The 57,671-nt window shown below is 34.4% G+C and carries 50 protein-coding genes (1 of these 50 running past the window's edge); 7 read left to right on the top strand and 43 right to left on the bottom strand.

From position 1 onward, the window contains the following. Nucleotides 1-1,045, bottom strand: the 5' portion of a protein-coding gene (locus BMX10_RS13010; protein WP_090445006.1) for a dihydroorotase. The gene continues 371 nt to the left of window position 1, outside the view; 1,045 of the gene's 1,416 nt are visible here — the first part of the coding sequence; the start codon lies at nt 1,043-1,045; its stop codon lies off the left edge, out of view. A 40-nt stretch (nt 1,046-1,085) separates the two neighbouring features. After that, nucleotides 1,086-1,994, bottom strand: coding sequence for a glutamate formimidoyltransferase (gene ftcD / locus BMX10_RS13005; RefSeq protein WP_090445003.1), 909 nt, complete (start codon nt 1,992-1,994; stop codon nt 1,086-1,088). Between the two features lie 425 nt (nt 1,995-2,419). On the opposite strand from ftcD, the gene BMX10_RS13000 reads away from it, so the two are divergent. Beyond that, nucleotides 2,420-3,112 (top strand): cyclase family protein, encoded by a 693-nt coding sequence (locus tag BMX10_RS13000; protein ID WP_090445000.1) that lies wholly within the window; start codon nt 2,420-2,422, stop codon nt 3,110-3,112. Between the two features lie 185 nt (nt 3,113-3,297). Here BMX10_RS13000 and BMX10_RS12995 read toward each other — a convergent pair whose 3' ends face one another. The 5 genes from BMX10_RS12995 to BMX10_RS12975 form a co-directional block, all read right to left on the bottom strand. Next, nucleotides 3,298-4,956: a PucR family transcriptional regulator gene (locus BMX10_RS12995; protein WP_090444997.1), complete on the bottom strand. Its 1,659-nt coding sequence runs from the start codon at nt 4,954-4,956 to the stop codon at nt 3,298-3,300. Nucleotides 4,957-5,041: 85 nt separating this feature from the next. Then, a complete protein-coding gene (locus BMX10_RS12990) occupies nt 5,042-6,199 on the bottom strand; it encodes a metallophosphoesterase (RefSeq protein WP_090444994.1) in 1,158 nt (385 codons plus the stop codon). A gap of 533 nt (nt 6,200-6,732) precedes the next feature. After that, entirely contained in the window at nt 6,733-8,157 is a 1,425-nt protein-coding gene (locus tag BMX10_RS12985) for an HD domain-containing phosphohydrolase (protein WP_090444991.1), read from the bottom strand. A gap of 538 nt (nt 8,158-8,695) precedes the next feature. Further along, on the bottom strand, nt 8,696-9,592 hold the full coding sequence (locus BMX10_RS12980) for an EamA family transporter (RefSeq protein ID WP_090444988.1): 897 nt from the start codon (nt 9,590-9,592) through the stop codon (nt 8,696-8,698). 624 nt (nt 9,593-10,216) lie between these two features. Then, nucleotides 10,217-12,412 (bottom strand): family 10 glycosylhydrolase, encoded by a 2,196-nt coding sequence (locus tag BMX10_RS12975; protein ID WP_090444985.1) that lies wholly within the window; start codon nt 12,410-12,412, stop codon nt 10,217-10,219. A gap of 273 nt (nt 12,413-12,685) precedes the next feature. Between BMX10_RS12975 and BMX10_RS12970 the strand changes: the two genes are divergently transcribed. The 3 genes from BMX10_RS12970 (at nt 12,686) to BMX10_RS12960 (ending at nt 15,739) form a co-directional block, all read left to right on the top strand. After that, on the top strand, nt 12,686-13,075 hold the full coding sequence (locus BMX10_RS12970; RefSeq protein ID WP_090444982.1) for a metallopeptidase family protein: 390 nt from the start codon (nt 12,686-12,688) through the stop codon (nt 13,073-13,075). A 40-nt stretch (nt 13,076-13,115) separates the two neighbouring features. Next, on the top strand, nt 13,116-14,492 hold the full coding sequence (locus BMX10_RS12965; RefSeq protein WP_090444980.1) for an N-acyl-D-amino-acid deacylase family protein: 1,377 nt from the start codon (nt 13,116-13,118) through the stop codon (nt 14,490-14,492). Nucleotides 14,493-14,800: 308 nt separating this feature from the next. After that, nucleotides 14,801-15,739 (top strand): AEC family transporter, encoded by a 939-nt coding sequence (locus BMX10_RS12960; protein WP_170834819.1) that lies wholly within the window; start codon nt 14,801-14,803, stop codon nt 15,737-15,739. A 3-nt stretch (nt 15,740-15,742) separates the two neighbouring features. On the opposite strand, the gene BMX10_RS12955 is transcribed toward BMX10_RS12960, so the two are convergent. The 10 genes from BMX10_RS12955 to BMX10_RS12910 all read right to left on the bottom strand — a co-directional run bounded on the left by BMX10_RS12955 (nt 15,743) and on the right by BMX10_RS12910 (nt 30,250). After that, entirely contained in the window at nt 15,743-16,549 is an 807-nt protein-coding gene (locus tag BMX10_RS12955; protein WP_090444971.1) for a prolipoprotein diacylglyceryl transferase, read from the bottom strand. 16 nt (nt 16,550-16,565) lie between these two features. Next, nucleotides 16,566-18,824, bottom strand: a complete 2,259-nt coding sequence (locus BMX10_RS12950; protein ID WP_090444968.1) for a hypothetical protein — start codon at nt 18,822-18,824, stop codon at nt 16,566-16,568. Between the two features lie 773 nt (nt 18,825-19,597). Next, on the bottom strand, nt 19,598-20,263 hold the full coding sequence (locus BMX10_RS12945; RefSeq protein WP_090444965.1) for an N-formylglutamate amidohydrolase: 666 nt from the start codon (nt 20,261-20,263) through the stop codon (nt 19,598-19,600). Between the two features lie 104 nt (nt 20,264-20,367). After that, a complete protein-coding gene (locus BMX10_RS12940; protein WP_090444962.1) occupies nt 20,368-21,570 on the bottom strand; it encodes a DEAD/DEAH box helicase in 1,203 nt (400 codons plus the stop codon). 744 nt (nt 21,571-22,314) lie between these two features. Beyond that, nucleotides 22,315-22,959, bottom strand: a complete 645-nt coding sequence (locus BMX10_RS12935; RefSeq protein ID WP_090444959.1) for a hypothetical protein — start codon at nt 22,957-22,959, stop codon at nt 22,315-22,317. 131 nt (nt 22,960-23,090) lie between these two features. Further along, a complete protein-coding gene (locus BMX10_RS12930; RefSeq protein WP_090444956.1) occupies nt 23,091-23,855 on the bottom strand; it encodes a sugar phosphate isomerase/epimerase family protein in 765 nt (254 codons plus the stop codon). An 888-nt stretch (nt 23,856-24,743) separates the two neighbouring features. Next, nucleotides 24,744-25,979 (bottom strand): Ger(x)C family spore germination protein, encoded by a 1,236-nt coding sequence (locus BMX10_RS12925; protein ID WP_090444954.1) that lies wholly within the window; start codon nt 25,977-25,979, stop codon nt 24,744-24,746. Continuing rightward, on the bottom strand, nt 25,966-27,069 hold the full coding sequence (locus tag BMX10_RS12920; RefSeq protein ID WP_090444951.1) for a GerAB/ArcD/ProY family transporter: 1,104 nt from the start codon (nt 27,067-27,069) through the stop codon (nt 25,966-25,968). The genes BMX10_RS12925 and BMX10_RS12920 overlap by 14 nt, the downstream gene beginning before the upstream one ends. A gap of 5 nt (nt 27,070-27,074) precedes the next feature. Then, the gene (locus BMX10_RS12915) at nt 27,075-28,604 is read right to left on the bottom strand and encodes a spore germination protein (protein ID WP_090444947.1); all 1,530 of its coding nucleotides are present in this window, start codon (nt 28,602-28,604) and stop codon (nt 27,075-27,077) included. A gap of 482 nt (nt 28,605-29,086) precedes the next feature. Next, nucleotides 29,087-30,250 (bottom strand): aldo/keto reductase, encoded by a 1,164-nt coding sequence (locus BMX10_RS12910; protein WP_090444944.1) that lies wholly within the window; start codon nt 30,248-30,250, stop codon nt 29,087-29,089. Between the two features lie 381 nt (nt 30,251-30,631). On the opposite strand from BMX10_RS12910, the gene BMX10_RS12905 reads away from it, so the two are divergent. Then, complete coding sequence (locus BMX10_RS12905; protein ID WP_244272720.1) at nt 30,632-31,126, top strand: peptidylprolyl isomerase; 495 nt, start codon at nt 30,632-30,634, stop codon at nt 31,124-31,126. A 254-nt stretch (nt 31,127-31,380) separates the two neighbouring features. Continuing rightward, nucleotides 31,381-32,094: a zinc dependent phospholipase C family protein gene (locus BMX10_RS12900; protein WP_090444938.1), complete on the top strand. Its 714-nt coding sequence runs from the start codon at nt 31,381-31,383 to the stop codon at nt 32,092-32,094. Between the two features lie 222 nt (nt 32,095-32,316). Here the strand turns inward: BMX10_RS12900 and BMX10_RS12895 are convergent, their stop codons facing one another. The 6 genes from BMX10_RS12895 to BMX10_RS12870 form a co-directional block, all read right to left on the bottom strand. Further along, a complete protein-coding gene (locus BMX10_RS12895; protein ID WP_090444936.1) occupies nt 32,317-32,556 on the bottom strand; it encodes a hypothetical protein in 240 nt (79 codons plus the stop codon). A 182-nt stretch (nt 32,557-32,738) separates the two neighbouring features. Then, nucleotides 32,739-33,899 (bottom strand): L,D-transpeptidase family protein, encoded by a 1,161-nt coding sequence (locus BMX10_RS12890; RefSeq protein WP_330387916.1) that lies wholly within the window; start codon nt 33,897-33,899, stop codon nt 32,739-32,741. 476 nt (nt 33,900-34,375) lie between these two features. Further along, nucleotides 34,376-35,029, bottom strand: coding sequence for a hypothetical protein (locus BMX10_RS12885; RefSeq protein ID WP_139176454.1), 654 nt, complete (start codon nt 35,027-35,029; stop codon nt 34,376-34,378). A 74-nt stretch (nt 35,030-35,103) separates the two neighbouring features. Continuing rightward, nucleotides 35,104-35,817 carry a hypothetical protein gene (locus tag BMX10_RS12880; RefSeq protein WP_090444927.1) on the bottom strand — a complete coding sequence of 238 codons (714 nt, stop codon included), beginning with the start codon at nt 35,815-35,817 and terminating at the stop codon, nt 35,104-35,106. Further along, on the bottom strand, nt 35,811-36,677 hold the full coding sequence (locus BMX10_RS12875; RefSeq protein ID WP_090444925.1) for an ABC transporter ATP-binding protein: 867 nt from the start codon (nt 36,675-36,677) through the stop codon (nt 35,811-35,813). Before BMX10_RS12875 ends, BMX10_RS12880 begins: the two co-directional genes overlap by 7 nt. A gap of 12 nt (nt 36,678-36,689) precedes the next feature. Next, the gene (locus BMX10_RS12870; RefSeq protein WP_090444922.1) at nt 36,690-37,058 is read right to left on the bottom strand and encodes a GntR family transcriptional regulator; all 369 of its coding nucleotides are present in this window, start codon (nt 37,056-37,058) and stop codon (nt 36,690-36,692) included. A 325-nt stretch (nt 37,059-37,383) separates the two neighbouring features. Between BMX10_RS12870 and BMX10_RS12865 the strand changes: the two genes are divergently transcribed. Then, nucleotides 37,384-39,129: a CoA-disulfide reductase gene (locus BMX10_RS12865; RefSeq protein WP_090444919.1), complete on the top strand. Its 1,746-nt coding sequence runs from the start codon at nt 37,384-37,386 to the stop codon at nt 39,127-39,129. A gap of 115 nt (nt 39,130-39,244) precedes the next feature. On the opposite strand, the gene BMX10_RS12860 is transcribed toward BMX10_RS12865, so the two are convergent. The 20 genes from BMX10_RS12860 to BMX10_RS12775 form a co-directional block, all read right to left on the bottom strand. After that, on the bottom strand, nt 39,245-40,489 hold the full coding sequence (locus tag BMX10_RS12860; protein ID WP_090444916.1) for a 6-phosphofructokinase: 1,245 nt from the start codon (nt 40,487-40,489) through the stop codon (nt 39,245-39,247). Between the two features lie 332 nt (nt 40,490-40,821). Continuing rightward, complete coding sequence (locus BMX10_RS12855; RefSeq protein WP_090444913.1) at nt 40,822-41,985, bottom strand: GGDEF domain-containing protein; 1,164 nt, start codon at nt 41,983-41,985, stop codon at nt 40,822-40,824. A gap of 319 nt (nt 41,986-42,304) precedes the next feature. Beyond that, a complete protein-coding gene (gene phoU, locus BMX10_RS12850; RefSeq protein WP_090444910.1) occupies nt 42,305-42,955 on the bottom strand; it encodes a phosphate signaling complex protein PhoU in 651 nt (216 codons plus the stop codon). A 16-nt stretch (nt 42,956-42,971) separates the two neighbouring features. After that, entirely contained in the window at nt 42,972-43,724 is a 753-nt protein-coding gene (pstB, locus tag BMX10_RS12845) for a phosphate ABC transporter ATP-binding protein PstB (RefSeq protein ID WP_090444907.1), read from the bottom strand. Between the two features lie 25 nt (nt 43,725-43,749). Then, nucleotides 43,750-44,595 carry a phosphate ABC transporter permease PstA gene (gene pstA / locus BMX10_RS12840; RefSeq protein WP_090444904.1) on the bottom strand — a complete coding sequence of 282 codons (846 nt, stop codon included), beginning with the start codon at nt 44,593-44,595 and terminating at the stop codon, nt 43,750-43,752. Next, complete coding sequence (pstC, locus tag BMX10_RS12835) at nt 44,596-45,534, bottom strand: phosphate ABC transporter permease subunit PstC (RefSeq protein ID WP_090444901.1); 939 nt, start codon at nt 45,532-45,534, stop codon at nt 44,596-44,598. Between the two features lie 256 nt (nt 45,535-45,790). Then, entirely contained in the window at nt 45,791-46,702 is a 912-nt protein-coding gene (locus BMX10_RS12830; RefSeq protein ID WP_090444898.1) for a PstS family phosphate ABC transporter substrate-binding protein, read from the bottom strand. A gap of 342 nt (nt 46,703-47,044) precedes the next feature. After that, on the bottom strand, nt 47,045-48,811 hold the full coding sequence (pnpS, locus tag BMX10_RS12825; protein ID WP_090444895.1) for a two-component system histidine kinase PnpS: 1,767 nt from the start codon (nt 48,809-48,811) through the stop codon (nt 47,045-47,047). A gap of 8 nt (nt 48,812-48,819) precedes the next feature. Then, entirely contained in the window at nt 48,820-49,509 is a 690-nt protein-coding gene (locus BMX10_RS12820) for a response regulator (protein WP_090444892.1), read from the bottom strand. 358 nt (nt 49,510-49,867) lie between these two features. After that, nucleotides 49,868-50,398: a DUF6512 family protein gene (locus tag BMX10_RS12815; RefSeq protein ID WP_090444889.1), complete on the bottom strand. Its 531-nt coding sequence runs from the start codon at nt 50,396-50,398 to the stop codon at nt 49,868-49,870. Nucleotides 50,399-50,924: 526 nt separating this feature from the next. Further along, the gene (locus tag BMX10_RS12810) at nt 50,925-51,110 is read right to left on the bottom strand and encodes a hypothetical protein (protein ID WP_090444886.1); all 186 of its coding nucleotides are present in this window, start codon (nt 51,108-51,110) and stop codon (nt 50,925-50,927) included. Nucleotides 51,111-51,168: 58 nt separating this feature from the next. Continuing rightward, nucleotides 51,169-51,348, bottom strand: a complete 180-nt coding sequence (locus tag BMX10_RS12805) for a hypothetical protein (protein WP_139176452.1) — start codon at nt 51,346-51,348, stop codon at nt 51,169-51,171. 69 nt (nt 51,349-51,417) lie between these two features. Next, complete coding sequence (locus BMX10_RS12800; RefSeq protein WP_244272715.1) at nt 51,418-52,683, bottom strand: recombinase family protein; 1,266 nt, start codon at nt 52,681-52,683, stop codon at nt 51,418-51,420. Then, nucleotides 52,677-52,991, bottom strand: coding sequence for a recombinase family protein (locus BMX10_RS18335; RefSeq protein ID WP_244272714.1), 315 nt, complete (start codon nt 52,989-52,991; stop codon nt 52,677-52,679). The genes BMX10_RS12800 and BMX10_RS18335 overlap by 7 nt, the downstream gene beginning before the upstream one ends. A 22-nt stretch (nt 52,992-53,013) precedes the next feature. Beyond that, nucleotides 53,014-53,190 carry a hypothetical protein gene (locus tag BMX10_RS18060; RefSeq protein ID WP_170834818.1) on the bottom strand — a complete coding sequence of 59 codons (177 nt, stop codon included), beginning with the start codon at nt 53,188-53,190 and terminating at the stop codon, nt 53,014-53,016. A 128-nt stretch (nt 53,191-53,318) separates the two neighbouring features. Next, nucleotides 53,319-54,077 (bottom strand): hypothetical protein, encoded by a 759-nt coding sequence (locus tag BMX10_RS18055; RefSeq protein WP_170834817.1) that lies wholly within the window; start codon nt 54,075-54,077, stop codon nt 53,319-53,321. Between the two features lie 44 nt (nt 54,078-54,121). Next, nucleotides 54,122-56,029, bottom strand: a complete 1,908-nt coding sequence (locus BMX10_RS12790; protein WP_090444879.1) for a DUF927 domain-containing protein — start codon at nt 56,027-56,029, stop codon at nt 54,122-54,124. A 182-nt stretch (nt 56,030-56,211) separates the two neighbouring features. After that, entirely contained in the window at nt 56,212-57,042 is an 831-nt protein-coding gene (locus BMX10_RS12785; RefSeq protein WP_090444876.1) for a hypothetical protein, read from the bottom strand. Between the two features lie 185 nt (nt 57,043-57,227). Further along, the gene (locus tag BMX10_RS18605; RefSeq protein ID WP_090444873.1) at nt 57,228-57,383 is read right to left on the bottom strand and encodes a DUF960 domain-containing protein; all 156 of its coding nucleotides are present in this window, start codon (nt 57,381-57,383) and stop codon (nt 57,228-57,230) included. Beyond that, on the bottom strand, nt 57,314-57,541 hold the full coding sequence (locus BMX10_RS12775) for a DUF960 family protein (protein WP_280140774.1): 228 nt from the start codon (nt 57,539-57,541) through the stop codon (nt 57,314-57,316). The genes BMX10_RS18605 and BMX10_RS12775 overlap by 70 nt, the downstream gene beginning before the upstream one ends. Between the last annotated feature and the right edge of the window lie 130 nt (nt 57,542-57,671).

Below are 57,671 nucleotides of genomic sequence, written 5' to 3'. Positions count from 1 at the left end.
CCAATGTCTCTACCCCTGGAATCCCTGGGAAAGCTGTCCAAATGTTTACTCCCTCCGCCTCTTTTTCTGTTGCAATCTCATAAGGTGCATGATCAGTACCCATAAAATCTACACTACCATTTTGTAGGCCCTCCCAAAGCTCCACATTATCTTTCTTTGTCCTAAGGGGAGGAGCTATTTTAGCGTACTGCTGATGCTCTGTCATAGCATCCTGATAGTTTAGCATTAGATAGTGAGGACAGGTTTCAGAGGTTACATCTAAACCTTTCTTTTTTGCTTCTCCCACTAGCTTTGCTCCAATTCCTGTACTCATATGAACAATATGTAGTCTTGCACCAGTTTCTTCAGCGAAGCTTATTCCCAGTTGAATAGCAGCTTTTTCCGCTAGCTCTAGTCTTGCTTCCGCCCAAGCTGGTCCATCCATTCTACCTTCTTTTTGAAACTGATTTACATAGTAGTCACACATAGCGTAATTCTCAGCGTGGATCCCTACTGGTAATCCAGTTTCTGCAACCCATCTAAAGGCCTCCAGCATTTCAGGATCTGTCACTCTTTCATAGGTTGGTACTGATGGCGTCATATAAACCTTATAGGCACATACCCCATAATCAGCTTGCTCTTTAATGATTTCTTTTTTACCTGCTCTTATGTCTTCGCCTGTTACCCCACCCCACATTGCATAGTCAATGATAGCTTTATCCTTAATAGCGTTTAGCTTTGACTCTAATTCTTCTACCCCTCTTACAGAAGGTTTAGAGCAACAAGGCATATCCATAATTGTAGTTAATCCACCTGCAGCAGCTGAAGAGGTCCCTGTTAAGAAATTTTCCCTATGAGTAAAGCCCGGGTCCATAAAGTGTGTGTGGGAATCAAAACACCCTGGAATTGTTAAATGACCCTCCGCATCAATTACTTTTTCATACTGAATCCCTTCTAAATCTGTTAAGAAGCCTGCTATTTTTTCATCCTTTACAAGAATATGGGTTAACATGGTATCGTCCCCCTGTGGAATTCTTGCATTTTTTACCACTACATCATATTTCATTAAAAATCCCCCTTTAATATCTTTTATAGTAGAGCTATTCTTATTTCATTAAATGGCTTTCTAGTATTTGATCTTTTCTAAAGTTTTCTAAACCTAAATAGTATTCTAGTGAATTCAACAAATAATCTAGTTTCACTGGGCCTACAATTTCCGAGCCTGTAACCGCCACGCCATATCTTGCCGCCTCTTGCTTCACAAAATTGAAGGTCCTATATAGAGGTGTAGCACCACAATCAAACATATTCATTGAAACAACTACCCCTGACCTTTCTGGAAACTTGATTCCTACAGCCCTAACAGTGCTAAAGCCGCCACTTGGTCCTCTAACCCCTTTAGCAATGGCTTTTGCTATAGTTATATCCTCAGTTGCTAAAAAAACATTATAAGCTGTTAGTCCTTCATAATCAGCACTGATGATCGTTGCCCCTGCTGTTGGATGCAAGGCAGCTGGTCCTATATCAGGCTTTCTTTCCTCCTGATGAACAACCTGCTTCAATCCTTCATATTGCCCTTGACGAATAAAGGAAATAGACTTTTTTTCTTCGGTTCTGGCATTAGCACCTGCAAAATAAACAGGTACTTCATATCGTTTAAATACTTCTTCCCCAATTTCTTCTGCCAAGGCTTTACATTCTTCTAAAGAAATATTTTTGAAGGGAAATAAAGGTATGGTATCCTGCGCCCCTATTCTGGGATGGGTTCCCTGCTGCTTTTCCATATCAATCAGCTGATAGCTTTTACCAGCCATCATCAATAAAGCTTCCTTTAAAGCCTCTGGTTCTCCAATAAGGGTTACAACTGTTCTATTGAAGTCGTACTCAGGCTCATAGCTTATCAGGGTGACTCCCTCAACACTTCTTAATGGCTCTACGATTGATTCAATAACTTCTTTTCTTCTGCCTTCACTAAAATTAGGTACTGCCAAAATGTACTTTTTTTCAGCCGTCATAACGAAGCCTCCTCTTTAGAAAATATTATCTTGCTTGTTTTTGAACATGATTTATATTCATCTCATTTTCATTCTATTCTGACACTTTACTAGAAAATTCCATAAAAGTAGTAAATCCCCTTTGTAAGATATATACAAAAGTTCAGCAATTTCATTAGCAATATTCGCATCATTTTTGTAAGATATGCATAAATTTTACGTGTTTTTATTCAAAAATTTTATAGCAATATCGCTAGGTCCTTTTAAAATACAGATTCCTCCTCCCTCTGTATTTTTTGTCTTTGACCCCATAATAATTATATAAATATATATTCAGTAGGAATTTTCTGTAAAAGAATGTATAATGAAATCATCATCCTTAGTCTTTTCTAATATTGAAAACCCTTATCCCATTTCATGATTTAGGTGAAGAAAGGAGACTGGTCATGGCTTTACGATTAATTGATTTATCTCAGGAAATTTTTCAAGGAATGTCTGTATTTCCAATGCATCAACCTACCTTCATTATGACCAACATGACTCACGAGGAAAATATGCAAGCTACGGGCAGCAAAACCTTAGGCTTTTCAGCCCGCAATCTATTGATTAGTGAGCATGGTGGTACCCACTGTGATGCAGTTTGGGAATATAAGCCCTCTGGTGCTACTATCGATGAAATGCCTCTGCATCATTTTTGGGGAAGTGCAATTTGTATCGACTTATCACACGTTTCTCCATCCCAATACATAGAGATAGATGATTTGGATTCAGCCCTTGCTAAATCTGGTCTTACCATTGAAAAAGGAGATATTGTTCTGCTGTATACAGGTCACTATGACCGTTACTTTGGTACCGACCAATGGCAAACTACCTATAGTGGTTTAAGCTATAAGGCAGCAAAATGGCTAGCAGAAAAAGGCATTGTAAACATTGGTGTAGATGCTCCTGCCATTGATCACCCAGAGGATTTAGACTTTTCTGGTCATTTAGTCTGTGGTGAATACGACATCACCAATACAGAGAATCTTTGCAACCTGCATTTACTAGTAAATAAAAGATTTTTGTATTTTGGTCTTCCTTTAAAGATCCGTGCTGGTTCTGGCTCCCCTATACGGGCAATCGCATTATTGGAGGAATAATAATAGCCCCTACTTTATCTAGTAAGGGCTCATACTGTGGAAATAACTTTGTCAATTTTATTACTTAAATAACCCAGCAACCTAACGTATTTTCATATGCGATACGGTCACTGGGCTTTTTCCTGTATTGAATCTGGTGAGCTTTTTCAACAGTTCATATTCATTGACTATTTCAAGAACCACCTTTATTTTTTTAGTAATTTTTTAATTTTTATAGCTATTTCTAGGTTTAGACGGTCTTTATGATTCTCTAAATTCATACCTGTAATCTTTTGAATCCGTTGAATTCGATATAATGTAGTGTTGTAATGTGTAAATAAATCCTCCGACAGCTTTTTTAGATTTCCGTTGCTTTGAAAATACATATCTAAGGTTTTTACCAGTTCAGCTGATCTTTTACTATCGTATTCTACCAAAGGTAGGATCGTAGCTTCATAGAATCTTTCTAATTCCTCCTGCAAAGAATCCTGACATAATATTTTATAAATTCCCATTTTCTCAAAGTAGGCGGTCTTTTTTTCGCCTATCAGCTCGCCGTTTTCTATTGCCTTAATAGCATCAATATAGCTTTTATATACTTCACCCAATCCAAAATAAGGCCTTCCTATTCCTATTTTATAGTGCTTTTCTTTTAACCGCTGTTCTAAATTTTTTTCTAAAAATTCACAAAAATTCTGTGTAGATGTTTGAAGTTTATTTTTACCAGAAAAGGTCAATAAGACATTGATACTATCAGTTTTATTTGCTATAAAGGCTTTAAGGTTCAGCTCCTTAACCAGTGTTTCGATATCACTATTTATGAGGGCTATTGTTTTCAATATTTCGTCAGTTACTATAGTTGTCTGGCTTTCTAATTGAATCACCACCATGATATACCCTTCATCTAGCTTTAATTTAAATACATCAGCCCTTTCTAATGCTTTTTCCTTTCTATTTTTATCTAATGATAGAAGATCTTCTAAAAATTCAGCCCGATATCTATTTTCAACATCTCGTACAGAGATTTGTTTAAGGATTTCTAAAGCAATAGTGGTGGAAGCTGTTTCTAAAACTGATAAATCGAAGCCTCCTAGGGGTGTTTCCATTGCCCAGGAAAAAATATGTCCATAAACATTATTTTTCACTACAATAGGCATTACCATTCTAGTGATATGTTTGCCTTCAATAGTTTCTATAGTTTCTTCAAACTTTCTTTTCTTTATTTTTTTACCTTTGTTGTATTCATAATAGTCACTAAAATTTTCTAGCAGAAAAACTCTAGTTTCCTCTTCAACATCACCTAGCTCCATTATTATCTCATTGGTAAATTCTAACCTAATTATAACTGGATTTCGTAGATTTTCATAAATAACCATTCCAACATCTTGAATTTTTCCACCACTTAACACAACCTTCATCAGCTGCTCATGAACTTTTTCTAATCTTTGCAATAAAGAAGCTTGCTTATTAAAAATTTCCATAAAAATAGGCGTCATGATATCTGAGAATGGCGTTCCATAATATAGATCAATAATGGGAAAGTTTAACATATCTGCAAGCTCAACTACTTCTTGAGATATAGATTCTAAATAGGGATATATTTTAATACCAATTCCTGCTAACCCTTTTTGGGCACATTCTCGAATCAATTTTTTTTGTGTTTCAACATCATCCTTTTTAAAGGAATAAGCTGTTGTTAATAGGAGCTCCCCTGAATCTACCCAATTGAGAATGTCTGGATCTGCCATAATATTTACTCTTGAAACTGTGTTGCGGCTTCCTTGTAATCCTGCAATCAACTTGCATTTACTCATGCATTCCATTTTCATAACATCTTCTATGGTGATACCATTTTGTCTTCTCATCAATATTCCACTCCTAATAACCAATATTCCTTTGTTTGGTCAGCAAGATTTTCATGAATTTGCCAAAATTAAATCCAAGAGATGCCTAGAACCTCACCTTTACATGCACAATTTCAGAAGAATGTCCTACCCTCATGGGTGGCCCCCATGTTCCAGCCCCAGAGGTGACAATTACGTGGGTATTTCCTATCTTTTCATATCCCCAATCTACCATAAATATTTTTCTAGTAAATATCCTAAAAGGGAATAATTGCCCTCTATGTGTATGCCCAGAAAGCTGAATATCCACACCTGCCGCTCCAGCTTCATCAATATCCACTGGTTGATGATCTAACATAATAATGGGTAATCCTCTGTCAACATCTAGCAATATTTCCTCTAAGCTCTTTCGAGGGCTTCCTATAAATCTTTCATATGCTTTATCTTCTCTTCCAACTAAATAAAATGCATTAGCTATTTTTACGTGTTGATCTCTTACTACATTTATTCCTGATTTTATAAAATATTTTTCTGCTTCTTCCACCTGCCCGCCAATATACTCATGGTTTCCCATAGATGCGTAGATACCCAGTGGAGGATTAAGTTTATGAAAAACTTCCATCATATTTTGCTCAACAAATGTATCAACCCGATCATCTATAATATCTCCCGGCATAACTATTAAGTCAGGAGACAAGGAACTGATTTCCTCCACAATCTTTTCCAATTGATTTCGATTAACAAATCTCCCTAAATGCAAGTCTGACAGCATCACTATATTTACTTCTTGTAATGTCTCTACTTCTTTATCCAATTGAACTTCATACCTTACTATTTCAAGATTACGTGCACTCCACCACCCATAAGATACTATAATCAGAACCAAGCTAATCACCGTCAGACCCATTGTTATAGCAAGCTTAGGATGATGCATTAAATCCTTAGGGATAAACTGAAATTTTTTATTAAATAATAACACTAGCTCTCCTAAAAACAAAAGCATGATTAGATAAGTCATAATGCCCATCCAATAGCCGCCAATAATCTCTAAGAGATGACTTAAGCTATTTGATAACCACCTATCCCCCACACGAGCAATAATAAACGAAAAAGCTATTAACCATATAACTATCCAGTAACCTACTATAGAAAAATTTACACCGCTAGCAATAAAGAACTGTAGTCCTCTGTAGCCAATATAATAGGTAAGTCCTCCATAGATAAAAAGCATCAGGATAACCATAGCAACAAATAATAGATTCATAAAAGTTCCTCTCTGTCTTTAATTTTTTGTCCCTCCTCTTGATACCAAGAAAGCATTTCCTATACATAATCATTATAACCTTGCTTTTGCCGCAACTTCCGCAAAATACGATGAAACGCTAGTACTATTTTTAATAGTATAGTATTCTATATTTTTCTCTAACTTCCTCTAAATCTAAATCCTTTTTCAGCATTAATTCATTTTACTGCACCATTATATAATGTATAGATGTCCAATCTAAGAAGTTAAAATATACATTTTTTTATTTACCGTGATTAATTATACGATGATGAATCGTAATTTTGATACGCACAGGCCTGCGGTTTCACCAATGGATGATATCTGCAAATGCAGCCCTTTAGTGTATCAAAATTAAGCTTAGCAATATCCAAATATTTCTTAGTATAATGATAGCTTTCAACTTGTATATCTATATATCTCCAAAATTTTATCTTTACATTCATTATAGTCATCTATCAGCAATATTTCGATTTATCGAATTAATATAGGTCACTTTGTTTGATTTAATCCAGTTATTTCTCCAAGGATGACATAATGCTTAAGAATAGGTTAGTAAGCTCTGGGTCAAACTGACTTCCACCATGTCTTTCAATTTCCTGTAATGCTTCTTTATGACTTTGTGCTGCTTTGTATGGGCGGCCTGAAATAATTACCTCGTAAGCATCTACGATTGAGATTATTCTAGCTAAGATAGGAATCTCTTCACCTTTTAATCCTCTTGGATATCCACTTCCATCCCATCGCTCATGGTGCGCCAAGATATCTTCTGCTACATGGGTGTACTCTGGAAGAGTAGATGTAATTCTATATCCCACTTCACTATGTTTTTTTACGATGGCCCACTCTTCTTGGTTAAGTGGACCTGGCTTTAATAATATCTCTCTAGGTATTGAGGCCTTGCCAATATCGTGTATGGAAGCCAGTAGTTTAATATCCTCCAGGATACTCCCTTTAAGTCCATAAGCCTTTGCCAGCTTGAGGCTTAGTATAGTCATTTTTTCATAATCATGATCTGCTTGATCCATTTTATCTAGTAGAGCATTTGTAATTCTTTGTCTATTCTCCTTACCTTCATGTAGCTTATTTTCATACATGATTCTTTCTGCATCCTTAATTACATCAAAAATATCTTGCTCTTTCTTTTTCTTTGTAGCATATCCCAAAGCAATACTTAATGGAATTGGTTTTGCCTTTTCTTGTTTGCACATATGCTGAATTCTTTTGCATGTTTTGGCAGCTGTATAGGCACTGGCTTTGGTTAGAAGGATTGCGAATTCATCACCACCCCAACGGGCAAGGATATCTTCTTTACGAATAGATTTCTTCAGAACATTACTTATTCTTCTTAGTAGATTATCACCTTCTAGATGGCCAAATGCATCATTGGTCAGCTTCAAACCATTTATATCACCTATGATAATACTTATAGGTAATTGTCTTTCCACATCCAGTCGCTTTAGCTCCTTTTCAAAAAAAGCTCTATTATATAAGCCTGTTAATTTATCATGAAAGCTCAGCTGTTTAATAATTTCTTCTGTCTTCTTCTTCTCACTAATATCTCGAACATTAGCAAGAATTACATCTTGATCTTGAAATGAAATCCTAGTAAGATACACCTCAACATCAAAAACACTTTCATCTTTTAGAGATTTTGCTCTCCATTGAAAAAACTGTTCCTCACCAGCTAAAACTTGTTCCCATATAAGTGGCAATTGCTCAAAATCATTATCTGAAGCTGATAGATCAATAACTGCCATCCCTCTTGCTACATCAAAATCCACCTGATACAACTGTAGCATTCTTTTATTTACATATAAAATTTTTCCCTGTAAATCATGAATAATGATTGCATCATAAACACTATCAAATATTATCCTTAGATTATCCTTTGTCATAAATAGAGCATCAGTGATATCTTTCGTTTCATCTTTTATCATAAGGTTTCCTCCTCTTGTTATCTAATGTAACAGTCTTGGTTGCAAGTAAGCATTCTATCAATTTCCAATTACTTTCTCCTTTTTATCAGAACTCCTTATAGTCAAAAAGATATCCTAGTTTGTGTTTACCACAACAAATAATGTGCCCTTCTGCAGACTTCTTGTTTACACCTATGACTTTCTATCTTAGAAAAACTTCTGTTAGAATAAGCGTTTTTTACTTAGTAAACATTTCTTGACAATGTTGTAGACCTACTAAATCTTCTGATTTTGTGCAATACTAATTCTTCCTCTGTTTTCCTACAAAAAACCTTGACTTTTACATAACTTATTGAATTTATACCTTTTCAAAACAAAAATACTCTATGTAGATTAAAAATTATCAGAGTTAATTGTATTTAGTCATATTCTAAAAAAACTAGAGCTGAAAAGAATAGTTCATCCTTCATCCCTAGTTTTCTTACATAACTGTATTAGTTTCTATTGTAGATAAGACATGGTAAATAAAAATCACAATTAGAATCGTCTTATGAAAGCATCATGTCTGTACCTTTTCTACATTTCTCATCAGCTTTCCTCCAAAAACATTGACTGCCAAGCCCGTCATCACCAATAAAGCTCCTATAAACTGTCCTAGAGAAAATGTCTCCTTTAAAAGTAAAGCAGCACTGCTCATCCCTACCACTGGAACTAACAATGCGAAAGGAGAAACCATCGATGCTGGATAAAGAGAAAGTAATTTTCCCCACAGTCCGTAGCCAACCAACAAAGAAAAATAAGCTAGATAGATTATTGAAACTACTGTGATCCAGTTGACAGAATACCAAGCTTCCTGCCAAGCATTGGTCCCTTCTATGTATAGAGACAAAAAAGTTAACGGTAGTATAGCTACTGCACCAGCCCAAACGATTAGAGATAACATAGAAAAAGCAGGAACACCCTGAGTAGCTCGACGCATGATTATATTACCTACGCCCCAGCTAGCGGATGCAGCCAAGGTAAACCAAAAACCTGCCGCAGTCATACTACTGCCTTGCTGTAATCCTACAATCACCATACCACCAGCAGCAATTATAAGTCCTACTAAATGATTCCAACGCCATTTCTCACCTAACACTAGGACAGCAATCGCCAATGTGAAAAAAGCCTGTGACTGATGTACAAGAGAAGAGAGACCTGCAGGCATCCCCATCTTCATCCCTATAAAAAGCAATGCAAATTGCCCCACATTAATAGACAATCCCAAAGCAATGAGCCAGCGCCAATCTATCGGGGGTCGAGGCAAAAAAAAGATGGCAGGAAGACAGACAGCAATAAATCGTATAGCCGCCAACATTAATGGTGGCATGTTTTCCAACCCCAATTTAATAGCAATAAAGTTTAGACCCCACAGTATTGCTACAATGAATCCTATACCTATGTCACGTTTGTTCAAGAATATACCTCCCTAAGTATGATAAATAATCAGCTGAAACATTAGAATACAAAGGAAAATGATCCTAGTACTTTACTATCACTAACATAACAAGAACTAAACTGCTCTAACAATGAGGCTTTACATTCATTTAAAATGCCTCTGAAAGATAAATGATTATACTTTATAACAACTACCCATCGCTGGTGTAGCGGCCATTGTGAGCAAATATCCTTCACTCTGTTCAGGATGACAACCTCTAGTGTTTTCTGGCATCGCTATTTCGTTTCTAATCAACAATAGTATTTAACATAGCTTTTTAATTAAAAAGCTTCTATGGTTTTGAAAGCTCTTATTAAATGTACCCATTATTATTCCTGTAATAATTGTAATCCTTTATTTTTATTCAGTCAATAGAAACCATTTCAGTTACGTATATTTATAAAAGTGTATTATATACTTATCCTCTACTATCTCTAATCAGTATCAGTTCCAGTGATTGTACAATACTCCTTGACATAGCTGCTGCATAAGTTAAGGTTGCAGCTTTCGCTTGAATACTAAAAGACATTCTTATGGAAAAAGACCGCACTGCTTTCATACAGTACGGTCTTTTTTAGATAACGTAATAATTACTTAGATTTTCTATTTTGTAAACAAATTATATAGTACCTGTGCTGTTTCTGCTCTAGTAGCAGTAGAAATTGGCATAAGATTGCTACCATCTCCACGAATCATTCCAGACTCCACAAAGAGTCTCATGGCTTTTTCTGCATAATTGGCAATATCACCTGTATCATTATATTCATCAAAGGGCTTACTAACATTCCCTGCCTTAGGTAGTTGTCCTAATTGGTCTAAAACACGATATAGGATTACCAGCATGTCTTGCCGGGTTATTGCTGTTTCCGGTGAATAAAGATTATTCCCTACACCTGATACAAGTCCCAGTCTTTTTGCGGTTCCCAGATATTTGGTATAATATCTGTTGCCAGCATCTGAGAAGTTGTCGGTGATGTGATAATCCAGTTCTATACCATAGGATTTCATCACCATAATTAAAAAATCGGCACGGGTTACATTGTTACCAGGAGCAAACTTTCCATTCCCTACACCACTTACAATACTTCTTTCATGAAGATTATCAATAGCATTTATCGCCCATGCATAATGATTGTTCACATCATAAAAGTAATTGGATTGATTGGTACTAATGATTAATTCTTTGCTTTCATTATGAAGCCTATCCAGGGCAGTAACCACATAAGCAACATTATTAGGATTATCATTTTCTTTATCTATAAATTGCTGCATACCTTTATCATTTTTCTTTACTGTTGCAATTAGCTTAACCGCACTTTCATCAGAATCAATATCTATCCTATTTCCTTTTTCTATCCTGTAAATCCCATAATAAGCGGTATTTTTATCCTGATCCACCCATGACAGCTTGGTTCCATTAGGATGAGCTTCTATTTTTCCTTCAGTAGGATGATTAGGTGCCCGTCCTCCCTTCCAAGGCATAACAGGAACTAGAGCCTTTGTTGACCATAAGTTTTCCTTTATACTATTGACAACCTGCTGTTTATTAGGATCACTAAAATTCCGAAACCTAAACATAATACTTCCCATTATTTCAGGCTTCACTACATTATATTTAAGCTGTCGTGTAAACTCTTCTACTGCATTTTCTCCCAAGAAATATTGGTCAAAATTATCATTTACCTTGTAAAGGGCTTGACCTATATAAAGATGTACATTTCTATCTCTTATCACATTTGACCACCAGCTGGTAACTTCACCATAGGGAGCACTGGTGTTTCCAAAAGAAAAATATACTTGAGGAGCGATATAGTCTATGATCTCTTCTTCTACCCATTTCTTTGTATCTGCAAAGCTTCTATCATAATTAGGTACCCCAGCACTTGTATTAGAACCATCAGGGTGTCCATCCTTTTTATTGCCCCAAACACCAGAAGGACTGATGCCAAACTTAACCCAAGGCTTTGTTGATGCTATTTCATTTGAAAGTTCCTTTACAAGCAAATAGGTATTATTCCTTCTCCAGTCTCCTATATTAGAAAATTCACCTGAATTATACTTCAAAAAGGTATCTTGGTCTTCCAATTCTCCCATATAGCTTTCATAATAAAAGTAGTCATCAAAATGTATTCCATCTACATCATAATTATTCACTACCTCCATAACCCTTTGCATTACCCACTCTCTCGCTTGAGGAATCCCTGGATCTATAACAAGTCTTGACATGGCGGTTCTTACCCACTCAGGCTGCTCTTTGTAAACACTTTTGTCTATATCCAGAGACTGCAGTGTAGTTTCATTTGTATTGGTTGAAATCCTGTAGGGATTAAACCAGGCATGAAATTCCAGGTTCCGTTTATGTGCTTCTTCTATGGCAAAAGCCAAAGGATCAAAGCCAGGATCTTTACCGAAGGTTCCCGTAAGATATCGGGACCAAGGTACAATATCCGATGGATAAAAGGCATCCCCTTCAGGACTTACTTGAAAGAAGACAGCATTCATATTCATCTCAACAGATTTATCTAAAATGGAAATAAGCTCATCCTTTGTTTTTTGTATTCTTTCTTGATTATTCTTCATGTTTCTAGCTTCTGCAGATGGCCAATCTAGATTTAGAACGGTAGATATCCAGGCTCCTCTGAGATGTCGCTTTGTAATGGGCGTTTCATTTGGTATATATTGTGTATATTGATCCCATGGTTTTGTAGCTGCAAAGCTATGTATAGGCAAAGCGACCAATATCAATAAAATAGCAATGCAAAAACTAATAAATTTACTTAAATTGTTTTTAGTTAACATTTTTTGCCCCCCTTTTAGATGTATCAAAACTCTATTAACCATAATTATATCAGAGCTTTTCATCCATTTATAGACCACATAAATTACCAAACAATTAATATATAGACTCCTATCGTCAGGCAAATATAGGTTATTTCATTTAGGTTGATTTTTTACAGTCAGGATAAATAGTAGGTAACTCATAAACACAATTGAATAGAGTGAGGAAGTGTGCTATCATATTGGCATATAAACTATTGAAATTTCAGCTTATTTAAAGAAGGAGTTGCTATTATGAAGGATTTTCCTTCAATCGAAGAGGTTCATCATCTATTAGATGCAATAGCAGAAGAGATACCAAAAGATTTTTATAAGGAATTAAATGGAGGTATTCTTTTATTACCTGAGTCTAAGGAGCATCCACAAAGTAGAAGCAGTGACAAGCTTTATATCATGGGTGAATATCAGAGAAGTCATAGTACAGGGAGAACAATTAAAATCTATTATGGTTCCTTTAAAAGAGCCTATAAGGAAATATCTAAATCAAGATTGTATCAAAAGCTTAAGGATACACTACTGCATGAATTCACCCATCATTTAGAATCCTTAGCAGGAGAAAAAGGCCTAGAAATAAAGGATGCCCATATGCTTAATCGCTATAAAGAGAGATACAGCAAGGATTAAATCCACTGACATAAAGCTATGGTCTAGGGAGGGATGAATGATGTATGACTTAAAGATTAGAAATGCTAAAATCCTCGAGCTTGATTCAAACCAGGAGACAATTTGTAATATAGGAATTAAAGATGGTGCAATATCTTGTATAGGGTATTGTCCTGAGTCTTCGCGGGAAGAAATAGATGCAAAAGGCAGCATTGTTTCTCCTGGCTTTATTGATATCCATATGCATGAAGAAACGCTTAAAAGCTATAAAATCTCAAGCCCCTATGATATCTCTCATAGCATGCTTCTTATGGGGGTTACTACATGTGTAGCTGGTAACTGCGGAATCAACAAACAAAGTTTAGAGGACTTCGTGGAATTTATAAATCATAACGGGGCACCAACCAATTACATGTCCTTTGTTGGCCATAATTATTTGAGAAATGTTGTTGGAAATATAAATCCCTATAATAAATCTTCAGCAATACAAATAGACGATATGAAAAGACTTGTTATAAAAGCCGTTGAAGGTGGTGCATTAGGAGTATCTTTTGGTTTAGAGTATTCTCCTGGGACGGATTTAGAGGAAGTATTTCAGTTGTGCAGCGCTGTAGATGATAGAAACATGCTATTATCTGCCCACTATAGGAAAGATGCCCGATATGCTGTGCAATCATTAAATGAGCTTATACAAATTTCTACCGCCACAAATTTTCCAATGCAGATTTCTCATATAGGCAGCTGTTGTGCCTATGGGATGATGCAGGAATGCCTTGATATCATAAAACAAGCTATAGATCATGGGATTGATCTATCCATAGACTGCTATCCCTATGATGCTTTTGGCACTTATATCGGCTCTGCTGTGTTTGATGAAGGATGCTTTGAGCTATGGAATAAGTCTTACGACAGTATTCTTTTAACAGAAGGAGAGTATAGAGGCATACGATGTGACAAAGACCTTTTTTATCAAATGAGAAGTGAATATCCTGAGATAGAGGTAATCACCTTTGTCATGAATGAGGATGAAGTAATCCAAGCAATACAATCTCCTTTGGTAATGGTGGCCAGTGACGGGTTTTTTAAAAATGGTCAAGGACATCCTAGAGGAGCAGGTACATTTCCTCGGGTATTAGGAAGGTATGTGAGGGAAAATCAATATTTAACTTTAGTAGATGCCTTAAAAAAAATGACATCTATGCCAGCCAAAAGATTAGGTTTGTCTAATAAGGGTGAGGTAACCGAGGGATTTGATGCAGATTTGGTTATTTTTAACCCTGATACCATTAATGATTTAGCCACATTTGAAGAACCTAAAACTCCACCAGTGGGCATTGACTATGTTATTGTTAATGGAGAGATTGCTGTGCAAAAGGGTGTTATCCTTAATGATAGACTGGGAAGATACATACCTGCAAATCTTTCATCTCGATCTTAACAGGAGCATGTTTTTTATGTTGATTGCTTAGAAGGAACTTTTAAACTTTGTTTAAACCAAGAAAAGCTGTTCTCTCTTTTATTAGGAGAGCAGCTTTTTATTATTATGATTAATTTCATAAACCTTCAACTAATTTGATGAAACAAAAGGAAATCATCCCACCATCTGAGTTTTTCTGCTGTTACTGGCAACACCAAGGCAACTTACTATGTTGTTAAAAAGTATAAAATACTTAAAGGTAAATATATTGATTTGTCGAAATGACATTAAGTGAGAAAATATCATCATCAGCATGGAGGGATTCAATTATGGATGCATTAATACAAGTATTAATTTTATTTTCACTAATTGGTGTGGGTTATCTATGTAAAAAGCTAAAAATAATTAGTAATAATATGAACAATGATATTAGCAGCTTATTGGTCTATGTATCTCTCCCTGCCTTAATCATTGTATCTATCAGTAGTTTTGTTTTTTCTGATACTCTTTTTGAAGTAGGTGCTAAGTTATTAGTCATATCCTTTGGACTGAATTTCGTTTATATTGTTTTCTCTTATCTGTTTACTAAATTTCTAGGGGTTGAAGGAACTACCAAAGACGTTTTTCAGTTTGCTTTAATATTTCCTAATTCAGGTTTTATTGGCTTTCCAATTGCATATGTGGTATTTGGAGAAATCGGCGTGTTTTATATGGCCATTGTTAATATGATGAGTGATGTATTTTTATGGACTTTTGGTGTAAGGCTTCTTCAAAGGTCCTCAATAACATCTATGAAACCCTCTAAAGGTACCCATCATGTTTCCTTATTAAGTCAGATGATGAATCCATGTATTGTTGCTGTTTTCATAGGTTTTGGATTATTTCTGACCTCAACAAAATTACCACTAGTCATTTACAACTCATTGGACCTGTTAGGAAGTATTACCACTCCCCTATCCATGATTTTTATTGGTTCTATGTTGGGAGATTTAAAGGTAAACCAAATATTTAATGACGTCAAAATTATACTATGTTGTTTCATTAGATTGCTGATACTGCCATTTATAATTTGGGGTATCCTAAAGTTGTTTAACCTAGATGAGATGTTGCTTCAAATTCTCGTTATTGCCACTGCTTTGCCGGTAGCCGTTGGTATGTCCATCGTAGCTGCTAAATATGAAAATGATCATTATTTGGCTTCTAAGGTTGTATTTATCAGCACTTTATTTTCTATCGTTACCATACCCTTTTTTATTTGGATATTATAAGCTTCATCCCTTAACTGTTTGCTTGTATATCCAAATAGATGATGCTAAAATTACTAAGCCATAGACTATTGGTCCTCTAATAATATTTGAAAAGTTGCTTGCAATCGGAAAACTACGAAAGAGATAAGTTGTTAATCTACCTAGAGATAGTAAAAAACAAAATATTACGGTTGTTAACCCCTCTTTATCTGTTCTTTTCATAACCGTCCATGCTATTAATGAAGCTAACAGTGCAGCAATCATTTCGTAAATCTGAGTGGGATGAACTGGTCTTGGTATTAAGGAGGTTATTCCTACATTGTTGTATATTTGTCCCAGGTGTGCTTGGGACATTAATGGTACATTTATACCCCAAGGTAAATGAGTAGGTTTTCCATAACAGCATCCATTTAGAAAACACCCTACTCGCATGATTATGATAGCAATACCTATATGAGGGATTATATTATCCGTTAATTTTAAAGATCCTACACCCAGCTTTTTCGTTATAAACCACCAAGCTATGCTAGATAATAATAATCCCCCATATAGTGTAAAATTTCTCAGATGAAATGTTGTGGCCATCTTAGGATTGTTTAGTACTTCTGGCAAATACAAAATAATATATAATATTCTAGCTCCTATAAAAAACGATGTAACCATAGCAATTACTAATAGTGCTATTTTAGTTACTGTTATGTTGAGTTTTCTAAGATGTCTAATTGCTGAAATAATTAGGTACCCAGCTGCAGCTAATCCCCAAAACCTGTAAGCGCTTATCATTATGCTATTTCCTTCACTTAAAGTTATATTGATTAGTTCTGGATACATTTAATCAATCAACCTTTCACTCATTGTCTACTCTTGTTGCTCTCCAAGTTCCAGCCATTATATCAAACTCTCCATGGGGAGCATTGAAAGTACCTGTTATATGGTCCTCACTTTGCAAATCTCCAAAATAATACATTATAGAATCATCAGTATCCACTGTAATACTTACTTTGCCATCTGTATAAATAGCTTTGAAAGGGGCTCGCTCTCCTCTTATATCATCGCCTATTGCAGAATCAGTAACTTCTTCTGGTCTAATGTGAATATAACCAGAATATTGGTTTTCTTGCTCTGTTTTCACAAATTCTATGGTAGTAGGTATGTCTTTGTGCATAAGCCCCTTTACTATATCTTGAATCATTAACATAATTGCTTCTCCAAATTCATCCTCGCAGCCTTCAAAAAATGCTTCAAACTCATCCGCCGTTCCTATACTAGATCCTTCTTTCGCCTGAATGTTGCTTAAATCTTGTTCTGCAAATACTGAGTCCGTTATTACTGAATAACCCTCCCAAACACCTGTTAAATCAACATCTTCTATTTGACCAATAGTAACACGTGTATTGGGTACATCTACTGTAAACGCTACTGTTAATTCTGGATTTTCATTTTCTAAATCTTTTATCGTTTCATAAAGTCTTATTTCGTTTGGTGCGCCAGCTGCTAGATGACCTAATACGGTAAATTTTGTTTGGACATAACCATCTTTGTTTAATCTACCCGTCCACTGCCTATAATCTGCACTGTCTGCTAATGGTCCAAGTTGTATAATATATCCTGCATAGTCTAATTCTTCGTTACCTCTGGATTCTTCTTGGACTTCAAATGTTATAACTCTATTTAATTCATCTCTCGCTTTTCTTAATTCCTCTTGATATTCTAAAAATTGTTCATATCTGACTTCTTTTTCTATTCTTCTTAAAACAGGTTCCAAAGTGTATCTTAATAAATTGCTCTTATATTCTTCTGCTATTCTTTCTTTTAGCTGTTGATTAAGACCTCCACCACCACTCCAAGCATGGTTCATAACGTCTGATTGATATTCAGCTATAACAGCTTCATCTTCCTGCCAAAATAGATAGGTATACATATTCAATTCAGTTTCTAGTAGGGCTTGAAATCTTTCTGGTGTACTAGCATGATCATGTAATTGCTTTATTCTGTGATACCAGTCTTGCCCAGTCCTTTTTTGTCTATCATTATAATATCTATCATAGGCTTTAAACCATACCTCTTCTCTACCACCTATTACTTGCTCTATTAATTTATTTAATGAGTAATCTATTGCTGTTACACCTATCATAGATACCTTTAATGCTTTTGTTCCCCATTTACCTATGGCAAGTCCTTGTGCAGTATTAAAGGTGTTAATAGCCATAGCCTGTTGATCACCCCTGCTGTAATCTGAGGCTAATTGTGCTATGGATAAGGCTAACCCTATATTTCCAAATATATCAGATAAATCAGATAAATATTCAGAGCTATAAGCGAGCCCTTCAAACTCCATAATAACACCTGTTGCCGTAAACCAATCACCCACAATAGAGCTGCCTAAATCAACTGCCTTTTGACCTGGTGTCATTTCATTGCCAAGCGCTTCCTGTATTATTTCCCCATGCATGCTGCCTTGTCTCGACATATGATTATGTGCTTCAAACAAACCGGAAGAAATTCTAGCGTATCTAGTTCCTTCATTTGTAATGGTAAATGCACCATAGGTTGATAAGTGATCTGTCGTTATGATTACTTGCTTATTTGCTTCATCTATTTCATATACTACTGGCTCCCATTTATTGCTGCTTTTATTGAAGTATCCTGCACCTACAATACCTTCAGTAGTGTCATAGGGTATTGTGATGGTATATAACCCATCATAATTACTATTACTTGCAGTGAATTTATAAGCACTTACTACAGCATTTTCTAAAGGTTTAGGTGCTTTCATTTTAGTTACTTCCATTGTTATATTGTCCTCCTCGGACATAAATACAGCATCGATCTCTAGACTAACACCTTTATGCTGGATTCTACCATTGTCAGGAGTTAATACTTGCTTTTGTATAGTAAAATCACTATCTTGATCTACTTCTAATGCTTGTGTGTCTTTATATTCTCGTGTTGTGTCAATACCAAAAATACCATCTTGTATATATTCTTCTAAAGCTTTACTGGTAGGCTCAGATGTCTGAGCTTTGTCTACACCTTTTGAGCCACAACCTGAGAGCGCCATTGAAGTACATATTATCATCATAATAAAAATTTTTAATTTTTTCATTTCAAATCTCCTTTTGTTCAAAATGAGGTCCGCATTTAATAGGTAAATAACCTCCTGTTCAAACCTAACTAGAAACCCACGGAAAAAAATAAGATGGAAAAACACTATCAGTATAAATTTTTCCTTTAGTTTTGTACGCCAAATGAAAAATACCTTTATTTTTTCTGCAGTGATGGCAATACTAGCAATGCTCCCCTTTAATATTAATCTGATGAAATCCCTTCGTAAACTATCCTCCTTTTTCTTGGTTTAAATTCCAGTTCTAAAAAATTCTCAACGCAATTCTGCTATTAATTATTACTAGATTACCATGTTTTCTTATTTTTTTGCCCACACAAAACAGGTTGTTTATTGACAAATAGAGAAATAAACAACAAAACAAACCTACCCCTTTAGGGTAGGTCAGCAGTAGATAACGAGAACACAATTAAGTTAAATAAAATCATTATAGAATGGAGAATCAACAAGGATTAACTCATAGTCCTGGAATCTATTGATAGGTTGATTCGTCTTAGTAGAAGCTAGTAACTCGGAAGGATTCGCTGGGATAGACCCGCTAGTTAAAACATCTAGAATTTAATTGGGCTATGTTGAATGACATCAAAAGCCTTTCCTGCTGGAGTATCAGTTCCAAATATAATATTATATAACTTGTCTTTTATTTCATTGTAACTAAAAGTCAAACAATTCACCTTGCCTTTTTTTGAATATATTAATGTCCAGCTTCCTAATAGCTGTATCGACACTTATCACCATGTACCATTACACTCCTATCAGATTCTGGGATATTCTTCGAATTTTTCAAGATATAAGATTAGATACTTTAAACTATTCATCACGGCTAGCATGTTTTCTTCTTCCTCTGAATTCCGATATCTTTCATTTAATTCTAGTTGAAAACAGATGATACCTAGCTGCTGATATACAGTTCTCGTTACTGTACCCCTTGGAGTACCATCAAATAAATAATTAAACCTAACATCTTTAATCCCGTGTGTTGTAAACTTATCTATAATTAGATTCTCAGTTATCCAATCAGTAGTTAACCCATTTAAAGTGCCTACATCTATATCATGGGGCCTATCCCTTCTCATCCCATGTAAGTCTATTAAATATTTTATATTATTTTTAGCTGTCTTTTTTATAAGTTCTCGTTTATAGTTACAACGAAGATCTCTATTAGCATCTCCGTTGGCTGTAAAAGTTCTATACATTACATGACAATCTGTCAATTCATGAAGTGCAAGGGCTATGCCCCCAGTTCCCACATCAGCAGCTTTTACATTGCCATTCCTAATCTGCTTTACACTATGGGGAGCTGATACCATTATAGCTATTGAACCTCTCCTATAATTATAGATTCCTTTGCTTTTGTCTCCATAGTAGTTATTTACTTTAAACTGTTCCTCAAGTTCTTTTACTCTCTCGGTTATATTCATGCTAGCCCCCCCCTTTACTGGTCACCTCAACAATCTCATGTCATAGGAGTACTGCTTTTCATTTGTGGAGGCAATACTCAACAAATGAAGTATCCCGTAATCTACTATTTTCTCCTCACATCTGTCTTAAGGTTTTTTTTACTTACTGATGCTTTTTTGCCATGTATAATTTCCTCAACGGCTGTAACCTTTCCATTCAATATGCTGACAGGTGTAACATCAATTTTTAATCCCTTCATCATTTTATACATGATAAATTTTTCTCGATCTCTCACAATATTATAAACTACCCCTTCTTTACCCATCCTACCTGTACGACCAGCCCTATGGAGGTAATCAATTGGATTTAGCGGTAAATCCATATTGAATATATGGGATACATTTCTGAAATCCATCCCTCTAGTAAATATATCCGTTGTAACTAAAACTTTAAGCTCACCCTTATTAAAAGTAGCTAGGATATGTTGCCGATCCTGATTTTTTGTCCTTGTTTGTATGCCTTCAACAGATAGCCCAAAGTTTTTTAATTCCTTTACAAATCTATCCACGTTTTCGTTTTTGTTGATAAAAACCAAAGACTTAGCTGGTTTTAATGCTTGTATAAGCTCTGTCAAAGTTTCCGTTTTCTTTAGTGCCTTACTTACTATATATACATGTCTAATTTTTGATGGGACAGGTTTAGCCTTATCTAAGGATATATATTGGGGCTCTTTCATTAATGATTGAAGAATGCTTAATGCATCTTTTGAAAGGGTGGCAGAAAAGCTTACCAACTGTCTATCCCTCAGAGTAGTATCAATCACTGCATGTACCTTTTCTTGTAATCCTTGCTCCATCATTTGATCGACCTCATCCAAGGCTATCAGCTTTACACCATGCATCTTTATCTTTTTTAATCCTATAATATGTACTAATCTTCCAGGAGTGGCTATAATAAGCTGAGGCTTGCTCTTTAATTTGTCTAGCTGTCGATTAATATCCATTCCTTCCACCAACGGCATTGCAGAGATATTTGTGTTTTTAATAATACCCTCTGCTTCTCTATGAATTTGAAGGCTAAGCTCTCTACTTGGAGCCAGTACAAGCATTTGAAGTTCTTTTTTCTCAGAATCAATTTTTTCTATCATCGGTATTAAATAAGCTAAGGTTTTTCCTGTGCCTGTTTTAGCCTTACCTATCACGTCCTTACCCTCTAGAATATAAGGAATAGCGGTAGCTTGTATCTCAGTAGGATTCTCAATCCCCTCTGTCTCAAGATTTTCTAATAGAAATTGTTTAAGATTAAATTCTTCAAATTTTTTACTCACGATTAAAATTCTCCTTTAATAGGTCTTCTAACCCATTATTTTTTGTATTATCTTCTTACCTCTTAGCTGGAATTCTGTACGGCTAAAGTAGACAGATTCTTATATAAGGCATAAATTCTTTATTCCACCTATTATATTACATAAATAGTATTCATTAAGACTATCGCTCTTTAACAATTTCAACCATTATTTAATAATAGCATAAAACTTCTTTTAAAGCATTTATAGTTTTTAAACTCTTTAACCATTTAATTGTCTAATTCTTTTATTTTTTCCCTTTGCAAGAAAGCTATTACTACCTTATTATATTCTCTACTAAACACCTTTTTTCTATTATACAAAAAATTATAGGTGTTTTTCAGACTGTTTACACAAATAAGCTGCTTTTTACTACTTGAAATCATGGACTAACTATATACTACCTAATTTTCTCTATGAAAAATATAAGCTTAGTTACTGGTATTAATCCCATTGATACTAAGTTTTATTGGTACAGGCAAACCCCTTTGATTCTATTAAACATTTTGTCGTGGTTGGTAGACTATATAATCAAACTAAAGAAACATGCTGCACATGGTACTACAACCAATACAGCATGTTTTCTATTCGCCATAATTACCTTCTTATCAATTCTCAGTTTTATTTTTTCCGTCTAATGATTAATAGCTTCAGACGAAGCAATTGACCTCAATGCCCTGTCCCATAGCAACTGTGGGTAGAGCTTGTTAACTTATGTCAAACGTCTTATTTTTTTTCTATTTCCATAATCAATTCTTTAAAATACAATCCTATTTCAACCATCCGCTCATCAGTCAATTCAATTACTTCTTCGCTATGCTTAATGAACTCTGTTTTACCTAATTCAGCATAATTTGGAGCAGGTTCAAATTTACTATCTATAATTTCATTTGAGGTAAGATTCATTTCAAAATATACATTTGGACCATCAACAGCACCTGTAACACTTCCGGTTGCTTTAGTTATGCCGAATGTCAAAATATTTTCGTCACTAACTATCGAAATACCTCCCTCATTTAATGTGCTAAATTCTTCAAAAACCTTCAATCCAGCAATATACATTGACCTATCCTGATAGTTGTATGATAAAAAATTTGCAGCTTCACCATCAATTACTTCATAATTTCTTTTACTTAATGCACCTTGGTGAAATGTAGATTCTAAAACCTCTTCAGCTAGTTCCTTTTCTTTTTCTGCATCAGCAGACTTTTCTTCTTTGTTAGGCTCATCGATTATACTGACTATTGGTTCATCTCTTTTTTCTCCTGATTCCACAGAGTTTTCTAGCACAGGATTGTTTTTTCTGCAACCTGTAAAAATCATATTTATACAAAACAATATCAAAATTATCAATATAAACCTTCTATACATTCAGACACCCCCTATACAGAAACAACATAATCAATAGTTCAACCTTGCCACTGCTTGTGCCTAACAAAGGCAGCAATTTGGACGAAACGATAGTGGAGCTGTAGATGCATATTATACATAATTATGGAGATTCACCCTATTAATTTTTCTAAATCATTCTTATCATCAATTATCTTGCCTTTATCAAAATACTTCAATATTAGATTATTGTTTCTTTTTTTTGCAAGCTTTAATATTTCCTCAAACTCATATTTTTTTTCTGCGAGAATTCCATTTCTAAAACTTATATGCAAATCTCCTTTTCCATCATTACTATGTAAATATATTGTATCTAAGTGTTTCTCTATTTTTTTATACCATGCTAGAATTGATATCTTTCCCCATAACAAGGCATGCCCTATATCGAAAGCTAAACCAAAATTATCTTTATTTACATGTTCAACTATATCAATCAAATACTCAGGATTAAATTCGAAGGTGTTACAAAGGGATATTTTTATATCATTATTTTTTTTTAATATTTCTTCCCAAAATCTCTTAGAAGCCTCTAACCATCCTTTTTCATAAAAATCAACGTTAATAAATGGAATAAAATTTGATAAAAATATCACTTCTTCTGCTTTAATTTTTTTTGCAAATTCTATAGATTCTATTATTTTTTCCATTGTAATTTGTCTGATTTTTGGTTCACTAGTACCAGGGTTTAAGTCAATATATGCACCATCAACGATATATTTATATCCCGTTAACTCATTAATAAAAGCGATATCTTCATCACTATGTTTTTCTAAATATCCTGTATATAATGGATTTTCTATATTGATAACAGTAAACTCATTATATTTACTTTTAGTATTAAAATCTTCTAGGCTACAACCAATTCCTATACTTGGCATTGTATATTCCCCCTTGCTATATGTATTTATAAATAATTATTGTATATACTTACATAGCCTATAATTGATATTTTACTATAAATTTCATTAAAATGGTATATTTCCCATTATTCTTTCTGCTTTACTTTGGTTTCCCGTGACAATTAATCATTGATTGAGGTTTTATGCAAATCAAACTAAGCTATAGCATTTTTTTAAAAACTGTATTAAAGTTCTAGCAAAAAAGTCTAAAGGCGGAATAATCCCACCATAGAAATATTAATCATCCACTCCAATAGGAAACTTATATAGCTGAAATTTTATCCACAATATAAAAACCGTACTGCTTTTACAGTACTGTTTTTCATCTAATTGATAGAGTCGAGGGGAATCCAACCCCTGGAGGTCAGCCCTTTACCTCCAGCTTTTCCGAGGTCAGTTACTGTTTTGATTCTATTCTCCTCTTCCTCCAGCAGCAGAGTATAGATTTCACCAGCTCTGATTCTACTTTGATTATACCGCCATCCCTTAAGACCATACCTGCTAAGATGACCTCCTTATCTAGGCTGTGGACCATCTAGTAAAAAGTAGCAGTTATATTAAGCTGTTATAACGTAATTATCGTTTTCCTTCATATCCAAATCTTCACTACATCCTAGTTGCTCATAGCAAATCTTGTTTAACCCCTAAGACTTACATTTTATAGTGCTAATAATTCGTATAGTGTATATATCATTTAATATATTAACGAACTCGCAGCCAAATTGGTAAAGTCGTTAAACTTATGGCTAAAAGCATTAAAAAATATGCAGCAAATTTATGGTTTTCCCTCCACACCAAGGAGGCATACACAAAGGTATAGTAGGTTAAATACAAACCAACGAATATCATAATAATGTCCATTTTTCATCAATCCCTTATTTTTTGTAAATCTAGAGAATCTAACTGCCTACCAAACTCTGAAATCTCTATCTCAAAACTTATAGAAATTTCAGCCTTGGGATAGCTTTTCATCCAATGATAACCTTCATATTCCTTTAGGGTCCAAAACTGTCGCCGGGCTACCTGGGACCATTTAAAAGGCTCTGCCATGAATTCTTCCTGCGTCCTGTCAATAAGTGCTTCCGCCTTTCCTTGAAGATATGCTGTTATACTATCTTTCAATACCTCCATATTATTTGGATCCTCAATATAATTAATTAGACTAGGCACCCCCAATAATTCTAGTGTTAAGGGGATCGTTACATTTATTTTAGGAACATCCTTCTTTAAATTCATTTTAATCCTGTTATGCTGCTCTTTATGAACCCTAAACGCGACTTTGTAGTCCTCATCTATAGGGTCAGGATAAGTGACGAGAAAAGGGTCTGTTTCAACATCAGGTCTCAAGGCTAAAGCCAGCCTGGTTTCTTCTCCTGTTAGAACACCTATCATTTTACCCTTTTTAAAAACAGCTGAACCCAGCACTTGGGTAGGATTTCCCCCTAGCTTAGGAAATTCTCCAGCTATATATTCATCTTCTGTAGGTTTTTCTATTACTGGATTAACCTCTGCCGTTGCATAAGCGGCAAGAAATACGCCAGCATCCTCTTCCATACGCTGAAAAAACTTATCTAGTATCGATAAGGGTGTAAGGGATGTCTCACGCCATCTACTCTCCATATGTTCAAAAAAGGAGTAAGGTCGTTCCTCTAATTTAGGGTTATTATTTCGTATGAATTCTTCTGCCTTTTCTTGAGAGACGATAATTTCAACATTTCTCCTAATCTCTCTATCTCTTAATACAGGTGAAAAATGATGAATAAATTCCTCAGTCCGTGCAAGTTCTTCACTAACAACAATAACCCTTAGGTGAAGAAAAGAGATTTCCCGTGATACCGAAGAATTCACTATATCTCTAGCGCTGACAAAATCAGGGGCTAAAAAAGTAATGGTTTCTGATGGCAGTCCAACATCTCCTCCCCCACCACCAGGATCAACAGCGGCAGCATTGGCAATGTCATAGGTGATCTCCAACATTCCTTTTTCAGCAATATCCAAACCAATGATCATCACCAATGCTCTTTCCTCTACCTCCTGCCTGTCCCAACATCCCATCAGCAAGATTAATAGTAGAAATAAAAAAATAAATTTACAGACTCTCATCTTTACTCTTCTCCCTCCATTTGCTGATGAACCATAGAACTATAGGAACAGTAATAAAGTAAAGCCAACTCCTTTGCAACAAAAAATTATCTCGAAAATCTAGGGTTCCCTCTACAATATTCTCAGGGATAAGGCTCAGCATTGCTGTTAAACCAGCTAAAGGAAGGATTAATGGCTCAAATTCCTTTAATGTTAAACTGTATCCTAGAATAATTGCCATAACATAAAAATAAATTGCAAAACGTAAAGTCTTAGCTAGTATCCAAAAGAAAAAGAAAATAGCTTCTACATTAGTGATAAAAGGACCCAGCTGTGCCCGTCTATTTAACTGATGAAAAGGATGGTTAACAACGGTTGCTGGATGAAAGTCGAACACTATGATATAAATAAGTAAAAAAAGAGACACCAGGAAGGCAGATACAATTAATCCCCTAATGCTGGCGGTCCTATAGCTTCTATAATCTTTAACGAAGGGAAAAAGGACAGCCATCACAATGATATCAGCAAAGATAGTGCTATAAACCAATCCATCCTTTAGTAATGCCACGACACCAGGTCCTAATAAGGGAAACAAATAGCTATCTTGAAAATGCTGCCAAGTAAGAACTATAAGAAGTAGAAGACTAATAGCAAAGCAAGGCAAAAGTAGGGACGCAGTACGACCTATGCCCTCTAACCCCCTATTGGCAATAAAATAGCTGACTACTGCCCCTAAGAGAATAAAAAAGGCGACGGGGGTATTGGGATAAAACATAGTGCTGACAGCATCAGCATAATTTCTTAAATTGATGGCGGTGGCAGATAACAGGATAAAAAAAAGACTAATGGCTATAACGAAACCTAAATATTTTCCTGCAATTGCATAAATAATTTCTATAAAGTTTTTCTTTTTAAATCTTTTTAATAGGGCCAAGGTAGCTAGGAAAGGCAGTATGATCACTATAAAAGAAATTATGGGTAGAATCCATGCTGCCGTTCTGCCTGTTCTTAAGATAATTGTAGCAGTCAAATCTGTGAATTTTGAAGCAATGAGAATGACAATAATAGCAAAAAACTCCCGTCGGTCAATCTTACCATCAGAAATCTCCATGATGATTAAGCTCCTCTCTTAGGTGGTTTTTTTCTTACAGAATCCTTCGGGTCCAGATAAAAGGGTCGAAGCCATTGCTTCCATACAGGCCATCTAAAGAGGGTATCTTTAGATGAAGGCCCGCTAGGAGCTAAGGGTGACATAAATGGAACACCAAAGGATTTTAAAGTATTTAAATAAGCTAAAAGTCCGATTAACACTAAGGCAATGCCATACAAGCCTATAATTAAGGCTGATATCATAAATATAAACCTTATTATTCTAACAACAAAATTAAAGCTTATATCAGCAACGGCAAAGGCAGATAAGCCAGTCATAGCCACGATGATAATTAGAATGGGGCTAACAATTCCTGCTTCAACAGCAGCTTGACCCAAAACCAGAGCTCCTACAATGCCGATAGTGGGTCCTAAAAGGCTTGGTACCCTTAGGAAAGCCTCCCTTAATATCTCAAAGGCAAGCTCCAGCATAATCAACTCAAAATACGCTGGAAAAGGCACATGCTCACGGGTATTCATTATTGATAACAGTAGCTCAGAAGGAATCATCTCAGGATGAAAGTTAGTAATCGCTAGATAAACAGCTGGTGTAAACATAGCTACCAGAAGAGCAATCATACGAATTACTCTAGTAAAATTGCCATAGGGCCATCGCATATATTGATCCTCTGCTGTGTGGAATAAGGCCCAAAAAGTAACGGGTAAAACCAAGCATGCAGGAGAATTATCCATGATTAATATGATATGTCCCTCCTGTAAAAAGGCTACAGCCCTATCGGGTCTTTCTGTATAAAGCATCGTAGGTATAAGGGAATAGGGGCGTTCTTCTAGGTGTTGCTCCAAAACACTCAATCCTTGCACATTATCACTATTTACTTGTTTAAGCCGTTTTTTAACCCGCTCCACCAATTTATCGTTTGCAATATTTTTCATATAAATTAGAGAAACCTCACAAATACCTGATGTGCCAATCTCTATACCCTCTGTAATGAGATTTTTACTTTTAAGCTGCCTTCTAATGAGGGACCGGTTGATTAGACTGGATTCTACAAATCCCTCTAATGGCCCCTTAATGACATTTTCTCTTTCTGGCTTATCTATAGATCTATGCTCATAACCTGTGGTTTCTAAAGCAAAAATCTTTTTGCTTTCATCTACCAGCATGATGGTCTTTCCCATCAAAACACCCTTAATTGCTTTCTCTAATGTATAATAAACTGTAGTATTCTGTATTGATAGCATCCTTTTTACAATATCCTCTTGGAGTTTACTATCCACATTAGATGGCTTGGCTTGTATTAAAGTTTTTATGACGTGCTCCTCTATTACCTTTCTATCAACCATACCAGCCATAAATAGAAGAACGACTTCCTTTTCAAGGGTATCAATATATATTTCCCTAACAATAAGGTCCTTATTATCAGGATAAAAAAATGCTTTCTTTAGATAGTTTAAGTCCTTTTGGAGATTGCCAGTAACTACTGTTTTTGCAGAAGGAGAATTATTCGATTTTTTAAAAGGGAAAAAAGGCCACATGATCTCACCTCATTTTTTATAAAATTATGAACTTTATCATTTCAATAAGATATAGATTTGTGACTAAGAGTTCTAATATACAGGGGCTACGGTTTCATCCAAAAACGTGGGCTGCAAATGTAGCCCTTAGCATATTAAAAATCATGTCTAGTGTCACACATCCGGAGATCTTAGAAACACTATAAATAGTTTGTTCAATTTTCCAAAATCTAAAAGTTTTTTTGTGCAATATACTTTTTATCAGTTAATCTGTCTCGTTACGATTGCTTGAACACAAAAACAACAAAACGTACTATGTCTGTTACTGCAACAGATATAGTACGTCAAGAATCAGGGTGCTGTTTTGTTTGACTTGTCCCTATTAAGCTTTTTGTATGATGTTCCTGCCAATACCCAGTACTCTTTTAAGTTGTCTAATACTGGCTCCTGTTTCATTCTTTATTCTTCTTAAAAGGTTCAATTCTTAAAATGCAGTTTAAGAATTACAGCTTCATAAAACGCTTTATTAAATATCTTGCAGGTTTATAATAAAAGCCTTCCATAGCTTTTGATACCTTCGTTAACTCATCTCTAATTGCTATTTTTTGTGGACAATGTATTTCACATTTTCCACACTGTGAGCAAAGAGAAGCATTATGGCTTTTGGTTTTAAAGCTGGTTTGCATGATATATTTTCCAATAGCCGATAATTTTCCTTCTATTTCTCTATCATTATAACAAGAAAAACAAGTAGGAATGTCTACACCCATGGGACAAGGAATACAATAGTTACATCCTGTACATGGAATTTTGATTTTTTCCTGTAATATACGTCGGACCTCACTAAATAATTGCTCATCGTCTTCTGTAAAGGAATTTGCTTCAGATTCTGACGCTACCCTTATATTTTCCTTCACCATTTCTAAGGAATTCATACCTGATAATACAACGGTAACCTCAGGATGATTCCATATCCAGCGGAAAGCCCACTCTGCAGGAGATCGTTTTATATAGGCTTTTTCCCATACATGATAAACTTCCCGTGGGAGGTTTGTCACTAACTTTCCTCCTCTTAAAGGCTCCATCACCATAACAGGTAAACCTTTAGCGGCAGCATACTTTAATCCACTTTTTCCTGCTTGATTGTTTTCATCTAGATAATTGTATTGAATCATGCAAAATTCCCAATGGTAGGCATCTATAAGTTTTATAAACTCATCTCTTCCTCCGTGGTATGAAAATCCGATATTTATAATCTGCCCTTTTTGTTTCTTTTCTTCTATCCATTTAAGGATACCAATATCTATAAGCCTATCCCAAATATTAATATCCGTAAGCATATGCATAAAATAGTAATCAATATAATCTGTTTGTAATCGTTGTAATTCTTGATAGAATATTTTATCAAAATCCTCATATTTCTTAATCAAATAGGGAGGCATTTTTGTAGCAATTTTTACACGCTCACGATAACCTTTTGCAAGCACTCGCCCCAATATTGCTTCACTATTAGGATAAATGTAAGCAGTATCAAAATAGTTAACCCCATTCTCTATAGCGTAAATAATCTGTTCTTCTACTTCCTTCTCACTTTTTGCAAATCGCATGCATCCAAAGCCAAGTATAGAAAGCTTATCGTTATTTTTTGGATTTACTCTATAATTCATGTCCATTACCAATCCTTTCGTTGTCTCACAGGTTGGAGATAGCCCTGATAATTCATTTTAACTTTTACAGTAGTGATTGTCAAAGTCTACTCCATCATTGCTTTTTTTCTCTGTCATCATTTTCCCTTGCTTATAGGTAGCAGTAATTGTACAATAATCTTATTGACCATCATATAAAGGTTGATTTATAATCTAAAATACTAGAAGGAGACGTGATAAAAGATGAAATTAATGTGGAAATCTAGAGGGTTTAAAGCAGTATATATCCTTTTATTGATTGGTGTACTGTTAAATTTATCAGCATGTACTACTACAACTTCATCCCCTGACATTGATAATGACGAAAATGTTGAGGTGGAAAATCCTCTTGTTACTATTGAAATGGAAGATGGGGGAACAATTGAAATAGAATTATATCCAGATACAGCACCAAATACTGTAAATAATTTTATTTCCCTTATAGGAGATGGGTATTATGATGGATTAATATTTCATAGAGTTATCCCTGGCTTTATGATCCAAGGGGGAGATCCTGATGGCAATGGTACAGGTGACCCGGGATATGCTATTGAAGGAGAGTTTTCATCAAACGGATTTGAAAACAACCTCCTACATGAAAGAGGCGTCATCTCTATGGCCCGTTCAATGGACCCTAATTCTGCAGGTTCACAATTCTTTATCATGGTATCAGAGTCTCCACACTTAGACGGGGATTATGCCGCCTTTGGTAGAGTAATCAATGGCATGGAGGTAGTGGATAGAATTGTAGCTTCTGAAAGAAATCAAATGGATAAGCCCACTGAGGACCAAATAATGAAAACTGTAACAGTAGAAACCTTTAATATTGATTATGATTCACCTGAGATCATTCAATAAAAACGTTAGAGATTATTTATATAGGATATTATATGAGGACCGTACTATTCACAGTGCGGTCTTTTTAAGTGCTTCTGCTTTTATGCCCTTCTCTAAGTGAATTCCACCACTTGAAACAAACTCCATCACCAAGTACATAGCTCCTGCTGATTTAAAAACTTCATCAACAACTTAAAATCTACGTGTATTATTCAACAAATCACAGATACTAAAACAAGACTTAATTTAGAGGCTTTCCCATTTCAAACTTAAGAATGAGGGTGATTAAAATAGATATTTTTGAAACAACCTATGATTATTTTTTAAAGACAGTCTTTGGTATTGCTAATCCCATTAAAAAATCAATTATCAAAACCCAATGCAAAGTCCATAAGTTTATTAATTTGCAGGCCTTAAATATTCTTAAAAATGATGGTTATGCTGAAGAATACAACTTTTTTAGTAGCTATATTCTAGATATCAATAAAGGAGCCGTATGGGCTGATCAAGACTTCAAAAGCTCAAACCATTTTTATAATCCCTATAAAAAGAAGGGCCTCTATGGTAGAAGAAGTGCTATGGAGCTGGGGGTAGACTATTATTTTCAATCCATTAGCTTATGGAAGAGAGGGGAATTTAATAAATCCTTGTTTTATTTAGGTGCAGCCTTGCATATTATTCAGGATATGACTATCCCTCAGCATGCCAACATCCGATTACTGGACAGTCATCGTCAATATGAGGCCTTTGTTAAGAGTACCTATCAATATATAGGTGATTTTAAAGTGAAGGGAGGAGCCTACCGATTAGATTCCATCGAGGGCTACATTCGATTCAATGCCCGTATCGCCCTTAAAGTTCATAAGCGATTTAAAGACATCCTAGATAATGAGCAGCGTTACTATCTAGTAACAAAATGTGCTCTCCCTTTGGCAAAAAAGACCACATCTGGTGCAATGGTTATGTTCTATGGCGATATATTCAGATGATTAGCCTTCCTTGATATATGAAATCACCTTCAATCTAAGCTATCGTAATTCCATATATCACCACTCTTTTTTTCGATTGCTTTTTCTTGGTAAAGCATCCACCAGTCTGCTATTTTCTCCTAACATCTGCCTTAGGATTTTTTCTACTTACTTAAACTTCGTAATAATAAACCACCTATGTGCTTTACTCATAAATGGTTTATTATTTATTGCTGCTTTATTTTAGTTTTTACTTCTACGTGCAACTAATTGATATCGGTTATTATCATGTCCTCCTTTTGGTAAAACCTCAAACCCATTTTCTTCTAACAGGCTAAGAACATAACTTGATTTATCTGCATCGGCTCCTTCAAAAGTAATAATTAATTCATCATCATCCCCAATATCCTTTATTAAATTCTCTAGTTCTTTATTGTTAATTATGTTTCCTCCCGTTGCATGGTTTATATAGTGATCAGTCATTTCAATCCTCCTTATTTGTGTTTCTTCATTATTTTTTGAAATATTTAGTTTATTATTCTTTTTTTATTGCACTTAAATATGAACTATAATACTCTTCCTAATAATAAAAATGTATCTTTTTCCCTAGTACTTAAATTATATTATGTCACACAACTGTCCTTCTCCTTGTTATACCTATATTCCTATTCTTCATAACAAATAATGGGTGTTCCTTCTTCTATATTTTCAAAAATTATTTTGGCTAAATATACTGGAGTATTGACACACCCATGGCTTCCATTTGTCTTATATATGTCTCTTCCAAAAGTATATCTCCAACTTGCATCGTGTATTCCTATATTGCCGTTAAAAGGCATCCAATAAGTTACCTTAACTTCATAACTTCCTCCTCTTAAAGTTGCTCCTTTTTGTTTGTAGTTAAGCATATAGACTCCAGTGTCAGTCCCATTTCCTCTATTTGGATTCCCTGTTACTATAGCACCATTAGTTATAAGCTTTCCCGCTTTATAGAACCATAAATATTGCCATGTTAGATTGATTTCTACATAGGTATCACCTATATCATCTTTGCCCCTAGATACAGCTTTTTGAGCATATTTAGGCTCTTTTACAATTATTTCACCATGTTTTATATTTTCTAATAATGCTTCTGCTTCAGCACTAGAGTTAATTTTCCATCCATAAAATCCACCCTTCACTTCTACTATTTTATTTGTGGATGTTTTGAAATCTCTTGGTATACCAACTGTATCATATTTTTTACTCAGTCTTTGTATATATTCTAAAACTGCTTTTTCATTTATTACCACTTCTAGATCTTCGTCAACACTAAGCCATTGATATATTATATCTCCATCCAGTACTTCATTTTCACTTCCAAATATATAAGTGATTTTTGTTGATACATACTTATTTAATAAATCCTTAGTTTCAGAAGCTTTATCAGAACTTAAGGTGTACCTTGGATTTTCGTAACAAAGATTTTCATTTAAGTCTAGTTTTGTTTCTCCTTTTAATATGCTCATTTCAATGACTTCCCTTAATTTGTCTTCATTCACCCTGTTTCCATATACTTCTTTCATTATTTCATATGAACCATTTGAATACTTAAAGCTAACATCTTGGGGTTCTATCATATCTTTATTTAAACAACTTAATTCATTGATTCTATTACCCAACCTATCTTTATCATAAATAAATAAATCATCCACATAATACTTATGTTTCTTTAATAATGAACCTATCCATTTAAATGAACTCTGTAGACGATAAATTTCAGAAATGCTATTTTTTTTATGATATTGCATTCCTATATCCTGTGCTGTTATTTCTTCTATTTCCATGTTCCGTTCTATTAACTGCAGCTTATAATTATTAATATAGCTTCTCATTATATCTTCTAAATCATCATGTGCCTTTAATGAGACATCTACTCCATTTATTACTGTATTGAAAAAGAAATGATTCGTAAAGTATAATGCAATAAGTAAATAGACTAGTAAAATTGAGGCTATTAAAATAATAATATTTTTAGTAACCTCACATTTAACAAGTTTTTTTATGCTAATATGCTTCATAACCACTTCTACCTTTCAGCAAATATACATTTTATTCACATATATCAATTTATTAATAATATGTTTGTATTTTTGACTTTAAAACTTAACTGTAAAATCCTAACTTAAAGGATTAGGCCTTTCATCACAATTACTCCTTTCGATATGTCATTGTCCAGTACTATATTATTTATTATTATTCATAGAGGCTTACGTGATAAAAGCCTTCATGTTTTTAGCTTCATAGATAGTCCTTTATTTCTTTACAAATCCATAGGCTCCTCTAGCTTCTTAATCACATCTTTATAAGCTTTATGCACACATTTTATTGCTAAAAGATACAAAACAATTGCTATAAAAAACAACGTCGTTAATTCAAACCAATCACCAGAACTTAAAACAATGATTGCTCCATTCATTACTAAAACGATTAAAAGAGATAGTATATTCTTCCAATAAAATAGCTTTCTTCTTTTTTCTCCTCTTCGAAAAAATGTGTCTGCTATCAAAATGTAAATTCCACAAATCATAGCAGGAAGATGTATTAGATATAATAGATGCATGCTTTTATAAAACTCTAAGCCTTCAACATTCCCTACTAGACTTAGAATAAATATATTTATTCCTGCCATCAATGTAACTGTAAGTATCGTAATAAAGAACCATAGCATCAAATTTAAGGAGACTTCCCTTTTATCTATTGGTAGAGATTTTATTAAGGAAAGATTTAATGTGAATATCATTTCACTTTCCTTTATCGACATCAATAGTACCAGCATCATATATGGAAAAAACAGGCTAAAGTAGTAAGGACCATCTAATAAAAAATGTGTAATATTTGCAACTAGCCCTCCTACAATTATCATCAAAAAAATCGTTGCATTGTAAAAATAAAGTCTTGTTACACCAAGCATCATAGTTCCCTCCTTAGTAATTCAATAACGCATTTAGTCTAATGGCTTATCATAATGATTTTTACTTTATCCTATCATTAATCAGCCATATCCATCCCTTGGATACGATTTAGAACCCAAAGAAATAACATTAATACAACCATAGCCATTATAGCAGGATATATGATCCACCCATTGGCACTGATGCCTAAGTAATCAGATCTTGCTATGAAAAACGATGCGATAGGTAAAATAGTATATAAAATAATTCCTCCTTCTAAAACCTTTTTTCCTCTCTTCCATGCTACATAGATTATAGATAAACCCACTCCCCCTACCACAACTACAGATGTAGTAAAAAACAACAGCTTAAAAAAGTCAGTATCAACTAAAACCCCCATTGATTTTAATATAATACCAGTAATGAAGAATGGTATAAGTATCAAACACCAGATTATAACGCTATTACATAAAGTGAAAAGCACTCGTGCAAAAAAATAACTTCTTCTTCCAACAGGTAAGATATTATCCATGATACCATCATTTGTTGAATTTTTTTTACTATCATTTTCAGCTGTTGCTGAGTATCCATTGGCAGCTGCCATAAGACTAAATATATAAATTGACCATAAGGGAAAGAACATGCTTATATTAAAGCTTGCTATAGAACTATCCCTACGAATCATATCAATATAAAATAAAACTGCAGAAATCAAAGTGAAAAATGCAAAAATACTAAGGGGAAACAGTAATGCTTTCGATTTTGGTGAATGAATCATAATGACAAAATGCATTTTTACAAGCTTTAGCATTCCACTTCCTCCCTCTTGGAAATATAGTACATAATATCTTCAATAGTAGGTTTTTCTAAAACAATTTTGTCTGGATATTCATTCTGTAAACTATGCCAATTTTTGCATAAGCCTTCTCCTCCAAAGCTATTACATCTATAGCTTAGAAACTTGTTTCTTTCCTTTTTTATTATTTCTTCTGAGGCTTTTACTAATCTATAGTTTTCAACGATGTTTACATAGGTATCTGAAAGCACCACCCTACCCTTATCCATAAAGGTAATGTAGTCAGCAATCTTTTCTAAGTCTGAAGTAATATGGCTTGAAAACAACACACTGCAGTTACCATCCTCTATAATCTCCTGGAGCATTTCTAGAAGCTCCCTTCTAAATATGGGATCCAGTCCTGAAGTGGGTTCATCCATAATGATCAGATCAGGTTTATGAGATAGTGCCATTACAATAGCAAACTTTGTTTTCATACCCTTGGACAATTTTTCTAGACTTGACTGTGGATCTAACTGAAACTTTTTCATATATTGATTGAAAAGTTCCTGATTCCAAGTCTTATAAAACGGTGCTATCAGAAGTGCTATCTTAGACAACTTTAATCCTAGAGGATAGATGTTATCATCATATACAAATCCGATTCTCTCTTTGATTGCTTTTTCATCCAGACTATTGTCCAATCCAAATACTTTAATCTCTCCGCTATTTTTACTTAATAAATTCATAATAAGCTTAATGGTCGTTGTTTTACCCGAACCATTGGGTCCTACTAATCCCATAATGTATCCCTTTTCTAAGGAAAAGGATATATTATCTAGTTTAAAATTTTTATATTCCTTTGTTACATTCTCTAATTCAAGTATTTTATCCATAAAAACCACCCCTTAACTATACATACGTTTTACTAAATCAATCAGCTCTTCTAATGATATTCCTAGAGCTTTGGATTCTTCAATAATCTCTTGTAAGCCCTTCTTAATCTGTACATTTTTCTGTTCCTTTAAAGCCTCACCCTGTTTTGCTGATACGTAAAAACCTTTCCCTTTAACAGCCTCTAATAAGCCTTCCCTCTCCAGTTCTTGATAAGCGGTTTTTGTAGTGATCACACTGACATGAAGTTCCTTAGCTAAGGCTCTTATAGAAGGCATGGTATCCCCATCCTTCAGTCTACCTGTAAGGATATGCTTTCGAATCTGATCTGCAATTTGTGTGTATATTGGTTTTTGGCTTGAATTGCTTATGAGTATCTCCACAGATCTATCACCTCTCTGGCGAAATTATCAATACCACATGCTCTGTATATGTTGTTTATATACAGTATATACATGTGGTGATTTTATGTCAAGTATATATTAAAGAAATTTTCACTTCATTGTGAACGGGCGGTAACAAAAAGACATTGTTTTTTTCTAATGACCTGCTATTAGATGGATTCCTATCCAGCATTGATATTTGATGCTGAGATAGATGAAGATTTTGACTTAAGGATAATTGATTGAATTGATTAATAAGAAAAGGTAAAACTATTTCACAAGAAGTTACTTTAATAAATTAATGGAATGGACTTGGAGGGATTTTATGACTAAAAAAGTAATCATTGTAGGCGGCGTAGCTGGTGGTGCTTCTGCCGCAGCAAGACTTAGACGATTGGATGAAAAAGCTGAAATTATCATGTTGGAAAGAGATGAATACATTTCCTTCGCCAATTGCGGCCTCCCATACTATATTGGAGAAACTATTCAGGAACGCAATGAGCTTTTGGTACAAACTCCTGAGGCAATGAAAGCTAGATTTAACATTGATGTTAGAATCAATAGTGAAGTTATGGATGTTGATATTGAAAATAGAAAAGTCACAGTAAATAGTAAAACTAACGGCACCTATGATGAAAGCTATGACTATCTAATCCTATCCCCTGGAGCAAAGGCACTGAAGCCTTCCATCCCAGGGATAGACAATAATAAGGTCTTTACCTTAAGAAATATTCCCGATACTGATTCTATAAAAGCCTATGTTGATAATAATGAAACAAAAGCTGCAATTGTTATTGGTGGTGGTTATGTAGGAGTTGAAATGGCTGAGAATTTGATACAAAGAGGTCTGCATGTTACGCTATGTGAAGCTGCTCCCCACATACTTGCCCCCTTTGACTCAGATATGGTAGTTATGGCAGAAAAGGAATTAGTTGAAAATGATATAGAGCTTATATTAAATGATGGGGTTAAAGCCTTTAACCAAATTGGAAATCAAATAGAAGTTGTGCTCAGCAGTGAAAAAAGGGTTGAAGCCGATATCGTTATTCTCGCAATAGGCGTTGTGCCGGATACCACTTTTTTAAAAAATACTGAGTTAGAGCTTGGACCTAAAGGACATATTATCGTTAATGATAAGATGCAAACAAATATCGAAGATATTTATGCAATAGGAGATGCTATAGAAGTAGTTGATTTTATAACGAAACAAAAAACCGCCATCCCTTTGGCAGGGCCTGCCAATAAACAAGGTAGAATTGCAGCGGATAATATTTGTGGAATAAACTCTAGCTATAAAGGAACTCAAGGTACAGCCATCATTAAAGTATTTGATTTAACAGCAGCAGGTACGGGTGCTAATGAAAGAACCCTCCAAAGATTTAATATCCCCTATAAAGCAGTCTATCTTCACCCTATGTCTCATGCTTCATATTATCCTGGATTTATGCCTATGTCATTAAAGCTTATTTTTAATGACATAGGAAAAATTTTAGGAGCTCAATGCATTGGCTATGAAGGTGTTGATAAGAGAATCGATATTATTGCAACAGCTATTAGATATGATGGTACAGTTGATGATCTAGCAGAACTAGAGTTATGCTATGCTCCTCCATTCTCTTCAGCAAAGGATCCCGTAAATATGGTGGGTTTTATGGCTCAAAATGTATTAGCGGGTCTATCTCATTTAGCAGCATGGAAGGATATAGCATCCTATAAAGATCAAGATTATATTCTAGTAGATGTTAGAACTGAAGATGAATTTCAAAACAGTCATATCCGAGAAGCTATTAACATTCCTGTAGACAGCATGAGGGAAAGATTAGGAGAACTGGATAAGAACAAAACTATAGTGGCGTACTGTGAAGTAGGTTTAAGGGGCTATATTGCAGATAGAATACTTACTCAAAATGGATTTAAGATTTTAAATGTTGCTGGAGGCTATAGAACCTCCTCTATTCTTAGTTTTGATCCAAAAAAGCCAGGCAACACTAAAGAATTTAACCATAAAAAAACAGCTGGTAGTATCACCATTGACCCTGATACACAAGCCGTCAAGCATAGAAAGGAATAATTTGAATAAGAAAACTAAAAAACGAGGATGTAATTCATTTATTAGCATCCTCGTTTTGGAACAATATATTATATTATCCTAGGATTTTCCTCCACTACATTCAAATTCATAGATTTCAGTATTCTTTTATTTCTCTAAGCTGTTTATCTAACTGTTTATATTTCGGTAACCCTCTTTCCATGGTCACTTCTGGTGTTCCCTGAATTAGAGGCTCTATGTAATGAATTGCTTCCTCTGTTACATGATTTTTTTCTGAGGTAATCCATTCTTCTGGGAAATATTTGATATTATTTGCCACCTTTGAGACATCTCCTTCAAACATCTCGATTCCATAGGACTGTTGGTCTAATCTTCTAAAACTAACCATACAGCCGGTTTTTCCTTCTGCAGCGTAATCGATAGCAGTCTTCCCTGCTTTATAGGCTTCTTCTAAATCAGTTTCTGAAACGCAATGCATTGCACTTCGTTGCATTACGCCTAGCTCCAAGGTTTTCACTCTGCTTGTAATGCCACTTTCAATAATCAATCTCCTTAAATACTGTGCAACGCCCCCTAGCTGTGCATGACCAAATTTATCATGCTGATTCTGAACCTTGATTTCGCATAGGAAATCGCCATTCTCGTTTTTTACTCCCTCTGAAACTACTATGTATACTTGATTTTTTTCTTGAAATACTTTTTTTACATCCTCTAGAAATTTCTCCTGTGAAAAAGGCATTTCCGGCAGGTAAATAAAATCTGCCACAGACTTGTTATCTATTTTAGCCAGTGCTGCGCTTGCAGCTAACCAGCCTGTATCTCTTCCCATGGTTTCTATTATGAAAATACCGTTATTTACATAGACACTAGCATCTAAATAGGTTTCCAGTGTTGCTGTGGCAATAAATTTTGCTGCACTGCCAAAGCCGGGGGTGTGATCTGTAATAGGCAAATCATTATCAATGGTTTTGGGAATCCCTATAAATTGTATATTATATCCCTTCAAGATTGCATATTGATTGAGTTTATTGACTGTATCCATTGAATCATTTCCGCCTATATAGAAAAAGGCTTCAATGTCGTTTTCTTTTAATATGTAAAATAACTTTTGATATTCGCTATCATCTGTTTTAAAATCCTTCATTTTATATCTGCAGGAACCCAGCCCAGAAGACGGGGTATGCTTTAACAGTTGAAGATCCTCAGATGAAAGCTCTGACAGGTTTATGATATCGCCTTTTAGTATCCCTTCAATTCCATTTACCCCCCCGAACACCTTGTCGTAATAATTGGTGTTCTGATTCGCCATTGCTACGCCAACTACACTGGCATTAATTACTGAAGTGGGACCGCCAGATTGTGCAACAATGCAGTTTTTCATGTTTTCTCCTCCTCTTTTGGAAACTACTTGCTTATGCTTCTTTTATAAAGACAAGTTAAGCCAATATATTCAGTCAATAAATTACTTGCATTTTCATTAAGATTCATGCTATGGTGCAAAGTCCAATTTTATTATTGTTAAAAGGAGTCCTAGGAGATACTGCTTCTTAGCACCGTGCTTTTAATTCAGTGTGCAAAATGCCTATTTCTATACTAGGCTACATCAGACTGTATGGCAATTAGTTTCTTGATGTTTTTATTGCTCTAAAAGGCGATAGAGAATCTTGTATCTTCAATCTTTAAAGATTCATTACTACCCTCAGGCGGCTAATTCTAGCACAGCCTAGGAGAGCTTGTGGAAGCATCTGTATTTATCTCTTCTCCTATTTCAACAGTCTCACATACTATAGCATTCTTCCCATAATCCTTAGCATTGTAAAGAAGCTTATCTGCTCTTTGCAGCAAGGATTCAGCATTTTCATCTTTTCTTAGTGCTACTAATCCAAAGCTACAGCTAATATTCTCTACCTTATGCCATTTGCTTTCTAGGACGCAAAGCTTCAATCGTTCCAAGATTTCCATAGCCTGATGGATATCAGTATTAGGAAGAAGTATTACAAATTCATCTCCCCCCCACCTGGCAAAAATGTCAGTTTGCCTTATTGCTTTCTTTATTGTTGATGTTATGTTTTGCATAACACCATCACCAGCTAAATGACCATGGCTATCATTGACTTTTTTAAAATCATCTATATCAAACAGAACAAGAGATAGAGGAGTCTTATTCCTATTACAATAATCTATACGTTGATTTAGTTCTTGATTAAATTTCGATCTGTTGTAGATACCTGTCAAAGGGTCAGTTATTGACAATCTTAGCAGTTTCTTGCTATGTAGGAACTGCTTTCTTTTATAAGAATTGGTTAGATAAGCTCCTATATTACAATAGATAATTAAAACAATATTATATGCAACAATTTTCAAAAATAAAGGTGTTTCCATCCCCTCTATATGTTTAGCATGAAATATAAAATAACTAATACTGAGCAGAACAGATACTGCCTGAGTATAGATAAGCTTATTGGGTGTAATATAGATAGCTAATGTTATAATCATTACACTAAAGTAGGATAATAGTGTAATAGCCTCATAATAATTTATTATTACTAAAAAACCAATAATAGCCAAAATCTCAAACACTGTAATGAAGTATGCTAAATTATCATATTTATCTATTTTTTTTACAGCTAAATATACAATTAAAGAAATGATTAGAAATACTGTCCTAATGAGTAATATCATCGTAAAGGAAAAAGAATCCTCAATGGCAAAATAATCAGATATAAGAAACAACATGAATACTACTCCATATATAAGTGCAATAGGTCCTACCACTTTGGCATAACGTTTCATATCATAATAAAAAAATTCTTTTTCAAGATTCTTGTCCACAAATTCTCCAAGTAAGGATATGTCATGTTTTCTGATATTTGCCATTATGAGGAGCACCCCTTTCACTTATTAATTAACATATTATTCCATTCTATATTAAACTGTATCATTTCTTTATAACATTTTCAACCTCATAACGAAGAATAACATGCTAAAAGTAGAGAAAGGCTTGAAATCAAACAAGTCCCTGTCCCTATGTCTGTAAAGATGATAGAATACGTTGAACTATAGCGAGAGTAGTTTTTATTTTGTGCTAGACTTTAAACAGGATTCTTTCTTCACAGAACAAAGAGATTGTTCTCATTAATCCTTGCCAAAAATTAAACAGAAAAACCTTCTGATGATTTACTCATATTTAAAAACCTTAATTAATTTCTACCCTCTCTCCTGTAACCATATAAATAACCCTTTCTCCGATATTGGTAGCGTGATCTGCTATTCTCTCTAAATCTCTTCCTATAAACAATAGGTTAGTAGCTTGCTTTATTATGCTTTGATCTTCTATCATCATTTCTAGTAGTTCTGTATAAATAGCTTCATAAATATCATCCACTGCTTCATCATCATGAGCTACGTCTTCTGCCAATTGAATATCCGCCTTCATGAAGGCATCTAAACTCTTGCTAACCATATCCTCTGAAAGTCTGGCCATCTTAGGGATGTCAATTAGGGGCTTAATCAATGGTTCACTCCCAATCTCCAATGTTACCTTCGCAATATTTACTGCATGATCCCCCATCCGTTCTAAATCTGTAATGATTTTCATTATGGTACTAATCACCCTTAAATCCCTTGCCATAGGCTGTTGTAATGCTAATAGCCTCATGCATTCATTTTCTATCGTTAATTCTAATTCATCTATTTTATCATCCATTAAATAGACCTTTTTTGCAGCTTCTAAATCCTGATTAGCTAAGGCTTTTATGGAAACTTCAATTATTTCCTGCACCATAGCCCCCATTTTCAAAAGCTTAACATTCAAATTTTTTAATTGATTTTTAAATTGACTTCGCATCTTAATTCCTCCATCCTTAACCAAATCTTCCTGTTACATAATCTTCAGTACGTTGATCCCTTGGGGTGGTAAAAACTCTTTGAGTTTGGTCCATTTCTACTAGCTCACCCATTAAAAAAAAGGCGGTTTCATCTGAGATTCTGGCTGCCTGCTGCATCGAGTGGGTTACAATAACGATAGTATACTCTTTTTTCAACTCTGTAATCAGTTCTTCAATCTTTGCTGTGGCGATGGGGTCTAAAGCCGATGTTGGTTCATCCATTAATAATACTTCAGGCTCCATTGCCAAGGCCCTTGCAATACAGAGCCTTTGCTGCTGTCCTCCAGAAAGTCCTAAGGCTGATTTATTCAATCTATCCTGCACCTCATCCCATAAGGCGGCTTTTTTCAAGCTTTTTTCTACAATCTCATCTAGCTGCTTTCGATTTTTTATTCCATGACGTTTCGGACCATAAGCTACATTTTCATAAATCGACTTTGGAAAAGGATTAGGTTTTTGAAAAACCATTCCAATACGGCTTCTCAATGTAACCACATCCACATCCTTATGATAAATATCGTGGTTTTCTAGTTCAACTCTACCTTCAACTCGTACCCCGTCAATAAGGTCGTTCATGCGATTTAAGCTCCTTAAGAAGGTTGACTTCCCACAGCCTGAAGGTCCAATCAAAGCCGTTACCTTTTTTGCGTCTATATTTAAAGAGATGTCCTTTAAAGCTTGAAAATCTCTATAATATAAGTTTAAGTCTTTTATAGAAATCTTTTTCATTCTTATCCTCCTTAACTTGTCTGCATTAAGCTCTATTACTTATCTTAAATTTTATTCGAATTGATGTTGCTATCATGTAGAATAACCCTACGATTCCTAATAATACAAGAGCAGTTCCATATTTTATCTCCTCTGGCATGTTTGGCACTTGTGTTGAAATAATATATAAATGATATGGCAGTGCCATTACTTGATCAAATAAGGACTTTGGTAATCTGGGTAAAAAGAAAGCAGCTACCGTTAATAAGATGGGGGCCGTTTCCCCTGCTGCTCTTCCAATCCCTAATATGGCTCCTGTCAAGATTCCTGGCATCGCATGGGGAAGTACAACATTTTGAATAGTTTGCCACTTTGATGCTCCCAATGCCAAGGAGGCTTCTCTATAACTTATTGGAACACTTTTTAATGCTTCCTCAGATGCAGTAATAACAATGGGCAAAATCAAGCAGGCTAGTGTAAGAGACCCTGCTAATATGGAAGATCCAAATCCTAAGAATAGTACAAATAAACCTAAACCAAACAGCCCATAGACTACAGAAGGCACTCCTGCCAAATTTAGAATTGCTAAACGTATTATTCTAGACAACATACCTTGTTTTGCATATTCAGTTAGATAGATGCCTGAACCAACTCCTAATGGTAGAGCAAAGAGGATGGTTCCAATAACTAGATATAATGTTCCAATAATGGCGGGATAAATCCCTCCTGCCCTCATCCCTTGTCTTGGCATAGCTGTTAGGAACTCCCAATTGATTGTTCCGATTCCTTTTAGTAGGATATAACCAATTATCAATAAGGTTGGTATCACCACTATCATTGTGATAAAGCTTAATATGCTAAAGACAACTCCCTCTTCTATTTTTTTATTCACTTATCTTGCCTCCTTTTTCCCATGAGAAAGTGCAAAATCTGCAATAAAATTAATGATACTGGTCATCAAGAATAATACAATTCCTACTGCAAATAACGCATGATAGTGGGTGCCATTTCTTACAGTATCTCCCATTTCCGCTGCTATAGTGGCAGTCATTGTCCTGCCTGATACTAAAAATGAATTTGGAATCTGAGCTGCATTTCCTGTCACCATCATCACAGTCATGGTTTCTCCAATGGCTCTACCAACTCCCAGCATTACAGCTGCAATAATTCCAGAGGAAGCCGCTGGCACAAGAACATGAAGAATGGTTTCCCATTTTGTGGCTCCTAAGGCAAAAGATGCTTCATGGTATTCCTGAGGCAATGCATTTAAGGCATCATCGGATATACTAATAATCGTTGGTAATGCCATAAAAGATACCAGAATTGAACCAGTTAACACAGTAAATCCAGATGACAAGTGAAAAGTTACCCTAATCCAACTAGATAAAAAGACAATTCCAAGAAATCCTAATACAACCGATGGTATGGCTGACAAAAATTCTATAATAACCTTTAATACCGTCTTGGTTTTGGGTGGTGCCACCTCAGCAATAAAGATGGCACTTCCAATACCTAGGGGGACGGAAATAAAGACAGCTCCTAAAGTCACCATTAATGTCCCCGCTACTAAGGGTAAAATACCATATTGAGGGTTTACTGAAATCGGAAACCAGTACCTACCGAATAAAAATTCCTGTAGGGTAATATCATTAAATAATTGTATCCCTGAACGAAATAAAAATAGAAAAATCAAAGCAATAATAGCTATAGATGTGATTCCTAAAATAAAAATGAATTTTTCAATAATATATTCACCCATACTATTCTTTATATTCTTTTTTAAAGCTTTTCCTTTCTTTTTCTTTACTAATTCCATTGTTATGTCAGTCATTTTAACACCTCTCAATCTATATAAGCTCTACTCATCTATTAACATCAACTACAGTAATCTGTATCTTAAACGATCAAAAATATATTAATGTTTTAAACTGCAAAATTGTCTTATCTTTGTTTTTCTGTCCCCACAGAAAACAAACACATTGTGACTATAATTAAGATCAGCGGACAGTAAAGCCTACTATCCGCCTATGACCTCTTTAATCATATATCCTGTGACATTACTTTGCTATTTAGTCTTGAATTACAATTTAGTTTATTGGGATAAATCCAGTATCCTCTACAATTTTTTGTCCTTCGTTACCTATAATGAAGTTCATGTATAGCTCCACCACTCCTTTTGGTTCTCCAGCTGTATATAAGAATAATGGTCTCGCTACAGGGTAATCTCCTGATTGAACGGTTGATATTGACGGCAAGATTGCTTCACTATTGCCATCTGCTGATACTGCAACAGCTTCAACAGCATTACTTAAATACCCTAGCCCAATATATCCAATACCGTTGACGTCTTGCATAACTCCTTCAACAATTGCTTGTGTAGAAGGCATTAAATTAGAATGTGTTGCATATTCTTCATCCTCTAAAACAAATTCTTTAAAGAAAGCATAGGTACCTGAGTTAGATTCTCTAGAGTATAATGTAATATTTCCATCATTTCCACCGAAGTCTTTCCAATTTGATTTTTCCCCAGTATATATAGCTTTTAAATCTGCTAGTGTTAATTCTTGTACAGGATTATCATTATTGACTATGATAGCAATTCCATCTCTTCCTGTTACATGCTCTACAATATCTATACCATTGTCTTTTCCTTGTTGTATTTCTGCATCTCTAATTTGTCTTGAAGCTTGAGCAATATCCACAGTTCCATTAATCAAAGCAGCAATTCCTGTACCTGAACCACCACCTGTTACAGCAATCTGCGCTTCAAGGTAATTGTCCATAAAAACCTCTGCCCATTGCTGCCCTAAGTTTACCATTGTATCTGATCCTCTAACTTGTACAAGCTTGCTGAAGTCTACACTGTTTTTACCATTTTTATCCTCTAAGCTTACATTGTTTCCATCACTTGGCTGATCTGACGCTGTGCTACCTCCACAGCCTACTAAAACAAAGGTTGCTACCATTACTAATACAAGTAATAATACTAACTTCTTCATTATTAAATCCCCTTTCGTATAATAAAATTCTCTTAGTTACTTACAAGCTTATTGTACTGATTTATACGGATAGATTGGTTAAGAAGCAGTTAATAGAATGTTATGGTTTTGTTAAATGTATTAACTTCTATTATATTTTAGAAAGAATAGCATAAATTGTGGTTACTACAATTTGTATTTTGTATCAAACGTACAAACTTGACTTCGCCAATATGTTTTCGCTAGGGAGACTTAGTCCCTTTCGACGCCTGCTATCGCAGGGTAAGCACACCCCATGTCTAGTAAATCAAAATACATGATTCCCTAGACATTAAAAAAGATATCCCGTTTGGAATATCTTCTTTACTCTTCAATTGGTAATATAACTATAAATTCTGAGCCCTTATCTTGCTGACTGTTTACTTTAATTCTGCCTTTTAAAGACAAGACGATATGTTTTACTATTGCTAGACCTAAACCAGTGCCCCCAACTTTATAACTTCGGCTTCTAGCTTTATCTACCCTATAAAACCTTTCAAACAACCTTGGAAGGTCTTTTTTAGGAATTCCTATTCCATTATCCTTAACAATAATAATCAAATTCTTATGTCTCATGTAAGCAGTTATCTGAACTTTTCCTCCATTAGGTGTATATTTAATAGCATTATCTACTAAATTAATCACCATTTGTTTGAACCAATCTCTGTCACCATAAAGCATTGGTAAATTCGAATCTATCATAGAAGTTAATGATATTTCCTTGCTTATAGCAATTGGCTTCATTATTTCTTGAACTTCCTTTAATGCTTCACTGGGATATATTTCCTGCTTCAATATTTTGTGCTGAGAATTTTCTATTGCTGATAAGGTTAAAATGTCATCAATTAATCGCGTTAATCTCTGGGTTTCTATATCAATAATGTCTAAAAACCTATCCTTTGTCTCCTCATCCTCTATATCTTTTGATTTTAAGGTTTCCACAAATCCATTGATAGATGTTAGAGGCGTCTTTAACTCATGAGATACATTAGCAACAAAATCAGACCTGATTTTTTCTAACTTTCTTATCTCTGTTATATCCTCTATTAATGTTACGAGACCTATTGTTTTTGTGGGGTCATCCTCTAATGTAATTTTGTTAGAATGGATTTTAAAAGTTTTTTCTTTGGGTTTTTTTATCTTAATTTCCATAGGGACTTCTTGATTATCAGTAAAAGCCCTCTCAATTTCCTCATCCAACTGATGGTTTCTAATAACTTCTAAAATATGTTTACCTAAAGCATCCTTTGTGTTAATACTGAATAGTTTTTCAGCTGCAGGATTTAGTAATATAATATTTCTTCTAGTATCCACAGCAATGATAGGACTAATAATACTAGTCAGTAGTGCTTTAAATTTCGTATTACTATCAGATAGTCTTTTTATTGTGTCCTGTAACTGATCTGCCATCTGATTAAAATTATCCGCTAGTTCTCCAATTTCGTCCTTGGAATTAACATAGGCTCTAACCCCTAGACGTCCTAAGGCCATTTCTTTTGATGCCTCTGTTATCTTTTTAATTGGCTCCATAATTTTCTCTATAAAACGATAACCTATTAAAGCAGAAATAATAAGCCCGCAGACGATAGATATTATAACATAGTATAATAGTGTTTGATTAATTTTTTGTATTTCTAATAAATTCACTGCTAACCTAACAACAAACATATCACCATCTAATTCTACAGGTAATGCAATGTAAAGCATATCTAAATTTAAGGTATCACTATATCGTATACTTCTACCAATCTCTCCTCTATAGGCAGTTTGAACTTCTGGACGATCTATATGATTTTCTAAATACCCCTCTCGTTTGAAGGTTTCCGCCATAACATTACCACTACTGTCAATGATGGTTATTCTAGCATCTATTCTTTCCCCCAAATCTTGCATTTTTTGTTGGAGTTGATGAGTATTGAAGTTCATTCTACCTTCTATTATAAAGTCTTCAATCAATTTAGCATTTGTGATTAACTGCTCTTCTAATTGATTAATGTAGCTGGAACGAATAAGATTTAAAGATAAAAATCCAGTTAACAGTATGCCTACTAATAATATAATTAAAAAAACAGCAAGAATTTTTTTTTGCATGGTATCACCTACTTCATTTTATAACCTATACCTCTTATGGTATCAATATACTTGATTGTTTCATCATCTCCTATTTTCTTTCTTAAGTGGCGTATATGAACATCTACTGTTCTGGTTTCGCCAAAGTAATCATAACCCCATACTTCATCTAGCAAGACATCCCTAGATAAGACCTTCCCCCTATTCTCCATCAGGATTTTTAAAAGGGCAAACTCTTTTAGAGTAAGTTCTACTATTTCTCCATCTACTGTTACCTCATGTTTTTCTAAATCAAGAACAATATCCTTTAGCTTTAATATTCTTCCTTCACTGCTAAGGGTATCTTCTGTTCTTCTTAAAATTGCCTTAACTCTAGCCGTTAACTCTCTAATACTGAAGGGCTTTGTAACATAATCATCTGCACCCAATTCAAGCCCTAGAATTCTATCAGTTTCCTCACCTTTTGCTGTTAACATGATGATTGGCAATTTATCAAATTCTTTTGTTCTTCTTATCTGCTTGCATACCTCTATACCATCAATTCCAGGAAGCATTAAATCTAAAATTACCATATCTACAACAGTGGTTTCTAATAACTTTAATGCATCTTCTCCATCATCACTAGTCAACACCTCAAATCCACTTTTCTCAAGATTATATCTAATTAACTCTAAAATATGTTCCTCATCATCAACTATCAAAATTCTTCTCTTATTCATCAATCTACCTCCTCAATTCATACTAATTTCTATAATAGATTACCCTATGTTCATAAGTTTCTATAATTGAAAATAGTTGAATTCCATCAAAATATGAGTATTGCTTATATTATATTTCTAGCTTTTAAATCTTTTTCCTCTAAGGACAATGCTATTGACTCCTTAAAAATTCAACAAATGGCCATTTAAATAGTTGAAAACACAAAATTACAGACTTTTGTAAAATTTATGTTAAATTTTTAAAAAACAGCTTTCTACTACCTTTCAGAGGTATCTCGCTAAAAGTTAACTATTGCTTAAATTCTTTCAACCCTATACCCAATTTCTGATAGTGCTCTATCTTATTATATTTATCTAGTTATATTCCATATCCTCCTGTCTTTGGATCCTTGAAAAGTGGTATATGAGGTGGATTAAACGTAAAAAACACGAAGGCAAGAATAAGAAGGATTATTGCTAAGACTGAAATTACATTTATTACTCCCTTAATTTTGAAGGGGGCTGTTATTATTTTATATCCAATATACTGACTGATAACTACACTTATTATAAAAATTGTTATGTCTACCACAACATAGTTCTTTCCTATAATGCCTGTATACGTATAAAACAAGGTGATAATCATAAGTATTCCAACATAAAAGGATATTGCCTTCCCTGTGATATACTTGCTATAATGTTTACCTATATACATGAATTCAATAATTGAGAAAATAAAAGCCGGCCAAAATAATAGCTTTAAATGCTCCCATGTACTTTCGTTAACTGCACCAAATATTCCAACAATAGCATTCTCATCAGACCATTCATACACGAAATGAAGTAGCACACCCCAAATTATTATTAAGACAATTCCCCATTTAGTCCATTTTTTAATATTTTTCTTCATTAATTATCACCTCACTATATGTTTATGACGTATAAATATATTGTTAGACTAGTAAGAATCATATATTCAATGTGTTTTTAAAAAAGTAATTCCCCAATTATCAAGGGCAGTGTTTTGTCTGTCACTAAAACTGTATAATTTTATTAAATATGCTTCTCTTTACTATCGATAGTTATTATAATTACCAATTGCTCTCCTTAGTTCTCTTTTTTGTTCGTTTAAACATCAACAAAAATGCTGTCCTCACTACCACCATGAGAACAGCATTTTACTCTTTAGATTAATAATCTTTAACTTTTTAATTGTTTTCTTGTTAAATTGGTGGAGGCGAACCGTACCCTCCAATATCCACATTAATAACCTATTACAGCACAAGCTATACATGATATAGGTTTAGCTTTCTTACACTTCAAGCATTTTAAAAGTGTTGGTGGATTTCCTATTATTGAATCTTTTTTCTTCATATTTAATGTAGCACCCCCTTATTGTTCAAACAATTATAGTACTTTATTTATTTGGTCTAACCTTAATTACTTATACCATAGATAAATCCTGCTACTGCTCCAACCGTTGCACCAACAGTAGCTCCTGGTACTCCTAAAATTTTTCCTATGTTTCCTCCAAGCATAGCACCTGCTGCTCCACCTGCTATTGAATTTTTACATGCCTCTCTGAACTTATCTGTGTTATCCACACTATATGTATTTGACATTTTATAACCTCCTGATATTTAATATAAATTTATAATTTATTACATTTAGTTGTATTAATTACTTATCTATTACTACCCCTGCTCCACTTCCTATAGCTTCTCCTACCTTCTCTCCAGTTTCTTTCCCTGATTCCCCTCCAACTACTCCACCTATTGCTCCACCAATAGCTTTGCCTATTTCACCGCCAATTTTCAAACCTGTAGTTCCATCTCCACCTAACAATGAATTTTTAAACACAACATCCACTCCTTTTTTATTTTTATTATAGACATTTAAAACAATTTTCAATCCATTATTTTCCTTTAATTAGGCTATGTTTTTATACATTTTAAACAATTGCTTTTTCTCAACAGTTGAATATATCTTGATTGCTTCGTCTTTATCCAAAAACTCAAAAACCACGTTGAATATTACTTCAACGTGGTCCTTATAAACAATTACTTTATCTACATAGTTTTGAACAAATTTTTTGCATTCTGGAAGATTCCTTTCTTTAACGAAATCTCGGAACATAGAAAATAGCTTTTTAACTTGCTCTTCTTTAATAGTCGATGCATTTGATTTATTTTCCATTTCTAAAATATTTTGTTCTAATTTAAGTTTCCTACCTTGTAGTTCATCCATTCTTCCTTTAAATTCTTCTTGATAGAAGCCCTGTGCTATTGCTGTTACTATATTATCTATTTGAGTCTTAACTTCTTCTACTTCATTTTTTAATGCTTTAATAGAGACTTCTCCTCTTTCTGCTTGTTCTTTCAAATGATTATTAATTTTCTCTACTAGAATTGGTATCGCTTTATCATTAAGAATATTTTTTTCTAGTTCAGATAGTACGAATTCTTCAATATACTCTTTTCTTATTTCCTTATTATCGCATGTTCTCTTTTGTAGCCTACACCCACATCGATATGATACATACTTAGGCTTATTTTTAGCATTTCTCCTATTTCCTTGCATATTAGTACCACATTGCCCACAGATTATTAAGCCTGTTAAAAGATATGTCTCCTTTGCTTTATTTGCTCCTGGTGCTCTTTTTCTTGAATTCATAATCTCTTTTGTTTTTCTAAACACTTCTGTCGATACAATAGCTGGTATTCCTCCTTCTACCCTAATGATTTCACTCTCATCTTTATATAAATGACTGTTTCTTTTACCAAATGCATCTTTTTTAGAGCTTCGATTGAAAATGTATACCCCAGAATATTTTTCATTGTCTAGTATGCCATAAATGCTATTCTTCCCAAAAGTTTTACCTGTTTTAGTTTTATAACCTTTTAAATTTAAGTGGTCTATTATTTTCCCATAGCTATACCCATTGATATACATATCAAATATCGTCCTGACAATTATTGCTTCCTTTTCATCTATGGCATACTTTTTATCAGGCATTACTTTGTAACCTAATGGAGGTATTCCACCTGTATGCTTACATTGATAAGCTGTTTCTTTCATTCCTTTCATTACTTCACGAGCTAAATTTTTAGAATAGTATTCTGCCATTCCCTCAAACACTGACTCCATTATTACTGATTCAGGACTACCATCGAGATTCTCAGTAATACTTACCACTCGTACTCCATTTTTTTTAATTTCCTTTTATAGAAACTGGAGTCGTATTTGCTTCTCGAAAATCTATCTAATTTATGAACTAGAACCATTTCAAAAATTCCAGTAGCACTGTCTTTTACCATTTGCTGAAACCCTGGTCTCTTATCCGATGTTGCTGTTTTAGCCTTGTCAGCATATACCTTTACAATTTCAATTTCATTCCTTTGACCATAGTCTTTTATTGCCCTTATTTGAGCATCAATAGATTCATCACGTTGATTATCACTTGAATACCTGACATAGGCTACCCCCTTCTTTTTACACTCCATCTCCTCACCTTCCTTCTATTGACTATATACTAGCATTATCAAGTTCTTTAACCATTAATGTTAATAATTGAGCTAATGGATTATAATAATCTTCCTGCTCTTCTTTATCTGACTCTATCAAACTAATAGATGTATTATCAGGACTATACTCCTTTTCATAGAGCTTTCTTCTTGATATAGAAGTTAAAATATTCTTCATTTTCAACCCCCTCGCTAATCCTAAACATTATAGTAATATATTTTTAAAAGAGCTTTCAAAACCCCTCTATTATTATTTTCAGGGCATTTAGGACAATTTTCCCTGATGCCCTGAAAATGTTGTTTACCCTATCTATTTTTCTTCTTTATTCTTCTAACTTCAGCTATGGCTTCCCATTCATTGCCTAGTTTGTCTAAGTTATGCTCAATGTTAACTTTTACTTTCTTTCCTTCAATCTCCCTTATATCTATTTGTCCTGATGGCGATTTTCCTAAGACCTCTTCCAAGAGGATGAAGAGTTTACTTGTAGGACTTAAGTGGCTGCTAGCAACAAAGTTAACAGTAATAACCTTATCATCCTTTGGATTATTTATTTTGAATGGAACCGTTATCTTGGTCCATGGTCCATATAAACCTGTTGCCTGACTTTCAGCTGTTATCTTTCCTATCTTAGCAATATAATTCCCTTCATCTAGTATTGCTCTTCGTTTTGAATTCCCAAGGATGAACAAGTCCTCTAAATCGTCATCCTTATCTTCATCATAGTCATCATTGCCATCATCATCTTCTTTATCATCTTCATCTTCCCAGCCATCATCGTCTTCTTCGTCTTCTTCATCACCCTCATCATCCCAACCATCATCGTCTTCTTCGTCTTCTTCATCACCCTCATCACCCCAACCATCATCGTCTTGTTCATCATCTTCATCGTCCCAATCATCATCATCTTCTTCATTTTCGTTGACCCAGTCGTCATCGCCTTCTATGTTCCCCTCTATATCTCCATTTTCATCTGTGTTTTCATCTTCCCTATCTAATTCATTATCAAGTTCTAGTCCCTCTTCCATCAATTCCTCTATTTGATTTTTTCTCGCATTTTTTTTCATTTTGTTTGTCCTCCCTTTATTTAATTTGGCTTATTTACAATTTCTTAATCTTTAAGCTCACCTTCAAATATGTCTCTCTTAATATGTAGCAATCTCGGTCTATAAGATTTCCCTAGGTTGCTACTTCTGGTGTTTCTTGGTATTGTTTTCTTTGGGCATCTTTGTACTTGTCCATCTTTCCCTTTCTCGACTAAAATTAACTTAGCTTCATCTAGGTGTTTCCAAAGAGTTCTCTCTTTTACTGGGAATATTTCTCCTCTACTTGCTAAAAATCTACATACAACATTATAAGTAGTATCAGGCAATAGGTAATAGTAATTTTTATCTGTCCATCCAATTCTCTCACCCTCAGTTTTTACTTGGTTAAAGCTATCTATAGTATTTATAGGCTCTAACCTTACTTTCCCTGTTGATAAAAGCTCTTCCAGTACTTTCTTGAAAATTTCCACTGGCTTTTCTTGCCTGACAAGGGAATTTTGTTTAGTGATTAAACTTATGAGCACTCTATCTCCCATCTTACTTAAAATCTGTGCCATCTTTTTATTACAAGCACCAACTTCTATCATATACTCCAGCATCAACTCAAAAGCAATCATCAAGCATGTCGCTGCATCACCAAGTCTACCATGAGCTGATTCACCTTGGAAATATGACCTTTTATTCTGAAACCTTTTTGCAATTTTCTGGGGTAGTTCATCCATTTGAGGAATTAACCATTTTATATAACCTACCATAGACTGAGATAAAAGATGATTGTTTTTCTGTGCTCTAGTTAGCAACTTCAAATTTATCTCATCATTTAAAATCTCTACTCCTAAAAATCGTGCTACGGATGATTGTCCCTTAGGTACATCCTCTCCTGTTACTAGTGCCATTCCTCTAGGTGGATAGTCCTTTTGAAATTCTATTGTCGATGTTAACCTTCCCCTTCCTATCCTATCTCCATACATTCTTAATATCCTCTGAGCAGTTTGATTAATTTTAGATGCTTCGGATTTACTCGACTCTGGATGGAAATCATCGATTAACAAAAGGCTATCTTTTGTAGCAAATGCTTTCCTTTCTAGCGCATTTGCTGTATCTTTAAAGCTGGCAGGTGGATTTTTTCCATTAAAGTTTCCAAAATGACATAGATACAGCATTGCTAACGTTGTTTTCCTTGTTCCAGTGTTACCATGAAGCCACATTACAAAATTTGGCTCTATTCCAGCTCGTTTAAAGACTTCTACTAGTGGGGCTAAGTATACTAATGCCAATAGAGGTATTGTTACTTCTTCTGTGGCTAACTTAAGTAGACTCAAACTCTCCTGTGCTGCTTTCTTTGTACTTGGTATCTTATTAGGGAATTTATACCTTTTAAGAAACTCTTCAAGTTCTACAGTTACATCAGTTTCTCCTACCCCTCCCTCCGAGTGTAGGTAAGTGTACTTATTGTTCATTTCTTGCCTCCAACCAATATGAGTGAATATAGTATGTTTCTTTATGTTCTCTCCCATATTTTGAATGGCATCTCTCACAATGTCCTTCTTACCCATACCTGCTTTAATTGATGTTTCAATTCCCCAATTTGATATGACCCAATTCATTCCAACAAATTCTTGAGGACTTATATCTACAGGCGGTAGTTTATATCCACCCTTTCGAATCCCCTTTATTCTAAACGTTCTTTCCTGACTTACTCCATCATCCCTTATAATCTCCTTGGTAGGCATTGCAACAAAATTACTTAGACGATAAGGACTGCCATTCTTATCATAGCTACAAAGATTGCCCTGATTGTCCAAGTCAAATTCATTTATATGCCTTAGTCTTTGTAGATATGGCTTATACACTGGATTACTTGGTGGGTCTAGAGTCTCTCTCTCCTTTTCATTGGTTTCAGCTTTCTGCTCTTTATTTTTACTCTTTTCCCTCTTCTTCTTTGGGAAGTTTTCTTCTAGCTTATCATCCAAAGCTTCACCTCCTTTATTAAGTTTTCAAAGACCAATTTGTTGATTGCTTACTACATTACCTATAATAAGGCATCTATAATCTCATCACTAAAAGCCTAAAATAAAAAATTTTTTTGACCCCTATTGTTTTTTGTACAAAAAAAAGCCCTATCTCAACGGGCTACTAACTTTCATCCTTTTTATTAAATTTTAATTTTATCTATTGCTTCTTTTACTTTTTTTAATTTTTCATCTTTTAATTCACTTACTGTGGTAGAATTAGGTCTTTCTAACTCATCTTCATACTCTTTTATTGCTTCCTTTAAAGCAAATATACTATCTTTCACAAATTCAGGGAATTTTTTTTCTGCTTCTTCTTCTGATAATCCTTCCTTATAATCACTTTCAACAGAATTATATATTTCTTCTTGCCTATTCTCAACAAAAATGTCTACAACTGTATTCCACTGCTTAGAAGTTGACTGTAGTAGTAGTTTATAATAGTTTAGAAGATTTACTTTATCTACAAAACTTAGATTAGGTCCCTTAAATACATTTTCTATGCCTTGCAATTTTTCAATATCATCTATAATTATATCTAATGCTTGTTTTTTTATATCCTCAACACTTTCTGAAACAGGATATGTGCTTACTGTAAGCATCCTATTAATTTCTTTAGTATATTTATCCTTCTCTAATTTCTTTCTTAAAATAGATTCAACACTTGAAATGACCTCTTTCAGAAAATCAAGTGATACGTTTTTAAAATCTTGCTTTCTTATGAACTTCATATTTTTTTCAGTATATTGACTTATTAACTTTTTTACAACATTTTTTTCACTGCTAGGAATACCAAAGCCCTCACTATCTAGTTCTTTCAAAGTTTTCGGGTCTACTCCAATGCATGTCAAAATGTCCTTAAATTTATCTTTCTCCTTATTATAATAATTTTCAAAATGTCCTTCTTTATTATTTTCTTCATATGCTTCCTTTATGATATTGTATAACGATATATACGTTTCCTGATTTTTCAAAATTATTATCCTCCTATTGTTCCTTATTGTTAGATTATATATTAGGGCGTTCAGGGCAGTAATTAAACCCTGATTGCCCTGATTTCCACTATATTATTTACCCTTCATAAAAAAAGAGAAGGTTAACCCTCTCTACAATTATATTTTAACTTAATTGGATATATCAAGTATTAGTATAGGAATGTTTAATATTCATGGCTCAATAACATTGTACAATATGTACCATCATCAATCACAAAAATTTTCCTCTGTACAGGTTTTTCTATATCAATTATATGCTTTTTCTCGTATGTGGGTCGCTCCTGTCTATGAATGATTTGTTGCTTAAGTTTTCCATCCATGCCCTTATAGAAGTTAGCTGAAATACCTGTAGATAGTTTAGCTTTATTTCTTCTTTATTTAAGTCATCTATCAAACCCCAAATAAACATTTGTATTTTATTGGATATCTCCATTTCCATTCCTGCTGTCGTGTATGTTTGATTATTGAATACAACTATTGTCCTCCTTTTACAAGATATCTTTCATTACATTACTGTAAATTATATAATCAAATTAGCCAAAAATTCTAATCTCAAAATACACAGATTTGTACATTTTTTAGTATAATATTTTCAAAAAAGATAGGGG

Source organism: Natronincola peptidivorans (genome assembly GCF_900111615.1).
GTDB lineage: Bacteria > Bacillota > Clostridia > Peptostreptococcales > Natronincolaceae > Natronincola_A > Natronincola_A peptidivorans.
Note: the sequence above shows the minus strand (reverse complement) of the source record. Positions and strands in the feature narration are given on the sequence as shown.

Excerpts from the sequence above, each read along its gene's own strand:
- BMX10_RS12960 (WP_170834819.1), top strand. The coding sequence starts at position 14,801 with ATGGATGCATTAATACAAGTATTAATTTTATTTTCACTAATTGGTGTG.
- pstC (WP_090444901.1), bottom strand. The coding sequence starts at position 45,534 with ATGACTGACATAACAATGGAATTAGTAAAGAAAAAGAAAGGAAAAGCT.
- BMX10_RS12930 (WP_090444956.1), bottom strand. The coding sequence starts at position 23,855 with ATGCCAAGTATAGGAATTGGTTGTAGCCTAGAAGATTTTAATACTAAA.
- BMX10_RS12995 (WP_090444997.1), bottom strand. The coding sequence starts at position 4,956 with ATGAGAAGACAAAATGGTATCACCATAGAAGATGTTATGAAAATGGAA.
- ftcD (WP_090445003.1), bottom strand. The coding sequence starts at position 1,994 with ATGACGGCTGAAAAAAAGTACATTTTGGCAGTACCTAATTTTAGTGAA.
- BMX10_RS12855 (WP_090444913.1), bottom strand. The coding sequence starts at position 41,985 with ATGGCAAATATCAGAAAACATGACATATCCTTACTTGGAGAATTTGTG.
- BMX10_RS12985 (WP_090444991.1), bottom strand. The coding sequence starts at position 8,157 with ATGATAAAAGATGAAACGAAAGATATCACTGATGCTCTATTTATGACA.
- phoU (WP_090444910.1), bottom strand. The coding sequence starts at position 42,955 with ATGCGAAGTCAATTTAAAAATCAATTAAAAAATTTGAATGTTAAGCTT.
- BMX10_RS18335 (WP_244272714.1), bottom strand. The coding sequence starts at position 52,991 with ATGGAGTGTAAAAAGAAGGGGGTAGCCTATGTCAGGTATTCAAGTGAT.
- BMX10_RS12865 (WP_090444919.1), top strand. The coding sequence starts at position 37,384 with ATGACTAAAAAAGTAATCATTGTAGGCGGCGTAGCTGGTGGTGCTTCT.
- BMX10_RS12830 (WP_090444898.1), bottom strand. The coding sequence starts at position 46,702 with ATGAAGAAGTTAGTATTATTACTTGTATTAGTAATGGTAGCAACCTTT.
- BMX10_RS18605 (WP_090444873.1), bottom strand. The coding sequence starts at position 57,383 with ATGGATGGAAAACTTAAGCAACAAATCATTCATAGACAGGAGCGACCC.
- BMX10_RS12920 (WP_090444951.1), bottom strand. The coding sequence starts at position 27,069 with ATGGAGATTTCTGATGGTAAGATTGACCGACGGGAGTTTTTTGCTATT.
- BMX10_RS18055 (WP_170834817.1), bottom strand. The coding sequence starts at position 54,077 with ATGAAAAAAAATGCGAGAAAAAATCAAATAGAGGAATTGATGGAAGAG.
- BMX10_RS12900 (WP_090444938.1), top strand. The coding sequence starts at position 31,381 with ATGAGGGTGATTAAAATAGATATTTTTGAAACAACCTATGATTATTTT.
- BMX10_RS12860 (WP_090444916.1), bottom strand. The coding sequence starts at position 40,489 with ATGAAAAACTGCATTGTTGCACAATCTGGCGGTCCCACTTCAGTAATT.
- pstB (WP_090444907.1), bottom strand. The coding sequence starts at position 43,724 with ATGAAAAAGATTTCTATAAAAGACTTAAACTTATATTATAGAGATTTT.
- BMX10_RS12990 (WP_090444994.1), bottom strand. The coding sequence starts at position 6,199 with ATGAATCTATTATTTGTTGCTATGGTTATCCTGATGCTTTTTATCTAT.
- BMX10_RS12910 (WP_090444944.1), bottom strand. The coding sequence starts at position 30,250 with ATGAATTATAGAGTAAATCCAAAAAATAACGATAAGCTTTCTATACTT.
- BMX10_RS12810 (WP_090444886.1), bottom strand. The coding sequence starts at position 51,110 with ATGTCAAATACATATAGTGTGGATAACACAGATAAGTTCAGAGAGGCA.
- BMX10_RS12915 (WP_090444947.1), bottom strand. The coding sequence starts at position 28,604 with ATGTGGCCTTTTTTCCCTTTTAAAAAATCGAATAATTCTCCTTCTGCA.
- BMX10_RS12925 (WP_090444954.1), bottom strand. The coding sequence starts at position 25,979 with ATGAGAGTCTGTAAATTTATTTTTTTATTTCTACTATTAATCTTGCTG.
- BMX10_RS12885 (WP_139176454.1), bottom strand. The coding sequence starts at position 35,029 with ATGATGCTTGGTGTAACAAGACTTTATTTTTACAATGCAACGATTTTT.
- BMX10_RS12820 (WP_090444892.1), bottom strand. The coding sequence starts at position 49,509 with ATGAATAAGAGAAGAATTTTGATAGTTGATGATGAGGAACATATTTTA.
- BMX10_RS12950 (WP_090444968.1), bottom strand. The coding sequence starts at position 18,824 with ATGAAAAAATTAAAAATTTTTATTATGATGATAATATGTACTTCAATG.
- pnpS (WP_090444895.1), bottom strand. The coding sequence starts at position 48,811 with ATGCAAAAAAAAATTCTTGCTGTTTTTTTAATTATATTATTAGTAGGC.
- BMX10_RS12880 (WP_090444927.1), bottom strand. The coding sequence starts at position 35,817 with ATGCTAAAGCTTGTAAAAATGCATTTTGTCATTATGATTCATTCACCA.
- BMX10_RS12965 (WP_090444980.1), top strand. The coding sequence starts at position 13,116 with ATGTATGACTTAAAGATTAGAAATGCTAAAATCCTCGAGCTTGATTCA.
- BMX10_RS12955 (WP_090444971.1), bottom strand. The coding sequence starts at position 16,549 with ATGTATCCAGAACTAATCAATATAACTTTAAGTGAAGGAAATAGCATA.
- BMX10_RS12895 (WP_090444936.1), bottom strand. The coding sequence starts at position 32,556 with ATGACTGATCACTATATAAACCATGCAACGGGAGGAAACATAATTAAC.
- BMX10_RS12905 (WP_244272720.1), top strand. The coding sequence starts at position 30,632 with ATGGAAGATGGGGGAACAATTGAAATAGAATTATATCCAGATACAGCA.
- BMX10_RS12890 (WP_330387916.1), bottom strand. The coding sequence starts at position 33,899 with ATGGAAATAGAAGAAATAACAGCACAGGATATAGGAATGCAATATCAT.
- BMX10_RS12945 (WP_090444965.1), bottom strand. The coding sequence starts at position 20,263 with ATGAATATAACCGAGAGAGTAAAAGAACTTGAGGAACAGTTTAAAGTA.
- BMX10_RS18060 (WP_170834818.1), bottom strand. The coding sequence starts at position 53,190 with ATGAAGAATATTTTAACTTCTATATCAAGAAGAAAGCTCTATGAAAAG.
- BMX10_RS12815 (WP_090444889.1), bottom strand. The coding sequence starts at position 50,398 with ATGAAGAAAAATATTAAAAAATGGACTAAATGGGGAATTGTCTTAATA.
- BMX10_RS12970 (WP_090444982.1), top strand. The coding sequence starts at position 12,686 with ATGAAGGATTTTCCTTCAATCGAAGAGGTTCATCATCTATTAGATGCA.
- BMX10_RS12975 (WP_090444985.1), bottom strand. The coding sequence starts at position 12,412 with ATGTTAACTAAAAACAATTTAAGTAAATTTATTAGTTTTTGCATTGCT.
- BMX10_RS12935 (WP_090444959.1), bottom strand. The coding sequence starts at position 22,959 with ATGTATAGAAGGTTTATATTGATAATTTTGATATTGTTTTGTATAAAT.
- BMX10_RS12875 (WP_090444925.1), bottom strand. The coding sequence starts at position 36,677 with ATGGATAAAATACTTGAATTAGAGAATGTAACAAAGGAATATAAAAAT.
- BMX10_RS13000 (WP_090445000.1), top strand. The coding sequence starts at position 2,420 with ATGGCTTTACGATTAATTGATTTATCTCAGGAAATTTTTCAAGGAATG.